Origin of the sequence: Pseudomonas sp. W22_MBD1_FP4, from assembly GCF_052113765.1 — a bacterium.
GTDB lineage: Bacteria > Pseudomonadota > Gammaproteobacteria > Pseudomonadales > Pseudomonadaceae > Aquipseudomonas > Aquipseudomonas sivasensis.
Genome location: NZ_JBGQOI010000029.1, coordinates 1 through 57,671, shown reverse-complemented (window position 1 = coordinate 57,671; position 57,671 = coordinate 1). Strand labels below are relative to the sequence as shown.

The 57,671-nt window shown below is 59.9% G+C and carries 48 protein-coding genes and 1 tRNA gene (1 of these 49 running past the window's edge); 24 read left to right on the top strand and 25 right to left on the bottom strand.

The features are described from left to right. Positions 1-1,068, top strand: partial view of a formimidoylglutamate deiminase gene (locus ACEN2T_RS27140; protein WP_442117833.1) — the 3' portion only. The gene continues 297 nt to the left of window position 1, outside the view; only the last 1,068 of its 1,365 coding nucleotides appear in the window; its start codon lies beyond the left edge, outside the window; it ends in the stop codon at positions 1,066-1,068. A gap of 114 nt (positions 1,069-1,182) precedes the next feature. On the opposite strand, the gene ACEN2T_RS27135 is transcribed toward ACEN2T_RS27140, so the two are convergent. From ACEN2T_RS27135 to ACEN2T_RS27110, 6 genes are all read right to left on the bottom strand, one after another. After that, entirely contained in the window at positions 1,183-1,752 is a 570-nt protein-coding gene (locus ACEN2T_RS27135; protein ID WP_032890161.1) for a lipocalin family protein, read from the bottom strand. Between the two features lie 30 nt (positions 1,753-1,782). Next, positions 1,783-2,037: a lipoprotein gene (locus tag ACEN2T_RS27130; RefSeq protein WP_032890159.1), complete on the bottom strand. Its 255-nt coding sequence runs from the start codon at positions 2,035-2,037 to the stop codon at positions 1,783-1,785. 176 nt (positions 2,038-2,213) lie between these two features. Next, on the bottom strand, positions 2,214-3,224 hold the full coding sequence (locus tag ACEN2T_RS27125) for a class 1 fructose-bisphosphatase (RefSeq protein ID WP_003237460.1): 1,011 nt from the start codon (positions 3,222-3,224) through the stop codon (positions 2,214-2,216). Positions 3,225-3,333: 109 nt separating this feature from the next. Further along, positions 3,334-4,686, bottom strand: a complete 1,353-nt coding sequence (locus ACEN2T_RS27120; protein WP_442117834.1) for a DUF3999 domain-containing protein — start codon at positions 4,684-4,686, stop codon at positions 3,334-3,336. Next, on the bottom strand, positions 4,686-8,201 hold the full coding sequence (locus ACEN2T_RS27115; RefSeq protein ID WP_442117832.1) for a DUF2339 domain-containing protein: 3,516 nt from the start codon (positions 8,199-8,201) through the stop codon (positions 4,686-4,688). The genes ACEN2T_RS27120 and ACEN2T_RS27115 overlap by 1 nt, the downstream gene beginning before the upstream one ends. 157 nt (positions 8,202-8,358) lie before the next feature. Next, the gene (locus tag ACEN2T_RS27110) at positions 8,359-10,809 is read right to left on the bottom strand and encodes a glycogen/starch/alpha-glucan phosphorylase (protein WP_032890155.1); all 2,451 of its coding nucleotides are present in this window, start codon (positions 10,807-10,809) and stop codon (positions 8,359-8,361) included. 239 nt (positions 10,810-11,048) lie between these two features. Between ACEN2T_RS27110 and ACEN2T_RS27105 the strand changes: the two genes are divergently transcribed. After that, on the top strand, positions 11,049-11,483 hold the full coding sequence (locus ACEN2T_RS27105; RefSeq protein ID WP_003187815.1) for a YkgJ family cysteine cluster protein: 435 nt from the start codon (positions 11,049-11,051) through the stop codon (positions 11,481-11,483). A 203-nt stretch (positions 11,484-11,686) separates the two neighbouring features. Here the strand turns inward: ACEN2T_RS27105 and typA are convergent, their stop codons facing one another. Further along, on the bottom strand, positions 11,687-13,507 hold the full coding sequence (typA, locus tag ACEN2T_RS27100) for a translational GTPase TypA (protein WP_032890153.1): 1,821 nt from the start codon (positions 13,505-13,507) through the stop codon (positions 11,687-11,689). Positions 13,508-13,646: 139 nt separating this feature from the next. Beyond that, complete coding sequence (gene thiI / locus ACEN2T_RS27095; RefSeq protein ID WP_032890151.1) at positions 13,647-15,101, bottom strand: tRNA uracil 4-sulfurtransferase ThiI; 1,455 nt, start codon at positions 15,099-15,101, stop codon at positions 13,647-13,649. Between the two features lie 334 nt (positions 15,102-15,435). Here thiI and glnA point away from each other — a divergent pair, with 334 nt between their 5' ends. The 4 genes from glnA to ntrC all read left to right on the top strand — a co-directional run bounded on the left by glnA (position 15,436) and on the right by ntrC (position 20,416). Beyond that, entirely contained in the window at positions 15,436-16,842 is a 1,407-nt protein-coding gene (glnA, locus tag ACEN2T_RS27090) for a type I glutamate--ammonia ligase (protein WP_032890148.1), read from the top strand. A gap of 207 nt (positions 16,843-17,049) precedes the next feature. Next, complete coding sequence (locus ACEN2T_RS27085) at positions 17,050-17,586, top strand: chorismate mutase (protein ID WP_099601994.1); 537 nt, start codon at positions 17,050-17,052, stop codon at positions 17,584-17,586. A gap of 311 nt (positions 17,587-17,897) precedes the next feature. Continuing rightward, positions 17,898-18,983 carry a nitrogen regulation protein NR(II) gene (gene glnL / locus ACEN2T_RS27080; RefSeq protein ID WP_032890142.1) on the top strand — a complete coding sequence of 362 codons (1,086 nt, stop codon included), beginning with the start codon at positions 17,898-17,900 and terminating at the stop codon, positions 18,981-18,983. After that, a complete protein-coding gene (gene ntrC, locus ACEN2T_RS27075; protein WP_032890139.1) occupies positions 18,980-20,416 on the top strand; it encodes a nitrogen regulation protein NR(I) in 1,437 nt (478 codons plus the stop codon). The genes glnL and ntrC overlap by 4 nt, the downstream gene beginning before the upstream one ends. A gap of 618 nt (positions 20,417-21,034) precedes the next feature. Here ntrC and ACEN2T_RS27070 read toward each other — a convergent pair. Next, positions 21,035-21,475, bottom strand: coding sequence for a hypothetical protein (locus ACEN2T_RS27070; RefSeq protein ID WP_442117831.1), 441 nt, complete (start codon positions 21,473-21,475; stop codon positions 21,035-21,037). Between ACEN2T_RS27070 and ACEN2T_RS27065 the strand changes: the two genes are divergently transcribed. Further along, positions 21,474-21,929, top strand: a complete 456-nt coding sequence (locus ACEN2T_RS27065) for a tRNA (cytidine(34)-2'-O)-methyltransferase (protein ID WP_010563141.1) — start codon at positions 21,474-21,476, stop codon at positions 21,927-21,929. The genes ACEN2T_RS27070 and ACEN2T_RS27065 overlap by 2 nt on opposite strands. A gap of 127 nt (positions 21,930-22,056) precedes the next feature. Here the strand turns inward: ACEN2T_RS27065 and secB are convergent, their stop codons facing one another. The 3 genes from secB to ACEN2T_RS27050 are packed head-to-tail and all read right to left on the bottom strand — an operon-like array spanning position 22,057 to position 23,248. After that, the gene (gene secB / locus ACEN2T_RS27060) at positions 22,057-22,536 is read right to left on the bottom strand and encodes a protein-export chaperone SecB (RefSeq protein ID WP_014716520.1); all 480 of its coding nucleotides are present in this window, start codon (positions 22,534-22,536) and stop codon (positions 22,057-22,059) included. Positions 22,537-22,578: 42 nt separating this feature from the next. Next, positions 22,579-22,833 carry a glutaredoxin 3 gene (grxC, locus tag ACEN2T_RS27055; protein WP_032890136.1) on the bottom strand — a complete coding sequence of 85 codons (255 nt, stop codon included), beginning with the start codon at positions 22,831-22,833 and terminating at the stop codon, positions 22,579-22,581. Position 22,834: 1 nt separating this feature from the next. Beyond that, complete coding sequence (locus ACEN2T_RS27050) at positions 22,835-23,248, bottom strand: rhodanese-like domain-containing protein (protein WP_032890134.1); 414 nt, start codon at positions 23,246-23,248, stop codon at positions 22,835-22,837. Positions 23,249-23,399: 151 nt separating this feature from the next. Between ACEN2T_RS27050 and gpmI the strand changes: the two genes are divergently transcribed. From gpmI to ACEN2T_RS27030, 4 genes are all read left to right on the top strand, one after another. Further along, complete coding sequence (gene gpmI, locus ACEN2T_RS27045) at positions 23,400-24,926, top strand: 2,3-bisphosphoglycerate-independent phosphoglycerate mutase (RefSeq protein WP_032890132.1); 1,527 nt, start codon at positions 23,400-23,402, stop codon at positions 24,924-24,926. A gap of 256 nt (positions 24,927-25,182) precedes the next feature. Further along, positions 25,183-26,478, top strand: a complete 1,296-nt coding sequence (locus tag ACEN2T_RS27040) for a murein hydrolase activator EnvC family protein (RefSeq protein WP_032890130.1) — start codon at positions 25,183-25,185, stop codon at positions 26,476-26,478. Positions 26,479-26,508: 30 nt separating this feature from the next. After that, complete coding sequence (locus ACEN2T_RS27035; RefSeq protein WP_027605074.1) at positions 26,509-27,825, top strand: S41 family peptidase; 1,317 nt, start codon at positions 26,509-26,511, stop codon at positions 27,823-27,825. Position 27,826: 1 nt separating this feature from the next. Continuing rightward, on the top strand, positions 27,827-28,600 hold the full coding sequence (locus tag ACEN2T_RS27030; protein ID WP_099601993.1) for a divergent polysaccharide deacetylase family protein: 774 nt from the start codon (positions 27,827-27,829) through the stop codon (positions 28,598-28,600). A gap of 61 nt (positions 28,601-28,661) precedes the next feature. Here the strand turns inward: ACEN2T_RS27030 and ACEN2T_RS27025 are convergent, their stop codons facing one another. The 7 genes from ACEN2T_RS27025 to ACEN2T_RS26995 form a co-directional block, all read right to left on the bottom strand. Continuing rightward, positions 28,662-29,417: a substrate-binding periplasmic protein gene (locus ACEN2T_RS27025; RefSeq protein ID WP_032890125.1), complete on the bottom strand. Its 756-nt coding sequence runs from the start codon at positions 29,415-29,417 to the stop codon at positions 28,662-28,664. Positions 29,418-29,483: 66 nt separating this feature from the next. Next, positions 29,484-30,254, bottom strand: coding sequence for an imidazole glycerol phosphate synthase subunit HisF (hisF, locus tag ACEN2T_RS27020; protein ID WP_003171107.1), 771 nt, complete (start codon positions 30,252-30,254; stop codon positions 29,484-29,486). A gap of 9 nt (positions 30,255-30,263) precedes the next feature. After that, entirely contained in the window at positions 30,264-31,001 is a 738-nt protein-coding gene (hisA, locus tag ACEN2T_RS27015) for a 1-(5-phosphoribosyl)-5-[(5-phosphoribosylamino)methylideneamino]imidazole-4-carboxamide isomerase (RefSeq protein WP_003187784.1), read from the bottom strand. 39 nt (positions 31,002-31,040) lie between these two features. Beyond that, on the bottom strand, positions 31,041-31,298 hold the full coding sequence (locus ACEN2T_RS27010; protein ID WP_032890124.1) for a DUF2164 domain-containing protein: 258 nt from the start codon (positions 31,296-31,298) through the stop codon (positions 31,041-31,043). After that, entirely contained in the window at positions 31,299-31,937 is a 639-nt protein-coding gene (gene hisH, locus ACEN2T_RS27005) for an imidazole glycerol phosphate synthase subunit HisH (protein ID WP_032890121.1), read from the bottom strand. After that, positions 31,937-32,533, bottom strand: a complete 597-nt coding sequence (gene hisB / locus ACEN2T_RS27000; RefSeq protein ID WP_028615365.1) for an imidazoleglycerol-phosphate dehydratase HisB — start codon at positions 32,531-32,533, stop codon at positions 31,937-31,939. The genes hisH and hisB overlap by 1 nt, the downstream gene beginning before the upstream one ends. Positions 32,534-32,802: 269 nt before the next feature. Continuing rightward, positions 32,803-34,464, bottom strand: a complete 1,662-nt coding sequence (locus tag ACEN2T_RS26995; protein WP_122764253.1) for an OFA family MFS transporter — start codon at positions 34,462-34,464, stop codon at positions 32,803-32,805. 325 nt (positions 34,465-34,789) lie between these two features. Here ACEN2T_RS26995 and ACEN2T_RS26990 point away from each other — a divergent pair, with 325 nt between their 5' ends. The 5 genes from ACEN2T_RS26990 (at position 34,790) to ACEN2T_RS26970 (ending at position 39,259) form a co-directional block, all read left to right on the top strand. Beyond that, positions 34,790-37,009: an AsmA family protein gene (locus ACEN2T_RS26990; protein ID WP_442117830.1), complete on the top strand. Its 2,220-nt coding sequence runs from the start codon at positions 34,790-34,792 to the stop codon at positions 37,007-37,009. Beyond that, entirely contained in the window at positions 37,006-38,073 is a 1,068-nt protein-coding gene (mutY, locus tag ACEN2T_RS26985) for an A/G-specific adenine glycosylase (RefSeq protein ID WP_442117829.1), read from the top strand. The genes ACEN2T_RS26990 and mutY overlap by 4 nt, the downstream gene beginning before the upstream one ends. Beyond that, positions 38,070-38,342, top strand: coding sequence for an oxidative damage protection protein (locus tag ACEN2T_RS26980; RefSeq protein ID WP_095186157.1), 273 nt, complete (start codon positions 38,070-38,072; stop codon positions 38,340-38,342). Before mutY ends, ACEN2T_RS26980 begins: the two co-directional genes overlap by 4 nt. Positions 38,343-38,445: 103 nt before the next feature. Further along, positions 38,446-38,521, top strand: a tRNA-Phe gene (locus ACEN2T_RS26975). 417 nt (positions 38,522-38,938) lie between these two features. Next, entirely contained in the window at positions 38,939-39,259 is a 321-nt protein-coding gene (locus tag ACEN2T_RS26970) for a hypothetical protein (protein ID WP_095186158.1), read from the top strand. A gap of 65 nt (positions 39,260-39,324) precedes the next feature. Here ACEN2T_RS26970 and ACEN2T_RS26965 read toward each other — a convergent pair whose 3' ends face one another. Both ACEN2T_RS26965 and ACEN2T_RS26960 read right to left on the bottom strand, forming a co-directional pair. Further along, complete coding sequence (locus ACEN2T_RS26965; protein ID WP_442117828.1) at positions 39,325-40,929, bottom strand: hypothetical protein; 1,605 nt, start codon at positions 40,927-40,929, stop codon at positions 39,325-39,327. An 87-nt stretch (positions 40,930-41,016) separates the two neighbouring features. Beyond that, positions 41,017-41,982, bottom strand: coding sequence for an arsenic resistance protein (locus ACEN2T_RS26960; RefSeq protein ID WP_095186160.1), 966 nt, complete (start codon positions 41,980-41,982; stop codon positions 41,017-41,019). 203 nt (positions 41,983-42,185) lie between these two features. On the opposite strand from ACEN2T_RS26960, the gene ACEN2T_RS26955 reads away from it, so the two are divergent. After that, on the top strand, positions 42,186-42,599 hold the full coding sequence (locus ACEN2T_RS26955; RefSeq protein WP_442117827.1) for a hypothetical protein: 414 nt from the start codon (positions 42,186-42,188) through the stop codon (positions 42,597-42,599). A 113-nt stretch (positions 42,600-42,712) separates the two neighbouring features. Here the strand turns inward: ACEN2T_RS26955 and gabP are convergent, their stop codons facing one another. Continuing rightward, complete coding sequence (gene gabP, locus ACEN2T_RS26950) at positions 42,713-44,104, bottom strand: GABA permease (RefSeq protein ID WP_095186161.1); 1,392 nt, start codon at positions 44,102-44,104, stop codon at positions 42,713-42,715. Between the two features lie 554 nt (positions 44,105-44,658). On the opposite strand from gabP, the gene ACEN2T_RS26945 reads away from it, so the two are divergent. The 5 genes from ACEN2T_RS26945 to ACEN2T_RS26925 all read left to right on the top strand — a co-directional run bounded on the left by ACEN2T_RS26945 (position 44,659) and on the right by ACEN2T_RS26925 (position 48,822). Continuing rightward, positions 44,659-45,432, top strand: coding sequence for an ABC transporter ATP-binding protein (locus tag ACEN2T_RS26945; RefSeq protein WP_065925764.1), 774 nt, complete (start codon positions 44,659-44,661; stop codon positions 45,430-45,432). Between the two features lie 13 nt (positions 45,433-45,445). Beyond that, positions 45,446-46,198 carry an ABC transporter substrate-binding protein gene (locus ACEN2T_RS26940; RefSeq protein WP_095186162.1) on the top strand — a complete coding sequence of 251 codons (753 nt, stop codon included), beginning with the start codon at positions 45,446-45,448 and terminating at the stop codon, positions 46,196-46,198. A 74-nt stretch (positions 46,199-46,272) separates the two neighbouring features. Further along, positions 46,273-46,965 carry an ABC transporter permease gene (locus tag ACEN2T_RS26935; protein WP_032890094.1) on the top strand — a complete coding sequence of 231 codons (693 nt, stop codon included), beginning with the start codon at positions 46,273-46,275 and terminating at the stop codon, positions 46,963-46,965. Beyond that, positions 46,965-47,654, top strand: a complete 690-nt coding sequence (locus ACEN2T_RS26930; RefSeq protein ID WP_032890091.1) for an ABC transporter permease — start codon at positions 46,965-46,967, stop codon at positions 47,652-47,654. The genes ACEN2T_RS26935 and ACEN2T_RS26930 overlap by 1 nt, the downstream gene beginning before the upstream one ends. Beyond that, positions 47,635-48,822 carry a methyltransferase gene (locus ACEN2T_RS26925; RefSeq protein ID WP_442117826.1) on the top strand — a complete coding sequence of 396 codons (1,188 nt, stop codon included), beginning with the start codon at positions 47,635-47,637 and terminating at the stop codon, positions 48,820-48,822. The genes ACEN2T_RS26930 and ACEN2T_RS26925 overlap by 20 nt, the downstream gene beginning before the upstream one ends. 241 nt (positions 48,823-49,063) lie before the next feature. Here ACEN2T_RS26925 and bcsQ read toward each other — a convergent pair whose 3' ends face one another. Beyond that, positions 49,064-50,023 carry a cellulose biosynthesis protein BcsQ gene (bcsQ, locus tag ACEN2T_RS26920; protein ID WP_122753808.1) on the bottom strand — a complete coding sequence of 320 codons (960 nt, stop codon included), beginning with the start codon at positions 50,021-50,023 and terminating at the stop codon, positions 49,064-49,066. A 267-nt stretch (positions 50,024-50,290) separates the two neighbouring features. Between bcsQ and lapG the strand changes: the two genes are divergently transcribed. Then, positions 50,291-51,007 carry a cysteine protease LapG gene (gene lapG, locus ACEN2T_RS26915; protein WP_032890085.1) on the top strand — a complete coding sequence of 239 codons (717 nt, stop codon included), beginning with the start codon at positions 50,291-50,293 and terminating at the stop codon, positions 51,005-51,007. Positions 51,008-51,018: 11 nt separating this feature from the next. Continuing rightward, the gene (lapD, locus tag ACEN2T_RS26910) at positions 51,019-52,977 is read left to right on the top strand and encodes a cyclic di-GMP receptor LapD (protein ID WP_032890083.1); all 1,959 of its coding nucleotides are present in this window, start codon (positions 51,019-51,021) and stop codon (positions 52,975-52,977) included. Between the two features lie 40 nt (positions 52,978-53,017). On the opposite strand, the gene ACEN2T_RS26905 is transcribed toward lapD, so the two are convergent. Further along, positions 53,018-53,356 carry a hypothetical protein gene (locus tag ACEN2T_RS26905; protein WP_032890080.1) on the bottom strand — a complete coding sequence of 113 codons (339 nt, stop codon included), beginning with the start codon at positions 53,354-53,356 and terminating at the stop codon, positions 53,018-53,020. A gap of 124 nt (positions 53,357-53,480) precedes the next feature. After that, the coding region (locus ACEN2T_RS26900; protein ID WP_442117825.1) for a beta strand repeat-containing protein at positions 53,481-57,671 on the bottom strand (4,191 nt) is incomplete at its 5' end.

Below are 57,671 nucleotides of genomic sequence, written 5' to 3'. Positions count from 1 at the left end.
ATTGCGCGCCAGCTGTACATCGAGATGCTCAAGGCCGGTTACACCTCGGTGGCCGAATTTCACTACGTGCATCATGATGTCAGCGGCCAGCCGTACGCCGACCGTACGGAACTGTCGCGGCAGATCAGCCACGCGGCCGCCAGCAGCGGTATTGGCCTGACCTTGGTGCCCGTGCTCTACACCCACTCGGGTTTTGGCGGGCAGGCGCCGAACGAAGGCCAGCGACGGTTTATCAACAGCACCGAAAACTACCTGGACCTGCAGGCGCGCCTCAAACCGATCCTCGCGGCGCAACCGGCGCAGCAACTGGGCTTGTGCTTCCACTCCCTGCGCGCTGTTACGCCACAACAAATCCATGAAGTCCTGGCCGCCAGCGACAAGACGTGCCCGATCCATATCCATATTGCCGAACAACAAAAAGAAGTCGACGACTGCCTGGCCTGGAGCGGCAAGCGTCCGTTGCAATGGCTGTATGACAATGTCGAGGTGGATGAACGCTGGTGCCTGGTGCACGCGACTCACGCCAACCCGGAAGAAGTGACGCGCATGGCAACGAGCCGGGCGATTGCCGGATTGTGCCTGACCACCGAAGCCAACCTGGGCGACGGGATTTTCCCGGCAGTGGATTTTCTCGTCCAGGGCGGGCGCATGGGCATCGGTTCCGACAGCCATGTGTCATTGAGCGTAGTGGAGGAATTGCGCTGGCTGGAATACGGCCAGCGCCTGCGCGATCAACGGCGCAACCGCTTGTATCGCAGTGACCAACCGATGGTTGGCCGTACGTTGTTCGATGCTGCGCTGGACGGTGGCGCACAGGCACTGGGGCAGCCGATTGGTCGACTGGAAGTGGGCAAGCGTGCGGATTGGATCGTGCTGGACGGTAATGACCCTTACCTGGCGACAGCAACAGAGGATGGCATTCTCAATCGCTGGCTGTTTGCCGGCGGTGATCGCCAGGTGCGTGATGTGCTGGTCAACGGGAAATGGGTGGTGCGCGACGGGCGTCATGCAGGCGAAGAAGAAAGCAGCCGGGCATTTACGCAGGTGCTAAGGGACTTACTCGGTTAAAACATATGGGAGGGGGCTTACCCCCGATTGCAGAGTGTCAGCCAGCAAATCAGATACTGACACACCGCTATCGCGGGCAAGCCCCCTCCCACATTGGATTGAGGGGCTCTCAGGTTATTGCGAAGTCTTGGCCATCTGCTTATCCGATGTCCGGAAGATCAACCGCGTGGTGTCATACCCCTGCTGTCGCGCCCTGCTCAGCAGGTCTTCGCGAGTATCGGCACTGACCGTTGGCGTGCGCGACAGGATCCACATATAGCGCCGGCTCGGGCTGCCGACGATGGCGGTCTTGTAGTCATCGCTGACGTACAGCACCCAGTAATCGCCCTTGGCGACGCCCGGCAGCAGTGACGTGAACCAGTTGTTGAATTCCACCCAGAGCTTGTCAGTCTTGCCAGGCACTTGCGGGGTGGCGGTGCCCTTGGCTTCTTCCCACTTCCATTCGGTGGTCAGGCAGCGGTTAAACACCGACATGTCGCCATCGGGCAACAAGGTGTAGCGTGCTTCGGACTGCGCGCAGTTGCGCTGAAAGTACATCGGCAATCGGGCCAACTCATACCAGGTGCCCTGGTAACGCTTGAGGTTGACGCTGCCGGCAGTCTTGGGTTGCAGATCATCGCCAGAATGGCTGGCACAGCCCGCCAAAAACAGGCTGGCACAAAGGAACAAAACAAAACGCATCATTCTTCTTCTCCCGCAGGCTCTCGCCCCGGTTTACTTCAGGCCTTGCCCGGAAAACATGAGAACTTTGTCACCGGCATATTGAACGCTGATAAAGCTGGTTTTATCGCCCCACGTGCAGCTGGACATGCCCAGTGCGCCGGAACAATCGGTCGGCTTACCCAACAACGACTCCACCTCGGCCTTCGGCATGCCGGCCGACAACTTCGCGTAATTTTCCTGGTTGATCTTGCTGCAAGCGGCCAACAGCACGCAAAAAGCCAGCAAAGCGAGACGGCGTAACGACATGGAATAACTCCTGGAGGGACAAGGCAGCGTGGGTATCTGCCAGAAGCTTAGAAGGGAAAACAGGTGTCTGGTTCCCGACGAGTAAAAACAAAAAAGCCCCGAAAACGCTGAAACGTTTCGGGGCTTCTTTAAGGGTGAACCGGCTCACAACAACGCCGATCACTTATCGCCGCAGCTTACTTCTTGTGATAGGCCGTCACGCGCTCAACTTCTTCCTTCGAACCCAGGAACACCGCTACACGCTGGTGCAGGCCTTCCGGCTGGATGTCGAGGATGCGCTGGTGGCCGTCAGTGGACGCGCCGCCCGCTTGTTCAACCAGGAACGACATCGGGTTCGCTTCATACATCAGGCGCAGTTTGCCCGGCTTGGATGGCTCGCGGCTGTCACGTGGGTACATGAACAAGCCACCACGGGTCAGGATGCGGTGCACGTCGGCTACCATCGCCGCGACCCAACGCATGTTGAAGTTTTTCTTCAGCGGGCCTTCTTCACCGGCCATCAACTCGCCCACGTAGCGGGTAACCGGTTCTTCCCAGTGACGCTGGTTGGACATATTGATCGCGAATTCCTGGGTGGACGCAGGAATGGTGATGTCTTCGTGGGTCAGTACGAAGCTGCCCATTTCGCGGTCCAGGGTGAAACCTTTAACGCCGTCACCCAGGGTCAGCACCAGCATGGTCTGTGGGCCGTAGATCGCGTAACCGGCAGCGACCTGCTCGGTGCCTGGCTGCAGGAAAGCCTTTTCGTTCAGGGCTTCGTTCTGGCTCAGGTATTCGTTCGGGCAGCGCAGCACGGAGAAGATAGTGCCGACCGGTGCGTTGATGTCGATGTTGGACGAACCGTCCAGTGGGTCGAACACCAGCAGGTAGGCACCTTTCGGGTATTTACCCGGGATCTGGTAGGCATTGTCCATTTCTTCGGACGCCATGCCGGCCAGGTGACCGCCCCATTCGTTGGCTTCAAGCAGGATCTCGTTGGAGATTACGTCGAGCTTCTTCTGTACTTCGCCCTGCACGTTTTCAGTGCCCATGCTGCCCAGGACACCACCCAGTGCGCCTTTGGACACGGCATGGCTGATTTCCTTGCAAGCACGCGCGACCACTTCGATAAGGAAGCGCAGATCGGCAGGCGTGTTGTTGCTGCGGGTCTGCTCAATCAAATAGCGACTCAAGGTAACGCGGGACATGTAAGGCTCCGGAGAATGGGGGGCTTGAAAACCCGCGCAGTTTAACGCGAGTCGGGGCGTATTTCCTCCTATCAGAGGATTTAAACCCAATAGAGTTCATGGACTTTATTTAACGCGCCGCCGGTGGCTTGCGCAGCAAACTGTAGGCCATGGCGCCCAGTGCCGCCACGCCGAGCAGCAAGACGGCCCAGAGTCCGAGTTTTTTCCAGTTCGGCCCGTCCTCCACAGCGGCTACGACCACCGGCGACGCGACCGCAACGTCCCCGACAACCTTGGCCTGTCCCAGCGTATTGAGGCGCTCGGCACTGTAATCGGGGATCAGGGTCGACAGTGGCAGGCTTGCGGCTTTCACCGACGCATTGCCCAACGCCAGGCTGAACGGCGGCTCACCCCGCGCCAGGAACACCAACTGGGTAGCGCGCACCGCAAAGCGCAGCGCCGGCGCATCGGCGCCCAAACCGCCACCGCGCTCGTCCACCTGCAGCTTGAGTTCAGTCACGACCTGACCCGGCAACTGCAACTCATCCTGCACCACGTCCTGGCCGTTTTGCGTCAGGCGGTACAGCAAGCCATTGTTCAATGGCTGCCACAGTTGTTTGGCATCGCTGCGTCCCGCCAATGTCACCGGTGCCAGCGTGTTGGGCTGCTTCAACTCAATGCGCAAACGCTCGACACTCAGCCCAGTCGGCAACTGCCAGCTGTACTCCCCAGCCTTGAGTCGCGTTCCCGCCAATGGCTGCGACCACACCAACGGCATTGGCAGACTGCTGCGCGTAGCACTCACCAGCTTGGCCGAGGTCAGCAGCGGCGCCGCCTGCCCCTTCCATACCAGACGCAGGTAACGCGCTGAGCGTCCTGGCAGGCTGACGTCATGCTGTTCGACCCGTTCGTCGGCGAACGACAAGCGTGCCACCTGCCCCTCGCCCCAAGGCTCCCAACGCTGCAAGTCATCACTGGCTTCAATGCTGAAACGCTGGAAGCCCTCTTGCTCACGGCTCCAGTCCAGGCTCAGTTGCTGCAACGGTGCCTTGATCGCGCTGGCGTCCAGCACCCAGCCGCGCAACACCTGCTTGCCGGGCTTGGCGGCAGAAGACGGTTTGATTTCCACCAGGGTGCCTTCGGTGGTGGTTTTCATCACCACGCCGGGCAGGCTTTCCTGAGTGTCGGCGGCGTACAGCGGGAACCACTTCACATCAGCGACGTTGCGACTTTCGGTGCGCTGGGAAGCTTGTCGCGACAGCGCATAGGCCTGGGGCTCACCGGCGGCGTTAAACACGCGAACGTCACTGAGGTCCGCCTGGCGCGCGTTGAGTTGCACAGCCAACGGCAATTCAAGGCGATACCAGGGGCCATTGCCGCTCACACTCAGCGGCACATGGTGGGTGAAATCAGCCGGGGCTTCCTGGGCCGACGCCGCCAGCGCCGCAAACATGCCCACCATGGCCACGCTCAACTTACCGATCAAGAGGATGCTCCTTCAGTTTCCATCACAGGTTCGGCCCGCTTAGGTGGCAGCGGTGCGAAATAACCCACCACCAGCAACAGCCCGCCCACGCCGATAAACGACACGATCCGCGCCAGGCCGCCACGGTTACTCAGTTCGACAAAGAACAGTTTGGCCACCACCACCGCAATCAACGCGGCGCCGATCAACCACACTTCGCGACGATGGCGCAGGTGGCCGCCGATCATCAGGCCGAGGGCGATCAGAGTCCACACAATCGACAGGCCGGCTTGCACCAGCATCGACTCCAGCAACGCATCCAGATGAAACGGCACGCCGCCCCAGTGGTGCGCAGTGCGCATGACCAGTGCCGTGAAGAACGCAAACAGCGAGAGACCCGCGATCCCTTGTGCGGCCAATTCGGCACGCGGCCCGCGTTGTGGCGCCACGCTTCGGGACCACAGGTAAACACCCAGCAGCGCGAAGAGCAGGCCCAGTTCCAGAGGGTTGAGCAGAGGCACGTAAGGCAACGGATTGGCGGTGCCATCGCTGAAGGTATTCGCCAGCCAGAACCAGCCGAGCATCAGCACAGCCAATGGCAGCGCGGCCAGGACTCGGTACTCCCTTAGGTACGCCGACACTGGCCACGGCCAGGTGCGCGGTGCGGCGGCCAGCACCAGGTACAGGCTTGGCAGGATGGCCCAGCCCAACCAGCGCCAGGCGTTGTATTCAGCCGACAGGCGCAACAGTCCATAGCGCAATTCCAGTGCCAGCACGCCGATCAGCATCCAGCAGCCTAGGACATGGGCAATACTCAGCATCCTGGCCGGAACCACCGGCGCCAAGCGGCGCAGCGAGATGAAATGCACCACAAACACCGCCAACCAGGCCAGCCATCCGTACTGCGCCGCCGGGTGATAGTAGCTGTGGGCAGACACCAGCAACGCCACGCCCGCCGCCGGCATCAGCAAGGTGCACAGCACACCCAGGGATGCCCAGCGCAGTCGCGCCGCGAGCAACGCCCAGATCGCCACGCTCGCTGCGGCAAGCCCCAGCAGGAAAGAACCAAGCAACGCTTGCGGAACAAAGCGCAACACTTCGCCGCCCAGCGCCAATGTCCACCACGCCGCACCCCACACCAGCAAAAGGTCGGACAAGCGTTGCAGCTTCAGCACCGCAAACACCGGCGCATGGGGCTCACGTTGCAAGCGCCAGGCGCCGATCAAGGCGGCCAGGCCCAACACCATCGGCGTCCAGAAACCACTGTGCGCCAGCGGACGCAGGCCTTCGCCGGTCAACGGCCCGAGCAATTGCGGCACCGCCAGCAGGAACGAGCCACCGCCGACCAGTTGCAGCAGCAACCCAAACACAAAACTGACGCGCTGTTGCAGGTACAAGCTCAGCCAGATGATCAACAACCCACTGGCAGCCCATACGCCGCTGGCGCTTTCCCATGGCAGCACAAACAGCACCGCCAGATTGATCAACACCAGACCGGCGAGCAGCACCACCGACAACCCACGTAACAGCCGCACATCGCTGCGCACCATGTCGTCGCGTGCCGCCAGCAGCATGCCGCCAATCAAGGCCAGGCCGATCAGGGAGGCCGTGAGCAAACCACTCCAGCCCGCATTGAATACCGCCGCGCCCTCCCCGCCCTGCAAGCGCACCAGGAATAACGCGCCACCCAGCAATTGCACCGCGAACGCAGTGAACAGGAAAGTGCGCGAGCCAATGCGCAGGCCGATAAACAGGGTCGCCAGACCGGCGATGGCCCAACTGATGGCGGTGCCTTGGGTCAGCAACAGCAAGGGCGCCAGCAGGTACAAAAAGCTCAAGCCCAGAGACGCCAGGACCGGCAGCCCTTTGCGCTCCCACTCTGCCGCGTGCTCCGCCGATGCCTTGCGCAACTGATCGAAGCTGAACAGCAACGCGGCGCCGAGCAACAACGCACCCAGCGGCGCACCGTCGAGCAGGCTGTGTTCGCCAATGCGCAGTTCGCTGAGGAAGGCCAGCGCTGAGCCCAATTGCAGCAACAAGCCGAACGCACGCGCCAACGGTCGCTCCTGGCGCAAACCGAGCCAGAAGATCCCGGCGCCTTCCACCGCCCACGCCGCAGCCGTCCAACGTGCATCAAGGCCCAGAGGAATCGCCAGGCTGGCAAAGATCACGCCCAGGGCCAGGCACGTTTCCGCCAGCAGCAACGCGCGTCCGCCACTGAGTAACCGCGCCAGACCCATGTAGATAATGCCCAGGCCCAACGCACTGAACGCCGCGGCGAATTCCAGATGCTGTACCAATGCGAACTGCAAGCCAAAGCCCACCAGCGGCGGGCCGAACAGCATGCCGCCGTCAACGTAATCACCCTTGGCAGCCGACCAGCGCAACAACGCATCACGGCCTTCGGGCGCGTCGCCCAGCTCCAGCAATTTGCGTCGGGCGAACAACAGGCCGATGGCCAGATACATTAGGAAGAACAGGATCAGGAATGGCTCGGTGCTCCACAGCAATTCCGGCGTGTAGGAACGCATTCCCCAGGCGAAGCCGATGCCGAAGGTACCGACGAACCCGATCAGGTTGAGCAAGCGCCAGGCCTTGAACCAGGCGATGGCGAGAATACCGGCGTTGAGCAGGGCAAAATAACTGAACAGCGCAACATGGTTACCGGCACCGGTGGACGTAAGGATCGGTGCCGCAAAACCGCCGAGTGCTGCCGCGCAGGCCAGGCCCAATGCGTCCTGGGTGACCGCCAGGATCGCCGAGAACACCGTGACCGCAACCAGCAGGCCCAGCGCCGCGCTCGGGTCGATCAACGGATGCAGGCGCATCGCGGCAAACACCGTCAGGTACAGCACCGCAATCCCGGTGCCTTGTAGCATCAGCCCGTAGTTGCTGTTGCGCAGTCTCAGCCACCAGCCCAGGCCCAGCAGGCCGACAGCGGCAGCAGCCACACCGGCGTAACGCAACTCGATCGGCACCACCATGCCTTCGGTGGCATAACGCAGCAGGAACGCCAGGCCGAGAAACAACAGCACCACGCCGACGCGCAGAACGGTGTTGCCACCAAACAGCCAATTGCGTGCGCCAGCGAGGGCACGTTCGAACAGGTTGGGGCCACGGGGGATAGCAGGTTCTTCAGGAGGGCGCGGAGCCGGAGCAGGCTTCCAGGCGTCTTCAGGCAATGCAGGGCTTGGTTCGGCGACCATGGCGACGGGCGCCAATTCGGCCGGCAGCTCCCAAACCAGTTCGGGGGCCTTGGTGATGGGTGTCGGTTCAGGGATGGAGGGTTCGACCACCGCGGGGCTGGCCGGCGCGGGCACTTCCAATTGCCGCAGTCGCTCACCGAGGGCGATCACCGACTTCTGCGAGGTTTCCAACTGACGCGCCTGCTGTCGCACCTGGGCCGCAAGCTTCGACAGGCCAATCGCTTGGCCAATGCCCAACCCCAGCAGTGCGCCGATGCCTGCGTCATAGAACGACTCATCGAGCGTCCAGCCGACAACCAGGCCAATCAGCATGAAAATCCATTGCATGGTCGATATTCCCTAAGCAAACCGGCGCTCAGTATATCGACGCGCAACCAATGTGGGAGGGGGCTTGCCCCCGATAGCGGTGTGTCAGTCGACATATTCGTCAACTGACCATCCACTATCGGGAGCAAGCCCCCTCCCATATTTGGATCCAGGGTGCTTAGTCGAGCGCTTTCCAGATCTCCGTGGCGTACTCGCGGATCGTCCGGTCCGACGAGAACCAACCCATGCGCGCGGTATTGAGCACCGCCGAACGCCACCATGCCTTGGAGTCATGCCAATGCGCTTCGACCCGCGCCTGGGCATCCCAGTAGGAGTCGAAGTCGGCACACACCAGGAAGCGGTCGTAGTCGATCAACCCGTCGATCAAGCCCACATAGCGGCCCGGATCATCCGGCGAGAACACCCCGCCACGGATCGCTTGCAGCACATCGTTGAGGCGATGGGACGCAGCAATATCAGGCCCGGCGTTGAACTCGCCAGCGTGTTTTCGGGCTTCCACTTGCTGTGCACTGAGGCCGAAGATAAACATGTGATCGGCGCCCACGCGCTCGTGCATCTCCACGTTGGCGCCGTCCATGGTGCCGATGGTCAGCGCGCCGTTGAGGCCGAACTTCATGTTGCTGGTGCCCGACGCTTCAAAGCCGGCCGTGGATATCTGCTCCGACAAGTCCGCCGCCGGGATGATGCTTTCTGCCAGGCTGACGTTGTAGTTGGGCAGGAACACCACTTTGAGCAACCCGCGCACAGTCGGATCGTTGTTGACGGTGCGGGCGATGTCGTTGGTCAACTTGATGATCAACTTGGCCTGGTGATAACTGGCCGCCGCCTTGCCGGAGAAGATCTTCACCCTCGGCACCCAGTCGGTGCCCGGCTCGGCACGGATCGCCTGGTAAAGCGCCACGGTGTGCAGCAGGTTGAGCAGTTGGCGCTTGTACTCGTGGATACGTTTGACCTGCACGTCGAACATCGCCGCCGGGTTCACAGAAATGCCCAGGCGCTCGTGGATGATCTCGGCCAGTGCACGCTTACTGTGCAGGCGCTGGTCGGCGAAGGCTTTGCGGAAGGTCTGTTTCTCGGCGAAGGTTTCCAATTCGCCCAAGCGGGTTTCCATGGTGTCGAGAATGTCCGGACCCAGTGCTTCCACCAGCATCTCGGTGAGCTTGGGGTTGGCCTGGTACAGCCAGCGGCGGAAGGTAATGCCGTTGGTTTTGTTGTTGATGCGGTCTGGGTAGAGCTTGTGCAGTTCGGAGAACACCGTGCTGCGCATCAGTTGGGTGTGCAAGCCCGACACGCCATTGACGCTGTGGGAGCCGAGGAACGCCAGGTTACCCATGCGCACGCGGCGACCATTGTCTTCTTCAATCAGCGACACAGCGCGCAGCACGTCAAAATCGTGGATACCTTTGGCGCGCAGCGAGTCGATGTGCTGGGCATTGATCAGGTAGATGATCTGCATGTGCCGAGGCAACATGCGTTCCATCAGGCCTACCGGCCAGGTTTCCAACGCCTCGGGCAGCAAGGTGTGGTTGGTGTAGGACAAGGTTTCGACCGTGACCTGCCAAGCGGCATCCCAAGCGATGTCGTGCAAATCCACCAGTTGGCGCATCAACTCGGCCACGGCGATGGACGGGTGGGTGTCGTTGAGCTGGATCGCCGCGTGTTCGCCCAGGCTCAATACCGAGCCATGCATGTTTTTGTGGCGGCGCAGCAGGTCTTGCAGAGAGGCGGAGACGAAGAAGTATTCCTGACGCAGGCGCAGCTCCTGCCCTGCTTCGGTGCTATCCGCCGGGTAAAGCACCCGGGAGATGCTTTCAGCGCGGGCCACTTCGGCAACGGCACCCAGGTGGTCACCGGCGTTGAAGCGCTCCAGGTGCAAGTCCTCCACCGCCCGTGCACGCCACAGGCGCAGGGTGTTGACGCTTGCACCGCGCCAACCGACCACCGGCGTGTCATAGGCCACGGCGCGCACGGTCTCGCTGGGCGTCCACACTTGGATCAGCTTGCCGGCGGCGTCCGGCAGGGTTTCCACGCTGCCGCCAAAGCCGATCGGGTAGATCACTTCAGCGCGCTCGAACTCCCACGGGTTGCCGAAATCCAGCCAGCGTTCGGTCTGCTCCTGTTGCCAGCCATCGACAATCGCCTGGCGGAACAGGCCATGTTCATAACGGATGCCATAACCGTGACCGGCAATGCCCAAGGTCGACATGCTTTCCATGAAGCATGCGGCCAGGCGGCCCAAGCCACCGTTGCCGAGCGCCGCGTCAGGCTCCAGCAGGCGGATACGCTCAAGGTCGACGCCAAGTTCGCTGAGCGCTTCGCGGGCAATCTCCAACACACCAAGGTTACTCAGACTGTCGTAGAGCAAACGGCCGATGAGGAATTCGAGGGACAGGTAATACACACGTTTCTGGCCCTTGCGGTAAATACGCCGCGTGTGGTCCATCCAGTGATCGACCATCTGGTCGCGTGCGGCCAGAGCAATGGCTTCGAACCAGTCGTGGTCGAAGGCGTGATCCGGGTCCTTGCCCACCGCGTAGGTGAGTTTGGTCAAGACGGCATCGCGAAATGCGGCTACCTCTGCTTCTCGTGCAAGTGGTTCCTGAGACATCAATTGCGACCTCGGGCGAGATAGAAGGAGTTGCTAGAGCCTAGACGGTCTGACAGACGGTAGACGCTCTGGTTCGGCAGTTTTTTAACGCATTTACCTTTAGCGGGTTTTGATGCATTGGCCGTGCCTGCTTTCGCCCATCGCACCGTTCGGGATGAAATACGCAAAATATTGTTCAAAAAACCACCAATCCCGGTATGATCCCGCGCCCGGATACAGCCCCACCTTTTGGAACCTTGATGAAGCCTCAACTGATCGCCGCCGCGGAACTCGACCGTCTTGAGACCTGGCAGAAATATTCCGCCCACATGTGCGGTGGCTGCGTGTCCAGCTGCTGCACGCTGCCGGTCGAAGTGAAGATCAAGGACCTGATCCGCATTGGCATCGTCGATGAGTTCGAACGCGGCGATCCGCCGAAGAACATCGCCAAGCGGTTGCAGAAGGAAGGCATCGTCGAGCGCTACAACAACAAATCCGAGATTTTTACCCTGCAGCGCATGAGCAACAACGATTGCCTGTACCTGGATCGTAAGACGCGCTTCTGCACTATTTATGACAAGCGCCCCGATACCTGCCGCAATCACCCGAAGATCGGACCGCGGCCGGGGTATTGCGCGTACAAGCCGAAGGAAGTGGTGCGCGAGACCAATTTCAAGACCCTCGACAAGTTCTGATCCGGGTTTTGCAGGGGGTTCAAGGGCTCTATCGGGGGCAAGCCCCCTCCCACACTGACCGCATTCCAAATGGCTGTACTCGGTCAAATGTGGGAGGGGGCTTGCCCCCGATGAGGCCGGTACAACCACCACAAAACCAGCAGGCATAAAAAAACGCCCCCGGCCTTTCGACCGGGGGCGTTTTTCATTCAGCCTGAGTTAACTCAGTTCTTGGCTTTCTTGGCAGCGCGGGTACGCTCGCCTTCGTCCAGGATCTTCTTACGCAGGCGGATCGACTTAGGCGTAACTTCGCACAGCTCGTCGTCCTGGATGAATTCCAGGGCCTGTTCCAGGGTGAAGCGAACAGGTGGGACCAGAGCGATGGTTTCGTCTTTGCCCGAAGCACGCATGTTGTCGAGCTTCTTGCCTTTGGTTGGGTTGACGCCCATGTCGTTGTCACGGCTGTTCAGACCAACGATCTGACCGTTGTAGATCTCTTGACCGTGTTCAACGAACAGCTTGCCACGCGCCTGGAGGGTTTCCAGGGAGTAGGTCAGTGCCTTGCCAGTCTCAACCGATACCAGAACACCGTTCTGACGGCCGGACATGTCGCCGGACTTCATGGTGTCGTAGCGATCGAAGATCGAGGTCAGGATGCCAGCGCCGTTGGTCAGGGTCAGGAACTGGTTACGGAAACCGATCAGACCACGAGCAGGGATGTTGTATTCCAGACGCACACGGCCTTTGCCATCCGGCACCATGTTGGTCAGGTCGCCTTTACGCAGGCCCATCTCTTCCATGACCTTGCCCTGGGATTCTTCAGGGGTGTCGATGGTTACGTTTTCGAACGGTTCCTGCTTCACGCCATCAACTTGACGGATGATCACTTCTGGACGACCAACGCCCATTTCGAAGCCTTCACGACGCATGGTTTCGATCAGTACCGAGAGGTGCAGCTCACCACGGCCGGAAACCTTGAACTTGTCAGCCGAGTCGCCTTCTTCAACGCGCAGTGCAACGTTGTACAGCAGCTCTTTGTCCAGACGTTCCTTGATGTTACGGGAAGTCACGAACTTGCCTTCTTTACCGCAGAAAGGCGAGTCGTTTACCTGGAAGGTCATGGAAACGGTTGGTTCGTCAACGGTCAGAGGCTTCATCGCCTCGACGTTGTCCGGCTGGCACAGGGTGTCGGAGATGAACAGGGAGTCCATACCGCTCACGCATACGATGTCGCCAGCGAAAGCTTCTTCAACGTCGATACGGTGCAGACCGTGGTGACCCATCAGCTTCAGGATACGACCGTTACGCTTCTTGCCGTCGGCGCCGATAGCAACAACCGGGGTGTTCGGCTTGACGCTACCACGAGCGATACGGCCAACACCGATAACACCCAGGAAGCTGTTGTAGTCCAGTGCCGAGATTTGCATCTGGAACGGGCCGTCACGGTCAACTTTTGGAGCCGGTACGTTGTCGACGATCGACTGGTACAGCGGGGTCATGTCTTCAGCCATGTCGGTGTGTTCCAGACCGGCAATGCCGTTCAGGGCCGAGGCGTACACGACTTTGAAGTCCAGCTGTTCTTCGGTAGCACCCAGGTTGTCGAACAGGTCGAAGATCTGGTCCAGAACCCAGTCCGGACGCGCGCCTGGACGGTCAACCTTGTTGATGCACACGATCGGACGCAGGCCGGCTTCGAAAGCCTTCTTGGTCACGAAACGGGTTTGCGGCATAGGGCCGTCTTGGGCATCAACCAGCAGCAGAACGGAGTCAACCATCGACATTACGCGTTCTACTTCGCCGCCGAAGTCGGCGTGGCCCGGGGTGTCCACAATGTTGATGTGGTAGCCGTTCCAGTTGATAGCGGTGTTTTTTGCCAGGATGGTAATACCGCGCTCTTTTTCCTGGTCGTTGGAGTCCATCACGCGCTCGTCGTTGAGCTCGTTGCGCTCCAGGGTGCCGGATTGACGCAGGAGTTTGTCTACCAGGGTGGTTTTACCATGGTCAACGTGAGCAATGATGGCGATGTTACGTAGATTTTCGATCACTTGTGTATCTCGATCAGAGGATTCGGTGTGCTGACAGGTCGTGGCAGCGATTTACAGTAGAGTCAGGCCTTGCCGTTACAGCTTGACGGCAGAGTCGGGGGGCCGGTGACGCAGGCCACAGGCAAACAGCCCCGGGCTCTTAGCTCGGTCGATAAACGCGCACATTGGCATGCCCCTCACTGAGCAAATGGTGGGCATGCAGGCGACTCATCACGCCTTTGTCGCAATACAGCAGGTACTGACGGCTGTCATCCAGTTCCTTGAAACGCGCGTTCAATGCGTAGAACGGCAGCGTTTGTACGTCGACGCCAGGAATTTCCAGCGGCTCATCTTCAGCGGCATCCGGGTGACGGATGTCGACAACAATCTGGCCGGCCAGGGCTTCACTGACTTCTTCGATCTGCACATCCTGGCCCAGTTCGTCGATAACACGATCGATCGGGACCAGCTTGGCGTTCTGAAGCGCACGCTCCAGAATCGCCATATCAAACTGTTGTTCTTCGTACTCCACGCGGTTGCGCTTGGCGTGGGTCTTGGGATTCACCGAGATGACCCCGCAGTATTCAGGCATATGCTTGGCGAAGTCGGCGGTGCCGATTTCTTCTGCCAAATCGATGATGTCCTGCTTGTGGCTGGCGATCAGTGGGCGCAACACCAGCTTCTCGGTCACGCAGTCGATCAGCGACAGGTTCGGCAGCGTCTGGCTGGAAACCTGGGAAATCGCTTCGCCGGTCACCAGGGCGTCGATCTGCAACTGATCGGCAATCCGAGACGCAGCGCGCAACATCATACGCTTCAATACTACGCCCATATGACTGTTATCGACTTTACCGAGAATTTCGCCCAGCACTTCCTCAAACGGTACGCTCACAAATAGCACGCGTTGGGAGCTGCCGTACTTCTTCCAGATAAAGTGCGCGACTTCCATCACGCCCAATTCGTGTGCACGCCCACCCAGATTAAAGAAGCAGAAGTGGCTCATCAGGCCGCGGCGCATGATCTGGTAGGCCGCAACCGTGGAATCGAAACCGCCGGACATCAATACCAGGGTCTGTTCCAGGGCGCCCAACGGGTAGCCGCCGATGCTGTCGTGCTGGCTGTGAATCACAAACAACCGTTGGTCGCGAATTTCCATGCGCACTTCAATTTGTGGCGCTTTTAAGGAAATTCCGGCGGCGCCGCACTCGCGACGCAGCTTGCTGCCGACGTATTTCTCGACGTCCATGGAGCTGAATGGGTGCTTGCCGGCACGCTTGCAGCGTACCGAAAAAATCTTGCCTTCAAGGCTGTCACCGAAGTGCCGTTTGCATTTTTCGGTGATGTCGTCGAAGTCGCCCAGCGGGTACTCATCCACCTGCAGGAAATGCGCGATACCCGGCATGCAGCTCAGGCGCTCGGTCATGTCCTTCAAGGCTTTGGCGTCGGTGAGGCGGGTTTCCAGTTCGAGGTTGTCCCACACACCGTTCACCACCACAGCCGGGTCCAGATCGCGGAGCACGGCACGGATGTTCTTGGCCAACTGACGGATGAAACGCATCCGTACCGGTCGGCTCTTGATGGTGATCTCGGGGAAGACTTTAACGATTAATTTCATGGAAACAGCGCGCGCAGGGCCTGCCGAAAAAGGGGGGCGCGGATTATAGCGGAAATCGCTCAAGGTTTAACCAGTTAATATGCACATCACTCGACTCGCACTAAAGCAGTGCATTTGCACGCATCAGCGCCACATTGCAGTGCGCGAATTTCGCGCTTTTGTCGCAACGCACCTTTATAGGGGCGTTTTTGGAGCAAAAAACCCATGTTGGCGCACTGGCATGCAATTTGCTCTCTTGTGAGGCAGGTTGCCATGGCGGACTATCCGCGCCGGCATCACCCACATTCTAAGGGCTAACTCCACTACCCCAGCCCGAAGCCACCCGGAGGACACTATGTCGAAGTCGGTTCAACTCATCAAAGATCATGACGTTAAATGGATTGATCTGCGCTTCACGGACACCAAAGGCACTCAGCACCACGTGACCATGCCGGCTCGCGATGCGCTGGATGATGCGTTCTTCGAAGAAGGCAAAATGTTCGACGGTTCCTCCATCGCTGGCTGGAAAGGCATCGAAGCCTCCGACATGATCCTGATGCCGGACGACAGCACTGCCGTGCTGGACCCGTTCACCGAAGAAGCCACCCTGATCCTGGTGTGCGACGTGATCGAGCCTTCGACCATGCAAGGCTACGACCGCGACCCACGTGCGATCGCCAAGCGTGCCGAGGAATACCTGAAGTCGACCGGTATCGGTGACACCGTATTCGTAGGCCCAGAGCCAGAATTCTTCATCTTTGACCAAGTGAAGTTCAAGTCCGATATCTCCGGCTCCATGTTCAAGATCTACTCTGAACAAGGTTCGTGGATGTCCGATCAGGACGTGGAAGGCGGCAACCATGGCCACCGTCCAGGCATCAAAGGTGGTTACTTCCCAGTTCCGCCGTTCGACCACGACCACGAAATCCGTACCTCCATGTGCAACGCCATGGAAGACATGGGCCTGGTCATCGAAGTTCACCACCACGAAGTGGCGACTGCCGGCCAGAACGAAATCGGTGTGAAGTTCAACACCCTGGTTGCCAAGGCTGACGAAGTTCAGACCCTGAAGTACTGCGTACACAACACTGCCGTTGCCTACGGCCGTACCGCAACCTTCATGCCTAAGCCTCTGTACGGCGATAACGGTTCGGGTATGCACGTTCACCTGTCCATCGCCAAAGATGGCAAGAACACTTTCGCTGGCGAAGGTTATGCCGGCCTGTCCGATACCGCCCTGTACTTCATCGGCGGCATCATCAAGCACGGTAAGGCCCTGAACGGCTTCACCAACCCTTCGACCAACTCCTACAAGCGTCTGGTCCCAGGTTTCGAAGCTCCGGTAATGCTGGCCTACTCGGCGCGCAACCGTTCCGCTTCGATCCGTATTCCTTACGTCTCCAGCCCACGCGCTCGCCGTATCGAAGCTCGCTTCCCGGACCCAGCAGCCAACCCTTACCTGGCCTTCGCTGCTCTGGTTATGGCCGGCCTGGACGGTATCCAGAACAAGATCCACCCTGGCGACGCTGCCGACAAAAACTTGTACGACCTGCCGCCTGAAGAGGCCAAAGAGATCCCACAAGTGTGCGGCAGCCTGAAAGAAGCCCTGGAAGAGCTGGACAAGGGCCGTGCGTTCCTGACCAAAGGCGGCGTGTTCAGCGACGACTTCATCGACGCTTACATCGGCCTGAAAAGCGAAGAAGAAATCAAGGTTCGTACCTTCGTACACCCACTGGAATACGAGCTGTACTACAGCTGCTGATCCGGTAGCGCTGCTTAAAGTGGCGTGACAAAAAAGACCTCCTTCGGGAGGTCTTTTTTTGCCCGTGAATTACACAGTTCCACACCTGCAAACCTAATCAAAAAGGTGGGAGGGAGCTTGCTCCCGATAGCGGTGGGTCAGCTGATACAGGTGCTGACTGACACTCTGCTATCGGGGGGCAAGCCCCCTCCCACAAGGAGATCAGCATTGAAACGTCGACTTGTGTTCGCTCTGTTATTCGTCAGCGCCAGTGCATTCGCTGCACCGCCGACACTGGAGCCATTGCTCAACAGCATCGCCGAACGCCTGACCATTGCCGACCAGGTGGCCCTGAGCAAATGGGACAGCAAAAAACCGGTAGAAGACAAAAAGCGCGAGCAAGATGTGCTCGCCAGCGTCATTGCCCAGGCACCGAGCTACAAACTGGAGCCCGCCGCCGCCGAGCAATTTTTCTCGGCGCAGATCGAGGCAAACAAGCTGGTGCAGTACACCCACCTGTCCGACTGGCAGTTCCAGGGCAAGGCACCCGACGACCCGCGCCCGGACCTGGTAAAGCAGATTCGCCCGCAACTGGATCAATTGCAAAAACGCCTGCTGCAACAACTGGCGGACTTCACTCCACAACGTACCGACCCGCAGTGCCCTCAATGGCTGGCCGAAGCGGTACATGAGCCGCTGAACGACCCACTGCGGCAATTGGCGATGATCCGCGCTACGGCCGAGCTGTGTATCTACAAAGACTAAAACTGTAGCCCCGATCCAAAAATGTGGGAGAGGGGCAACCCCTCCCACATTTGATTTATATGATTTCGGCACTTCCTGAACAACCTTCACAAAACCGCACTATATTGGTGCGACATCCTGCACCCACCCCAACGACTAACACCATTTTGGTTCGAAACTTCCCGTTCAAGCTGGCAGAACGCCACAGTTTCGGGCCCTAACCCCCCATTTCAGGGCTTTCGCGCTTCTTTTCGGAGCCTTGGTTTGGTTTTTGCATTTTCCTTGTATCAGCGTGTGCCTCAAGCCCGCGCCTTGCTCCAAAAGAGGTCCTGATGACCATCAGCGATGCACTGCACCGTTTGCTACTCGACAACCTGACCACCGCGACCATCCTGCTCAATGACGACTTGCGTCTTGAGTACATGAACCCGGCGGCGGAGATGCTTCTGGCCATCAGTGGCCAGCGCAGCCATGGGCAGTTCATCAGCGAGCTGTTCACCGAGTCGGCCGAAGCCTTGAGCTCGTTACGCCAGGCGGTGGAGCAGGCGCATCCATTCACCAAGCGTGAAGCGATGCTCACGGCCCTTACCGGGCAGACATTGACCGTCGACTACGCTGTGACCCCGATCCTGAGCAACGGCGCGACCCTGCTGCTGCTTGAAGTACATCCCCGTGACCGCCTGCTGCGCATCACCAAAGAAGAAGCGCAGTTGTCCAAGCAAGAAACCAGCAAGATGCTGGTACGTGGCCTCGCCCATGAGATCAAGAACCCGTTGGGCGGCATCCGTGGTGCGGCGCAGTTGCTGGCCCGCGAGTTACCGGACGAGAACCTCAAGGACTACACCAACGTCATCATCGAAGAAGCCGACCGCCTGCGTAACCTGGTGGACCGCATGCTCGGCTCCAACAAGCTGCCGTCCCTTGCGATGACCAACGTGCACGAAGTACTTGAGCGCGTCTGTCATCTGGTAGAGGCCGAAAGCCAGGGCTGCATCACCTTGGTGCGCGACTACGACCCGAGCATTCCCGACGTGTTGATCGACCGCGAACAGATGATCCAAGCGGTGCTCAACATCGTGCGCAACGCCATGCAGGCCATCAGCAGCCAGAACGAATTGCGCCTGGGCCGCATCAGCCTGCGCACCCGCGCACTGCGCCAGTTCACCATCGGCCACGTGCGCCATCGCCTGGTGACCAAGGTCGAGATCATCGACAACGGCCCAGGCATTCCTGCGGAACTTCAGGAAACCATCTTCTTTCCCATGGTCAGCGGCCGCCCGGACGGTACCGGGCTGGGCCTGGCCATCACCCAGAACATCATCAGCCAGCACCAGGGTCTGATCGAATGTGAGAGCCATCCCGGCCACACCACGTTCTCGATCTTTCTGCCTCTGGAACAAGGAGCCCCATCGACATGAGCCGTAGTGAAACTGTCTGGATCGTCGATGACGACCGTTCTATCCGCTGGGTCCTTGAGAAAGCCTTGCAACAGGAAGGCATGACCACCCAGAGCTTCGACAGCGCCGACGGGGTGATGAGCCGCCTGGCACGCCAGCAGCCCGACGTGATTATTTCTGACATCCGCATGCCAGGCGCCAGTGGCCTGGACCTGCTGGCACGCATCCGCGAGCAGCACCCGCGCCTGCCGGTGATCATCATGACTGCGCACTCCGACCTGGACAGCGCTGTCGCGTCTTACCAGGGCGGCGCATTCGAATACCTGCCCAAGCCGTTTGACGTGGACGAGGCTGTGGCGCTGGTCAAGCGCGCCAACCAGCACGCCCAGGAACAACAGAATCAGGAAGCCCCGCCGGCCCTGACCCGCACCCCGGAAATCATCGGTGAAGCGCCTGCGATGCAGGAAGTGTTTCGCGCCATCGGGCGCTTGAGCCACTCCAACATCACCGTGCTGATCAACGGCGAGTCGGGCACCGGTAAAGAGCTGGTAGCCCACGCTCTACACCGTCACAGCCCACGGGCAGCGTCGCCGTTTATCGCACTGAACATGGCAGCGATCCCCAAGGACTTGATGGAATCCGAGTTGTTCGGCCATGAGAAAGGCGCGTTCACCGGCGCCGCCAACCTGCGTCGCGGACGCTTTGAACAGGCGGATGGTGGCACGCTGTTCCTCGATGAGATCGGCGATATGCCGGCCGACACCCAGACTCGCCTGCTGCGCGTACTGGCGGACGGCGAGTTCTACCGCGTTGGCGGTCACACACCGGTCAAGGTTGATGTGCGCATCATCGCCGCGACTCACCAGAACCTGGAAACCCTGGTGCATGCGGGCAAGTTCCGTGAGGACTTGTTCCATCGCCTCAACGTGATTCGCATCCACATCCCCCGCATGTCGGACCGCCGCGAAGATATCCCCACCCTCGCCCGCCACTTCCTCAGCCGCGCCGCCCTGGAGCTGGCGGTCGAGCCGAAGCTTTTGAAAAGCGAGACCGAGGAATACCTGAAGAACCTGCCATGGCCAGGCAACGTGCGCCAGTTGGAGAACACCTGCCGCTGGATCACGGTGATGGCGTCCGGGCGCGAAGTGCATATCGGCGACCTGCCGCCGGAGCTTTTGAGCCTGCCGCAGGATTCGGCACCAGTGACCAACTGGGAGCAGGCGCTGCGTCAATGGGCCGACCAGGCACTGGCACGGGGCCAGTCGAACCTGCTGGACAGCGCCGTACCAGCGTTCGAGCGGATCATGATCGAGACCGCCCTCAAGCACACCGCCGGCCGCCGGCGCGATGCTGCGGTGTTGCTGGGCTGGGGTCGCAATACCCTGACGCGCAAGATCAAGGAGCTGGGCATGAAAGTGGACGGTGGTGACGACGATGAGGGCGACGACGCCTGAATCTCGAACCCACTAAGGTCTAATGTGGGAGGGGGGCTTGCTCCCGATAGCAGTAGGTCAGTCACAACATCTGTGCCTGATACACCGCCATCGGGAGCAAGCCCCCTCCCACATTTAGACCTCCACACGGACTCAGAACCGTGCACCGCTTCAATGCACCCTGTTCTAGCATCGCGCACACGTTCCACGCCCGAACCAACCATTTTGTTAAGAGAATGCTGAATTCCGAAAACACCAAAGCCCGGTAATCCGGGGCTTTGCGCTTTTTGAAGAATTTTTTTGGCACAACTTAGCCACTCTGGCACGCGCCCTGCAATAACCCAAGTACAACCCAGTTTCGGGGACCTTGGTACAGGCAGGCCGAGAATCCCCTCTTTACACCCGGGGTGCTTGATGCGAACCGCGTCGCGCTCCACACCGCTTTGGGGAACCTCGGTACAGGCAGGCCGGGGACTCCCTCTTTAACACCGAAGCCTTGATGGCTTCACCCCGTTTTGGGAGCCCTGGTACAGGCAGGCCGGGAACTCCCTTCTTTACACCGGGACTTATGTGGCACAGCGCCCATAGCCCCAGCCCGTTTTGGGGACCTTGGTACAGGCAGGCCGGGGATTCCCTCTTTTATTGCTCCTGGAGATGGATCTCCAACCGCCAGCGGTCATCGACCTCTTCTCCCTTCCACTCCCCGCGCAACGGCCGAGCCGCGACCAGGTTCAGCAGCAGGCCGCCATCGGTCTTGCGCACGCGCCAGTTCACGTCCTTGTCGTTGACCTTAAGTTTCCCGGTGCTGGCCTTGCCTTGGGCATCAAACAGCAACGCCACGGTGCCATCGATATGCTCGCCGTGCAGCTTGGGTTCGCTGTTGAACCACACCACTACGCCATCCGTGGTCGTCTCTACCTGTTGCAGTTCGACCGGGTCCGCAGTGGTCAGCCGGCCAATCATCAGGCCCACCATCAAGCCGACAATCGCCAGAGAGCCCATGACCCTTGGCAATAGCTTCGGTCTTGGGTCTTCTTCAGGGGTAGAATGCAGCGCATCTTTGCCTTCGGAGCCGTGCATGTTTCACGTCATCCTTTTTCAACCAGAAATTCCGCCGAATACCGGCAACGTTATCAGGCTGTGCGCCAACAGTGGCTGCCACCTGCATTTGATCGAGCCCCTGGGCTTCGACATGGACGACAAGCGCCTGCGCCGTGCCGGGCTGGACTACCACGAGTACGCCACGCTCCAGCGCCACGCCGACTTGGCCAGCTGCCTGGAAAGCCTGGGGCATCCGCGCTTGTTCGCGTTCACCACCAAGGGTTCGCGACCGTTCCATGATGCCAGTTTTGCTGAAGGCGATGCCTTCCTGTTCGGCCCGGAGAGCCGTGGCCTGCCGGCCGAAGTGCTCGACGCCCTGCCCGATGGGCATCGCCTTCGCCTGCCAATGCGCGAAGGCTGCCGCAGCCTGAACCTGTCCAACACCGTAGCCGTTGCCGTGTACGAAGGTTGGCGCCAACTCGGTTTCAAATAACACACCAAACAAAATGTGGGAGGGGGCTTGCCCCCGATGGCGGAGTGTCAGTCGACATCTATCTGACTGATCCACCGCTATCGGGAGCAAGCCCCCTCCCACATTGGGTTCTGCGTCGGGTTCGAGATTACTGAACCGTCGGTGCGCCTTCCTGTTGCATGCGCTGCAGCTCTTGAGCGTACAGGGCATCGAAGTTCACCGGAGCCAGCATCAGCGCAGGGAACGAACCACGGGTGACCAGGCTGTCCAAGGTCTCACGGGCATACGGGAACAGGATGTTCGGGCAGAACGCGCCCAGGGTGTGGCTCATGGACGCTTCGTCCAGGCCCTGGATCAGGAAGATACCGGCCTGTTGCACTTCAGCAATGAAGGCCACTTCTTCACCGTTCTTGACGGTGACCGACAGGGTCAGCACAACTTCGTGGAAGTCGCCTTCCAGTGCCTTTTGACGGGTGTTCAGGTCCAGCGCAACGCTTGGGGTCCACTCCTGGCGGAAGATGGCCGGGCTTTTCGGCGCTTCGAACGACAGGTCACGCACGTAGATACGCTGCAGCGAGAACTGTGGGCCTTGAGCTTCTGCTGCTTCGGTGTTCTGTTGGTCAGTCATCGCAGATCCTTCTTGATCTTGGGGTCTTTTAGGGTTTAGGAGTCAGACGAGCAGCAGCGCATCGAGTTTACCGGCGCGCTCCAGGGCAAACAGGTCGTCGCAGCCACCGATGTGTTTGGCGCCGATCCAGATCTGCGGCACAGACGTGCGTCCCGCCTTCTGGGCCATTTCGGCGCGCACCTGGGGCTTGCCGTCGACCTTGATCTCTTCGAAGGCAACGCCCTTCTTATCCAGCAGAGCCTTGGCTCGCATGCAATAAGGGCAATAATCGCTGGAGTAGACGACAACCTGGCTCATATCACTTCACCAGCGGCAGGTTATCGGCGCGCCAGCTGCTGATGCCACCGGACAGCTTGGCCGCGGTGAAACCGGTCTTGAGCATTTCGCGGGCGTGAGTGCCGGCGTGCTGGCCTTGGGCGTCGACCAGGATGATGGTCTTGGCCTTGTGTTTTTCCAGCTCGGCCAGGCGCGCGATCAGCTTGTCCTGTGGAATGTTCAGTGCACCGACGATATGGCCGGCAGCGAATTCCTTGGCTGGGCGGATATCCACCACAATGGCCTCATCCTTGTTGACCAGCGCGGTCAGCTCCGACGTGCTCAGGCTGCGACCACCACGGCTCAATTCGTGAGCGATCAGCAGCGCCAGCAGGATGACGAAGGCACCCACGAGCAGATAGTGGGCAGTGGCAAATGCAATCAGGTGATCAACCATCAAGGAGGTTCCAGGGCGTTAAAATGGCGGTAAGTATACACAGCCGTCAGGGGGGGCCAACCCCCGTAAAGCGGTGACGTGGTCGGAACTTCGCTTTAAACTGCCACTCCCTTTTCAATTGCCTTCCTTTATTACCGCCGCGAGAGGATCTATGACTACTACGCCTAAACCTTTGGTCCTGATAATTCTCGATGGCTTCGGACACAGTGAAAGCCACCACGACAACGCGGTATACGCGGCCAAGAAGCCTGTACTGGACCGCTTGACCGCCAGCGTCCCCAACGGCCTGATCTCCGGCTCGGGCATGGACGTGGGCCTGCCCGACGGGCAAATGGGCAACTCGGAAGTCGGCCATATGAACCTCGGCGCCGGACGAGTGGTATATCAAGACTTCACACGAGTGACCAAAGCGATCCGCGACGGCGAGTTCTTCGAGAACCCGACCATCTGCGCAGCGGTAGATAAAGCAGTAGCCGACGGCAAGGCCGTGCACTTCATGGGCCTATTATCCGACGGCGGTGTACACAGCCACCAAGACCATCTGGTTGCCATGGCCGAACTGGCCTTCAAGCGCGGCGCCGAGAAGATCTACCTGCACGCCTTCCTCGACGGTCGCGACACCCCGCCAAAAAGCGCGCAATCGTCCATCGAGCTGCTGGACGCCACATTCGCCGCCCTGGGCAAGGGCCGCATTGCAAGCATCGTGGGCCGTTACTTCGCCATGGATCGTGACAACCGTTGGGACCGAGTGTCCCAAGCCTACAACCTGATCGTCGACGGTCAGGCCGAATTCAACGCCGCCACCGCCCAAGAAGGCCTGGAAGCCGCCTACGCCCGTGGCGAAAGCGATGAGTTCGTCAAGGCCACCACCATCGGCGAACCGGTAAAAGTCGAAGACGGCGACGCCGTGGTGTTCATGAACTTCCGCGCCGACCGTGCCCGCGAGCTGAGCCGCGTGTTCGTCGAAGACGGCTTCAGCGAGTTCGAACGAGCCCGCCAGCCAAAAGTGCACTACGTCGGCCTGACCCAATACGCCGCGAGCATACCGGCCCCCGCCGCCTTTGCTCCGGGCAGCCTGGACAACGTGCTCGGCGATTACCTGGCGAAAAACGGCAAGACCCAACTGCGCATTGCCGAAACTGAAAAATACGCCCACGTGACCTTCTTCTTCTCCGGCGGCCGTGAAGAACCGTTCCCAGGCGAAGAGCGCATTCTAATCCCGTCGCCAAAAGTCGCCACCTACGACCTGCAGCCGGAAATGAGCGCGCCGGAAGTCACCGACAAAATCGTCGACGCCATCGACCACCAGCGTTACGACGTGATCGTGGTCAACTACGCCAACGGCGACATGGTTGGCCACAGCGGCAACCTGGAAGCCGCGACCAAGGCCGTGGAATGCCTGGACTTGTGCGTCGGTCGCATCGTCGACGCCCTGGAAAAAGTCGGCGGCGAAGCGCTGATCACGGCCGACCACGGCAATTGCGAGCAGATGTCCGACGAGTCCACCGGCCAGGCACACACGGCTCACACCACTGAGCCAGTGCCGTTCATCTACGTGGGCAAGCGCGACTTCAAAGTGCGTGACGGCGGGGTGTTGGCGGATGTGGCGCCAACCATGCTGATGCTGATGGGGCTGGAGAAGCCAGCGGAGATGACCGGGACCTCGATTCTGGTTTGATTTCAACCACACCACTGAACAGTGTGGGAGGGGGCTTGCCCCCGATAGCAATGGGTCAGCCAACACATATTCAGCTGACACACTGCAATCGGGGGCAAACCCTTCCCACATTGGATCTCCCGTGTTTGGAAGATGTCTTTTTGCCATACCACCGCCACTCGGCGCCTATCTTGCCCGCCAGCCCCAATTGGGCGTTTTTTTTGCAGCGCTTGGCGGGCATACTAGGCCGTCCCTTTCCCTGGTGTCGCCCGCCTCTATGCTTCGCGCCTTGATTACCCTTGCTCTTGTCTGCCTGCTCCAACCGGCGTTTGCCGATGAGCGCGCACAAACCCAACAACAGTTGGACGCTACGCGTCAGGACATTACCGAGCTGAAAAAACTGCTCGGCAAGCTCCAGGAAGAAAAGTCCGGGGTGCAGAAAGACCTGCGCGGCACGGAAACCGAAATGGGCAAGCTAGAGAAGCAAGTCCAGGAGCTGCAAAAAGAATTAAAGAAGAGCGAGTCGGAACTGGAGCGACTCGACGCTGAGAAAAAAAAACTCCAGAGCGCACGCGTTGAACAGCAACGCCTGATCGCGATCCAGGCCCGCGCCGCCTACCAGAGTGGCCGCCAGGAATACCTCAAGCTGCTGCTCAACCAGCAGAACCCTGAGAAATTCGCGCGCACCCTGACCTACTACGACTACCTGAGCAAAGCCCGCCTGGAGCAATTGAAAAGCTTCAACGAGACTCTGCGCCAGTTGGTCAACGTCGAACAGGAAATCGCCAACCAGCAGTCGCAGTTGGAAGACCAGAAAAGCGCCCTCGACACCCAGCGCGATGAGCTGGACAAGGTCCGCAAGGAGCGCCAGCTGGCCCTGGCCAAGCTCAATGACGACGTGAAAGCCCGCGACGCCAAGCTCCAGGCCCGCGAGCAAGACCAAGCCGACCTGGCCAAAGTGCTCAAGACCATCGAAGAAACCCTGGCGCGCCAGGCACGTGAGGCCGAAGAAGCGCGCCAGAAAGCGCTGATCGCCCAGCAGGAAGCCGAAAAAAAGCGTCAGCGTGAGGCCGAACTGGCAGCCACCACTGACGCTCCGGCGCCACGTAAACCGGCACATGCAGCGCCTGGACCGTTGGTTTCCAGCGCCGGCGAGTCCTTCGGCGGCCCTTTTGCTTCAGCGCGAGGAAAACTTCCATGGCCTGTTGATGGTCGACTACTGGCACGCTTCGGTGAAACCCGTGGCGACGACACCCGCGCCAAGTGGGATGGGGTGATGATCAGCGCCTCCGCCGGCAGCCAGGTCCACGCCGTTCACGGCGGGCGCGTGGTGTTTGCCGATTGGCTGCGGGGCGCCGGTTTGTTGGTGATTCTTGACCACGGTAATGGCTATTTGAGCCTTTACGGCCACAATCAGACGTTACTCAAGTCGGCAGGTGATGTTGTAAAAGCCGGTGAATCCATCTCCACTGTCGGTAACAGTGGTGGCCAGGACACCCCGGCGCTGTACTTCGCTATTCGTCAGCAGGGTCGCCCGAGCGATCCCGCACAATGGTGCCGTTCCCAAGGATAGGGCCGCATCTACATTAGGAGTTCGTTCGACATGCTGCATTTGTCCCGCCTCACTTCGCTGGCCCTGACGATCGCCTTGGTGATCGGCGCGCCTCTGGCTTTCGCCGACCAGGCCGCTCCGGCTGCACCTGCTGCCACGGCCGCGACCACCAAGGCCCCGTTGCCGCTGGACGAGTTGCGCACCTTTGCCGAGGTCATGGACCGCATCAAGGCAGCCTATGTCGAACCCGTAGACGATAAGACTCTGCTGGAGAATGCCATCAAGGGCATGCTCAGCAACCTCGACCCGCACTCCGCCTATCTGGGCCCTGAAGATTTCGCCGAACTGCAGGAAAGCACCAGCGGTGAATTCGGTGGCCTGGGCATTGAAGTCGGCGCCGAAGACGGCAACATCAAGGTGGTGTCACCCATCGACGACACCCCGGCGTCCAAGGCCGGCATCCAGGCGGGTGACTTTATCGTCAAGATCAACGGCCAGCCGACCCGTGGCCAGACCATGACCGAAGCCGTGGACAAGATGCGCGGCAAGATCGGCCAGAAAATCACCCTGACCCTGGTACGCGACGGTGGCAACCCGTTCGACGTGACACTCACCCGCGCGACCATCGTGGTCAAGAGCGTGAAGAGCCAACTGCTGGAGTCGGGCTACGGTTACATCCGCATCACCCAATTCCAGGTCAAGACCGGCGACGAAGTGGCCAAGGCACTGGCCAAGTTGCGCAAGGACAACGGCAAGAAACTCAGCGGCATCGTGCTCGACCTGCGCAACAACCCAGGCGGCGTGCTGCAGTCGGCGGTGGAAGTGGTCGACCACTTCATTACCAAAGGTCTGATCGTCTACACCAAGGGCCGTATCGCCAACTCCGAGCTGCGCTTCTCGGCCACCGGCAACGACCTCAGCGAGAACGTGCCACTGGCCGTGCTGATCAACGGCGGCAGCGCCTCGGCTTCGGAAATCGTCGCCGGCGCCCTGCAGGACCAGAAACGCGGCGTGCTGATGGGCACCACCAGCTTCGGCAAAGGCTCGGTGCAGACCGTGTTGCCGCTGAACAACGATCGCGCATTGAAGATCACCACTGCGCTGTACTACACGCCGAACGGCCGCTCCATCCAGGCCCAGGGCATCGTGCCGGACATCGAAGTGCGCAAGGCCAAGATCACTAACGAGATCGACAGCGAGTACTACAAAGAGGCAGACCTGCAAGGTCACCTGGGCAATGGCAACGGCGGTGCCGACCAGCCGACCGGCAGCAGCAAGAAAGCCAAGCCGATGCCACAGGACGACGACTATCAACTGGCTCAGGCGCTGAGCCTGCTCAAGGGGCTGAGCATCACGCGCAGCCGTTGATATGCGATTTGCCCTGATCCTTGCTCTGCTGTGCAGCCTGGTGGGAGTCGCCCAAGCGACTCCCACAGGCGAACCTCACAAAGCCTATCTGACGCTGATCATCGACGACCTGGGGCAAAACCTGCCTCGGGATCGCCGCGTGCTGGCCCTGCCTGGGCCGGTGACCACCGCGATCATGCCCGACACCCCCCACGCTGCAGAATTCGCCCGCGAAGCCCACAAGGCCGGCAAGATCGTGATCCTGCACATGCCCATGGACCCGGCCACCGGCCCGTTCGCCTGGCACCCTGAGCTACCTATCGAAGAACTCGCCAAACGCCTGGACGCCGCGTTCAACGCCGTGCCCTACACCGCCGGCATCAACAACCATATGGGCAGCCGCATGACGGCTCAACCTGCGGCAATGGCCTGGTTGATGGCCGAGCTGCAGCGGCGCAACAAGTTCTTTGTCGACAGCCGTACCAGCGCGCAGACCGTGGCAGCCGCCGAGGCACAGAAGATCGGTCTGGCGAGTGTTTCGCGGGACGTGTTCCTGGACGACGAACGCACTGAAGCAGCCATCACCACACAGCTGCAAACCGCGATCAAGCTGGCTCACAAACAAGGCTCGGCCGTGATGATCGGTCACCCTTACCCACAAACCCTGGCAGTGCTGGAGCGCGAGCTGCCCAAGCTCAAGGCACAGGGCATCGAGTGGATTGATATTAAGCTGATGATCAGCGTGCGCAGCAATCAAGCCATGGCTGGGCACGGGAAGGACGGGGTTTACCGCTAGAAACGCCGCAACGATCCCCAGTAAGAGCTGGCAAGCCAGCGCCTACAGAATTTCGGGTCTTTTACAGATACTTCGCCGTGATCTCGTCGACGACGCCGTCTTTACGCAACTGGTCCAGCGCGGCCTGAAGCTTGGCTACCAAGTCGTCCGGCACATCCTTGTTCAACGCGAGGTAGAGCTGGGCGCTGTTGAATCGCAGCACGGTCTTGAGCCCGGTCACCCCAACTTGGCGTGCCAGGTAACGCCCGGCCGGGTCGCCGGTAGCCCACAAGTCGATCTGGCCATCCACGAGCTTTTGCGCATTGTCCTGGTCACGCAGCACTACGATCGGGTTGAGGCCCTGTTTCTCCAGGGTCTCGGCGATGGCATCGCCTTTATAGGCGCCGATCTTGTAGCGCCGCGCTTGCTCAAGTTCGGCAAGCTGGATCTTGCTGTCCGACTTGGCCAGCAGCACCCAATCATCCGGGCCAATGGGGCCGACCCACTTGAACAGCGCTTCGCGAGCCGGCAAACGTGCCATTACGAATACGCCATAGCCGGGTTTTTCCAGGGCGAGCTTGTAGATTCGCTCCCAAGGAAAACGCAGGGTGAGGTTGTAGGAAATGCCCGCACGCTTGAAGGTTTCGCGCACGATATCCACGGCGATGCCTTCGATGTTTTCTTCCTTGGCGAAGTTCTTGCCGTTTTTCGCCATGTTGTACGGCGGGAAGTTTTCCGTCAGCAACACCAGGGAGGCGTCGGACGGTTCCTCGGCATGGGCCGAACCGACTAACAACAGGGACGAACTGGCGAGGGCAAGTAAGAGGGTCTTGAACATGAAGGCTACCGGAATCCATGGCAAGCGCAGAGAGTGCCGCGCGCCCGCCATGGTGTCCAGCAACGTTTAACGAACGACGATACCGCGCGCCGCCATATAGGCCTTGGCCTCAGGAACGGTGTATTCGCCAAAGTGGAAAATACTCGCCGCCAGCACTGCGCTGGCGTGGCCTTCGATCACGCCGTCGGCCAGATGCTGCAGGTTGCCGACGCCGCCGGAAGCGATCACCGGAATGCCCAGCGCGTCGCTGATGGCACGGGTCACGCCCAGGTCGAAGCCGTTTTTCATGCCGTCCTGGTCCATGCTGGTCAGCAGGATCTCACCAGCGCCCAGGCCTTCCATCTTCATCGCCCATTCCACCGCGTCCAGGCCAGTCGGCTTGCGACCTCCGTGGGTGAAGATCTCCCAGCGCGGGGTTTCGCCCGGGCCGGAGACTTTCTTGGCGTCGATAGCCACTACGATGCATTGCGAGCCGAAATGTTGCGCGGCTTCGCCGACGAACTCCGGGTTGAACACCGCTGCGGTGTTGATCGAGACCTTGTCCGCGCCAGCATTGAGCAGGTTGCGGATGTCTTGCACGGTGCGCACGCCGCCGCCCACGGTCAGCGGGATAAACACCTGGCTGGCCATGCGCTCGACGGTGTGCAGCGTGGTGTCGCGGCCATCAACGCTGGCGGTGATGTCGAGAAAAGTAATCTCATCGGCACCTTGCTCATCGTAGCGACGGGCAATTTCCACCGGATCGCCGGCATCACGGATGTTCTCGAACTTGACGCCCTTGACCACGCGACCATTGTCGACGTCCAGGCAAGGGATGATGCGTTTGGCCAGCGCCATGGTCAGTCCTCAGCCGTTGTAGGCATCGCAGTAAGCCTGGGCTTCGGCGACGTCCAGAGTACCTTCATAGATCGCGCGGCCGGTGATGGCGCCGATGATCCCTGGCGCCTTGGCGTCCAACAGCGACTTGATATCGCCCAGGTTGTGAATACCGCCGGAAGCAATCACCGGGATCTTCGTCGCCGCAGCCAGCGCGGCCGTGAACGGTACGTTGCAGCCCTGCATCATGCCGTCTTTGGCGATGTCGGTATAAACGATGGCGGACACGCCGTCAGCTTCGAACTGCTTGGCCAGGTCGATGACTTGTACGGTGCTGATTTCAGCCCAGCCGTCGGTGGCGACGAAGCCATCTTTAGCGTCCAGACCCACGATAACTTTGCCTGGGAACGCGCGGCAGGCTTCAGCAACGAAGGCCGGGTCTTTCACAGCCTTGGTGCCGATGATCACGTAGCTCACGCCAGCTTTGACGTAGTGCTCAATGGTTTCCAGGGAGCGGATACCGCCGCCGATCTGGATCGGCAGATTCGGGTAGCGCTTGGCGATGGCGGTAACCACCTCACCGTTGACCGGCTGGCCTTCGAAGGCGCCGTTCAAGTCCACCAGATGCAGACGACGGCAGCCCCCTTCTACCCATTTGGCAGCCATGCTCACCGGGTCATCGGAGAACACGGTGGAGTCTTCCATGCGGCCTTGGCGCAGACGTACGCAGGCGCCGTCCTTGAGATCGATAGCGGGGATAATCAGCATCTGGCAAACCTTATTCGATATTCAGCAATGCTTGGGAAATCAGGGTTTCTCAAGCGACCACAGGTCGCTTTCGATGCTTTCGAACCTTTCTTTAAGGAGCGTCTGCGAATCGAAAATCGCCCTGTTGTAATAGTGCGGAGCCACTTCGGTGGTGAACAGCTCAAGAATCTCGGCGACCTCGAACGAGCCCAGCTTGAGCTCGAAGCGATCTTCCATGAAGCGTTTGATCTTGAGGGTAGCCTCACTCTCCTGCTCAGGCGTGAGGTTCAAGATCGGCAGCTTCGGCTTCCTGGCCATTTACCAGCGCCCGTCCCACGCAGCGAAGTTCTGCAGCAATTGCAGGCCATGGGTATGGCTCTTCTCCGGGTGGAACTGCACGGCAAAACGCGAACCTTCGGCCAACGCTGCGGCGAAGTCGACGCCGTAGTGCCCGCCACCCACCACCTGGCCCGGCTTACCGGCGGCGATGTAGTAGCTGTGCACGAAATAGAAACGCGCCAGGTCCGGGATGTCGTGCCAGAGCGGGTGATCCACCGTCTGACTGACTTCGTTCCAGCCCATATGCGGCACTTTCAGGTGGGCGCCATCTTCGTGCAGGTCCTTGCCGAAGAACTTCACCTGGCCAGGGAACAGGCCGATGCAGTCGACGCCGTCGTTCTCTTCACTGCGGTCGAGCAAGGCTTGCATGCCCACGCAGATGCCGAGGAACGGGCGATCCTGGCTGACTTCGCGCACCAGGCTGTCAAAGCCCAGACGGCGGATCTCGGCCATGCAATCGCGAATCGCGCCGACACCGGGGAATACCACGCGGTCAGCTTCGCGAATCACGTTGGCATCGCTGGTGATCAGCACCTTGCCGGCACCTACGTGTTCGAGGGCCTTGGCCACCGAGTGCAGGTTACCCATGCCGTAATCGATAACCGCGACCGTCTGCATTACAGAACGCCCTTGGTCGAGGGCATTTGCCCGGCCATGCGGTCATCCAACTCTACAGCCATGCGCAGCGCGCGGCCGAAAGCCTTGAACACGGTTTCGATTTGGTGGTGGGTGTTGGTGCCGCGCAAGTTGTCGATATGCAGGCTGACGAGCGCGTGGTTGACGAAACCCTGGAAAAATTCCTGGAACAGGTCGACGTCGAAGCCGCGGCCCACGTTGGCACGGGTGTACGGCACGTGCATCTGCAAGCCTGGGCGGCCGGAGAAGTCGATGACCACTCGCGACAGCGCTTCGTCCAGCGGGACATAGGCGTGGCCGTAGCGACGGATGCCTTTTTTGTCGCCGATGGCCTTGGCAAATGCCTGGCCGAGGGTGATGCCTACGTCTTCCACCATGTGGTGGTCGTCGATGTGCAGGTCGCCCTTGCCTTCGATATCCAGGTCGATCAGCCCGTGACGGGCGATCTGGTCCAGCATGTGCTCAAGAAAAGGTACACCGATATCAAATCGGGCCTTTCCGGTGCCATCCAGGTTGATCGAGGCTTTGATCTGGGTTTCCAGAGTGTCGCGCTCGACGGACGCCTTACGTTCGGCCATCACCAGCTCCGCAAAATCATTGGGCGAAAAAGGCAGCCATTATAGGGGCGCGGGCGCTAAACAGAAACATCGAAGGGGATAAGACTGACGAGTTGAAGCGGGGGGTGTCGGGGATAGACATGTGCATACAAGTGCGAATCCACTTATGAAAACTCTGCACAGCCAATGTGGAAGGGGGCTTGCTTCCGATGGCGGTGGCTCAGTCGCCTAGTGGCTGACTGATCCGACGCTATCGGGAGCAAGCCCCCTCCCACAATGGTTTTGCGGTGTTAGTGGAACAGTACCGCCGTCTTCTGCAGGGTCACCCACACACCCCACGCCAACGGAATACCCACCACCAGCCAGGCCGCAACGGCCAATGGCACCGTACCGGGGGCTGCTTTCCACTCCAGGGAAGTGGTGGCATCCGCGCCCTTGTCATGGCCCAGCGCCTGTTCGGCAGCCAGTTCGGCGTCGGTCATGAAGTACTTGTCGGCCACCGGACGTACCAGCATGTTGCAGATAAAGCCCAACACCAGCAGGCCGGCGAGGATGTACAAGGTGATGTCATAGGCCGCAGCGCGTTCAACGCCGATGCTCAGTTGATACTCACGCAGGTAGTTCACCAACACCGGGCCCAATACGCCCGCAGCAGCCCAAGCGGTCAGCAGGCGACCGTGGATCGCGCCCACCATCTGGGTGCCGAACAGGTCGGCCAGGTAAGCCGGAACGGTGGCAAAACCACCGCCGTACATCGACAGGATGATGCAGAACGCGGCCACGAACAGCGCCACGTTGCCCAGGTGCCCCAGGTTCGGGATCAGCGCGTAGAGGGCAAAGCCCAGGGCGAAGAACACGAAGTAGGTATTTTTACGGCCCAGGTAGTCGGAGAACGACGCCCAGAAGAACCGGCCGCCGATGTTGAACAAGCTCAACAGACCGGTGAAACCCGCGGCGATCGCGGCGATCGACGCCAGTTGCCCGGCATCCAGTTGACCGAACGGCACATCAACACCCAGTAGCTTGCCACCGAACACTTCCTGCAGCAGCGGCGAAGCCATGCCGAGGATGCCGATACCGGCCGATACGTTCAGGCACAACACCAGCCATACCAGACGGAATTGCGGGGTTTTCCACGCCACGCTCACATGCACGTGACGGTGGGTGATCATCGCATTGCTGGCTTTTTTCGCCGGCGCGGTCCAGCCCTCAGGCTTCCAGCCGGTCGGTGGCACGCGATAAGACAGCGCACCGCCGATCATGAACACGAAGTAGATCGCGGCCATCACCAGGAAGCTCTGCCAGACGCCCACGCTGGTCGGCGAAGCGAAGTGACCCATCAGCGCTGCGGCCAGGGGTGCACCGACCATCGCGCCCCCACCGAAACCCATGATCGCCATACCGGTGGCCATGCCACGCTTGTCCGGGAACCACTTGATCAAGGTCGACACGGGCGAGATATAGCCCAGGCCCAGGCCGATGCCGCCAATGACGCCGGAACCGATCCACATCAGCCAGATCTGGTGGGTGTAAATACCCAATGCCGAGATCAACAGGCCGCCGCACCAGCACAACGCCGATACAACACCCGCCTTACGCGGCCCGGCATGTTCCAGCCAGCCGCCCCAGATCGCTGCCGAGCAGCCCAGGAAAATGAAGAACAGGGTGTAGATCCAGCCCAGCATGGAGATGGGCCAGTCGCATTGGGACGAGAAGACTTGGGCGATAAAGCTCATGTCTGGCGCGCAGGCAACGGGCTTGGTGATACCCAGCGCCTTGGACAGCGGCAGCCAGAACACCGAAAAACCATAGGCCATGCCGATGCAGAGATGGATGGCCAGGGCGGCCGGTGGAACCAGCCAGCGGTTGAATCCGGGCTTGGCGATGATGCGCTCCTTGGACAGGAACGCAGGCTGTGCGGCGGTAGAACCGGCCGCAGTGCTAGTGCTCATTGGTGTTTCCCCCAGTTATTAGTATGCGTCCGTCAGGCGCTCTCTCCCTCGGCCTTGCACGCAGAGCGTGGCCGTTTTTGATGAGTGAAGCTCCATTTTGGCGCGACGATACGTCGCAGAAGGCGGACGAACACGCAGAGATTAGCACCTGCGGATGACGGAAAAACCAAACTGATATCACTTTTTTCAGGAAATTCTCTTTTTTTGACGCCAGAATCCCGCTACCTGGCCCGCGGATACAATGTAACGATCGGTGACCTGACGCCGGTCATCGGGCGTTATACTCTGCGGCTAAATTTTAAAATCGACATACAAGGACTCGCCCATGAAAGCGTTCGGCAAAATCCTGGGTCTGGTACTTCTCGGGCTGTTGCTGATCATTGTGGCTCTGGGCTTCGCCCTGACCCATCTTTTCGATCCCAACGACTACAAAGAAGAGATTCGCCAGATTGCCCGCGACAAGGCCCACATCGAGCTGACGCTCAATGGCGATATCGGTTGGAGCCTGTTCCCCTGGCTCGGCCTTGAACTGCACGAAGCCAGCGTAGCGACCCTGACCACCCCGACCCAGCCCTTCGCCGACCTTCAAATGCTCGGCCTGTCAGTACGCGTATTACCGCTGCTGCGCCGCGAAGTGCAGATGAGCGACGTGCGTGTCGAAGGCCTCAACCTGCGCCTCAACCGCGACAAGCAGGGCCACGGCAACTGGGAAGACATCGGCAAGACTGCACCGGTAGCCACCACCGATACGCCCGCCACGCCGCCCCCGGCGCAACCGTCACCCGAAGCTAAGCCAGAGAAGCCGGCCCAGCCGATCCGCCTGGATATCGACAGCCTGACGGTCAACAACGCCCGCATCGAATACAACGATGAGCAGACCGGCAAGCAGTTCAGCGCCGAGAGCATCCAGTTGAGCGCCGGTGCCGTGCACGAAGGCGCCAGCATTCCGGTGAAGCTCACCGCCTTCTTCGGCAGCAACCAGCCGGTAATGCGCGTCAAGACCGAGCTCAACGGCAATCTGCGCATTCAGCGCGCCCTCAAGCGCTACCAGTTCGAAGACATGCGTATCAGCGGCGAAGCCACTGGCGAGCCGCTGCAAGGCAAGACCGTGACCTTCTCCACCCAGGGTCAGTTGCTGGTGGACCAAGCGGCCAACATTGCCGAATGGACCAACCTGAAACTGTCGGCCAACCAACTGCGCGCCTTGGGCGAGCTGAAGGTCAATGACCTGGACAAGACCCCACAACTCAGCGGCGCCCTGTCCATCGCCCAGTTCGACTTGGCCAAGTTCCTCGACAGCGTCGGCAGCCCACTGCCACCGATGGCCGAGGGCAGCCTGAGCAAAGTCGAACTGGTCAGCCGCCTCAAGGGCACGCCAACCAGCATGGCCCTGGAAGACCTGAACCTGAAGCTCGACGGCAGCACCTTCACCGGCCGCGTCGCCGTGGACGATTTCGCCAAGCAGTCGCTTCGCGTGCAACTCAAGGGCGACAGCTTCAACGCCGACAACTACCTGCCGGCGAAGTCCGAATCTGCCAAGGGCGCAACCGCCGCCCGCCAAGCCGAAGTGCAGAACAGCGAAGCCGGCGCCATGGCTGCCGGCGGCACCACACCGCTACCGGATGCGCCTACCAAAGGCGCCTGGAGCACCGACAAGCTGCTGCCTCTGGCGCACCTGCGCAAACTGGATGTCGATGCTGATCTCGCCTTCGGCCAACTGACCTTGAGCAAATTGCCGATCCAGAATGCCGTGCTCAAAGCGTCCGGCATCGACGGCCAACTCAAGCTCGACACCCTGAGCGGCGGCCTCTACAACGGCAGCTTCCAAGCCAACGGCACACTCGATGTGCGCCAGGATATTCCAGTGCTGGCACTGCAAAGCCGGATCAAGCAAGTGCCGGTCGAGCGCATCCTGCAGGCCCAGGGGCAAACCCCACCCGTGAAGGGCCAGATCACCCTCGACAGCAACCTCAGCGGCCGTGGCAATAGCCAAAAGGCGCTGATCGACAGCCTCAACGGCACTGCCAGCTTTGTGATCAACAACGGTGTGCTGCTCAATGCCAACCTTGAACAGCAGCTGTGTACAGGCATCGCCATGCTCAATCGCAAGACCCTGAGCGGCGAACAGCGGGGCAAAGACACGCCTTTCCAAGAGCTGAAGGGCAACCTGACCTTCCGTAATGGCGTGGCCAATAACCCTGACCTGAAAGTGCGCATTCCGGGCCTGGCCGTCAACGGCAACGGTGACATCGACCTGCGCGTGTTGGGCATGGACTACCGCGTCGGCATCATCGTCGAAGGCGACCAACGCGAAGTGCCGGATCCGGCCTGCGAAGTGGGCTCCAACTTCCGCAACATCGAAGTACCGCTGCGCTGCCGCGGCCCGCTGGAATTGGGTGCCAAGGCGTGCCGCCTGGATAAAGATGGCTTGAGCCAAGTCGCAATCAAGGCGGCCGGTAACAAGCTCAGCGAGAAGCTGGAAGAGAAGCTCGACAAGGTAAACCCGCAATTGAAAGATGCATTAAAGGGCCTGTTCAAGCGATGAGAAACGAGCAGTTTTCACAGGCGGTGCTGGACTGGTACGACCGCCACGGTCGCCATGACCTGCCCTGGCAACAGGGCATCACGCCTTACCGGGTATGGGTCTCGGAGATCATGCTGCAACAGACTCAGGTGAGCACCGTGCTCAATTACTTCGACCGTTTTATGGCCTCTTTGCCAACGGTCGAAGCTCTGGCCGCCGCACCGGAAGATGAAGTGCTGCACCTGTGGACTGGCCTTGGCTACTACACCCGGGCGCGCAACCTGCAAAAGACTGCGAAGATCATCGTGGCCCAGTACGGCGGCGATTTTCCCAAGGATGTCGAAAAGCTCACTGACCTGCCCGGCATCGGCCTGTCCACCGCCGGCGCAATCGCCAGCCTGAGCATGGGCCTGCGCGCACCGATCCTCGACGGCAACGTCAAGCGCGTGCTGGCGCGCTTTACTGCACAAGAGGGTTACCCTGGCGAGCCGAAGGTGGCCAAGCAGTTGTGGGCCACTGCAGAGCGCTTCACGCCCCATGATCGCGTTAACGCCTACACCCAGGCGATGATGGACATGGGCGCCACCCTGTGCACGCGCAGCAAGCCCAGCTGCCTGCTATGTCCGCTGGAAAAGGGCTGCGAAGCCCACATGCTCGGCCTTGAAACACGCTACCCGATTCCCAAGCCGCGCAAGGCCGTCCCGCAAAAGCGCACGCTGATGCCGATGCTGGCCAACGCCGAGGGCGCGATCCTGCTTTACCGCCGCCCTTCCACAGGTTTGTGGGGCGGTTTGTGGAGCCTGCCCGAGTTAGACGACCTGCAAGACCTCGAACACTTGGCCACACAACACGCACTCGAACTGGGCAAGCACCAGGAACTGCCAGGGCTGATCCACACGTTCAGCCACTTTCAACTGGCTATCGAACCCTGGCTGGTCCAGGTCGAGGAATCCGCCCATCACGTGGCCGAGGCCGACTGGCTCTGGTATAACCTCGCCACCCCGCCGCGCCTGGGCCTTGCCGCCCCGGTAAAGAAACTGCTGAAGCGCGCGGCTGAAGTATTGAACGCAGGAGTGTCGTCATGACCCGCACCGTAATGTGCCGCAAGTACAAAGAAGAACTGCCAGCCCTGGAGCGCCCTCCGTACCCAGGTGCCAAGGGCCAGGACATCTACGATCACGTCTCTGCCAAAGCCTGGGGCGACTGGCTTAAACACCAGACCCTACTGATCAACGAAAAACGCCTGAACATGATGAACGCAGAAGATCGTAAATACCTTGCGGGCGAGATGGACAAGTTCTTTTCCGGCGAGGATTACGCCAAGGCCGACGGCTACGTACCACCTGCTCAATAATTGATCAAAAACCGGGGTCGGCACGTAAGCGACGGTAATAATTAAATATTTTTTGAAAACTTGCTTGACGACCCCCTGAAAAACCAGTTTAATGCGCCCCGTTGCCCAGATAGCTCAGTCGGTAGAGCAGGGGATTGAAAATCCCCGTGTCGGCGGTTCGATTCCGTCTCTGGGCACCACTAATTAGTTTCAGGTGGTGCAAACGTCATCTGAAATACACAAGAAACCCGCCAAGTGCGGGTTTTTTGTTGCCCAGGATTTAACCTCCTAACCCGCCTCTTCGTTACGCCGCGCACTAGTAGCGCTATGATATGATTCAAAATGTGCCAAGGTAGGCGATTAACAGTATGCGGATGCATCCCTCCTGTAACCCGTCAGCCAATGCCACCTAGTATCGGAGTAGGCAACGACGGCGGATCCTGTATCCCCACGAGCCTCCCTCTACACGCTGCAGCCTCTCTCCCCCACCTCAACACAGCCCAGGGTCACGCCCAAGCGGTGAGGGAGCGCACGCAAGCACAGCGGCACAAGGACACATCATCCGGCGATGCGCAGCCCAGCGTATCGCTTACTCATACGGGCACATGGAGAAACAAATGGCATACACATCGATCATTTTCAAAAACCCGAATACGGGCGCGATGAAGGAAGCTCCAGTCGGTTTTTCGTGGACAACCTTCTTTTTCGGTTGCTTCCCGGCACTGTTTCGCGGCGACGTGAAATATGGCGTGATCCAGTTCGTCATTGCGATGGTGACCATGGGCCTTAGCAACATCGTCTTTGCGTTCATCTACAACAAGCTCTACATCAAGGATCTCATCGGCCAAGGCTTCAAGGCTCAATCCATTGCCAGTGGCGATATGAACTTCGCGTCGGCGAAGATCGGCATGCAGATCCCACAGCTGGAAGCCGCGTAATCGAAGGCGGAAACCGTATCCGACAAAAAGCCTGCTGAATGCAGGCTTTTTGCTGACCGGCTGACTCACTGCAACAAGAACACCAGCAACGGATTGTCGTTCAACCGTCCTTCAAAGTCGGGAGGCTGATGCTCCAGCGACGTCCCCGCCAGCAGTGCGACCTCCTTGCGCGCCACGACCACCCAGGCTGGCCGATGCACATGAGCTAATTGTTCAAGCTCATGACCACCAATGAACACCGGTTGCTCGTCGTGATCCAGGTTCATCATGTAACGCACCGCCCAGGTATCCCGACCGAGGTCGATAAACACCAGCGGGCCCGGCCGCGTGGCACGTAGCGCTTCAACCTGGCTGACAAACTGCCGGGTATCGAACTGTAAGTCCTTGGCCGGCTCCACCACGACCACCAGCAGCAACCACTGCGCCACCAATGCAATCAAGCTGAGCGACACCAGCCGCGCAATACGCCGCCAGGCGATCAACGCAGCGACTTGCAGCACCACCAGCACGCCCACCCACAACGGCAGCGAAACGTCTGGCCAGTAACCGTGCTTTTGCCACCCATGCCGACAGACAAATACTACAACCACACACAACGTCGGTAGCGCCGCGACAAGCCCCTCATAGCATCGACGCACGCCTCCAAGCCAGCCTTGCGCCTGGAGGAGCCCATAGGCCGCGACAGCCGCAAACATCGGCACCATGGGCAGGATGTAATAGGCCCGTTTGAAGTGCGGCACCGACAACCCAATCAAAATCATCAGGCCGCAAGCGCCTAGCCGCACAACCAATTGCACGGGCTCATCAAACCGTTCACGCCAGCGATGACGCAACGCAACCAGCGTGGCCAGCGCCAACGGCACCACAGGGAAGTAACGGTACAAACTCAGTTGAAGATAGAAATAGAACGGCTCGCCACTTTCATCCAGGCGCCCGCCCACTTGCATCCTGAACACCTCTTCGGCGAACCCATCACCACCACTGATGCGCGCCAGCTTTATCAGCAGCCACCAACAGACCGCCAACAACGCCAGACCAACCAGGCCGTGAATCAGCACCTGCCTGACCCGTTGCCCCGGATTACCAAGCGCCCAATACACACACACCACGCCGCAGACCTCAATCAACCCCAATGGCCCACGTATGGCGAAGCCGAAGATGAACAGCGGGAACACCGCCAACTGCCTCAATCGCGAGCCCAGGCGCTCGCCACTGTGCAGCAGATAGAAACTGCCAACGCAGAGCAAAGCCACCATCTGATCCAGGCAAACCGAACGAGACTTTTCCAGCAGTTGAGTGGTGAGCAGGGTCAACAAAACGGAGAGCAGCGCCCACTGCCGACTCGCAGGGACCAGCAGGCGATAGAGCAGCGCAATCACCCCAGCAGACGCCAGTGCGGTGGGCAGTACGTTCGCCAGGTGATTGGGCGCACCGAATAACCGGGCAAACACAAAACTGAAGAAGGTAGCGGTGCCAGGGTAGTCCGCGTAGGGCTGACCGTAGGTAGTGGGAAAAAGGCTCGCACCATGGCGAAACATTTCTTGCAGGAACAGCGCCCAACGTCCGTCAAATCCCTGGGGCTGTTGATCCCAGATCCCCAGGGTAAAGAGCAGCAAGGCAAACAGGAAAATGCCCAGGGATTCCAGGCGAAAACGGTTGCGTTGATCCATCGGTAGGCCTGTCAGGTGAGGAGCGCTGACTTATGGTGCCGAGCACGCCCCTGAACATCGCCTGAACAGACCTGAACATTCACCCAGCTACCGACCTGCGGGCCACACCGCCCATGGGATCAGGCGCACGTAGATCAACTCAGCCACCAACTCGACCAAGGTCTGCAGGATCACCGCCGTGGCGGCCAACCCCCGTACGTCTTCAGGCAGGGCCAGCGCCAGGGGCAATACCACCAGCGAATTGCGCGTGGATGCGCTGAACGTCACCGCCCGCGCCGTGACCGCCGGCAGCGCGAACAGCCGCGCCGCCAGCATCCCCATCAGTGGCGCCAGCAGCACAAAGCCCAGATAGACCGGAATCACTGGCACCAACAGGCCGATATCGCGCACCACCGAGGTGACTTGCGAGCCGATCACCACGAACAGCACCAGCGCCATGGCGGGTACCGGCAACCAGGCCCAAGCGTTATTCCACGCATTGATAATTGCGTAGCGCCGCGCCAGGGACGTCGTGAGCACCGCCAGCACCATCGGCACCACGATCAACTCTACAAAGGCTTGAACAAACGGTCCCACCGCAACCACTACTTCGGACTGCGCGCCCAGCATAAACCCCAGGTACACCGGCAACAGCGCCAGCTGCAGTAACAACAGCACCGGCGTCGCCGCCAGCATCAACCGCGAATCGCCTTTGCCGATATGGGTAAACACCACCACATAATCGATGCACGGCGTCAGCAACACCAACAACGCGCCCACTAGCAACGCCGGGCGCTCCACCAGGCCACGGGTCAATGCCCACACCAGCAGCGGCACCAGAATGAAATTGGCCAACAACAACGCCGACAGGAAGCGCTTGTGGCTCAAGCCCTCGCGCAAGTCCAGAAAGGGGATTTGCAGGAACATCGCGTACATAAGCACTGCGATGACGGGGGTGATCAATACGTTGAGGTTGTGGGCGGATTGGGGCGCGAACAGGCCGACGACGGCAGCCAGCAGGATGGCGACAAAGTAGATTGGGATCTGGTTGTGTTCGAGGGTGTCGCGGGACATGAAGGCGCTCGAGAAAATTGCGAAGGCACCAGCTTATGCGCCTACTGGCGCAGGGTCGACCCGTACTACCCGTTCACAACAACCGCAGAAGCCATGAACGTAACGACGCGCCAACGCCGCCAATTCTGAGGATGCCCTTGGGATTTCCTCCAACCTGCGCTTCAATACCCCACCCAGATCCAGAACCTTAGGATGTCGAGCCCATGGCTTCGCCGAACAAGCAGCAAAAACGTGCCCAGCGGGCAAAGACCAAGGCTAAGCAAAACCGCACTCAGCGCGCCCTAGCGACCAAGCCGGATGCGTTTGCAGGCGATGACAGTCGCATTGACCTAGAGTCGGTCGATTTGACTGAGCTGTTTGAGGAGATGCGCGTCGCTGGCGAGACCAGCCAACAGGCGTTGTGCGCGGCATTCCTGGCCCACCCGCTGCTGGCGCTGGTGCTGGAACAGGAAGGTGAAGAAGAAGCCACCGACTTCATCCTGGCAGCGCTGATCGAATATCGGCAGTGGGCCACGGACAGCGACGATGAAGCCGCCGCACTGGCGTGGGTCGAGTCGCCGCAGTTCCAGGCGGATTACGTCGCCGCATCCCAGGCGCTGGTGACTTCCCAGGACTGACGCAAAACAAAATGTAAGAGGGGGCTTGCCCCCGACAGCGTGTTTTCAGTCAATTAGATGTCGACTGACGCACCGCTATCGGGGGCAAGCCCCCTCCCACATTGGGACTGCGGTCAGTTAAGCACCGCAGCGCCTGCTCTCTGCGCCTTGCGACGGCTCGACACAAACAACCCCGCCGCCACTACCAGCAAGCTTAGAACGCCGGTCGCGATAATCTCGACCCGGTGCGCTTCCTGGAACAGCATGATCGTCAGCGTCCCCACAATAAACACCATCACCGCGTAGGTCAGGCCAGGGAACAGCCACATCTTGAAGACGATTTTCTCGCCCGCCGCCGTACGCTTCTGACGCATGCGCAGTTGCGACACAGCGATGACGAGGTACACCAGCAACGCGATGGCGCCGGAGCTGGCCAGCAGGAATTCGAACACCGCTGCCGGGGCCACATAGTTGGCAAAGACCGCCAGGAACGCAGCACCGGTAGACAGCAACACAGCCCAGTAAGGCGTGCCGCTCTTATTAGTGCGCTTGGCCACTGCCGGAGCGTCACCGCGACGGCCCAGGGAGAACAGCATGCGCGACGCGGTGTACAGCGCCGAGTTCAGGCAGCTAGTCACGGCAACCAGCACCACCAGATCGACGATCAGCTTGGCATTCGGGATGCCCATGCGTTCCAGCACGGTCTGGTAGGAACCTACCGCCGCCAGTGTCGGATCGTTCCACGGCACCAGGGACACGACGATGAAAATCGACAACAGGTAGAACAAACCAATCCGCCAGATCACCGAGTTGGTGGCCTTGGTGATTTGCTGGCCTGGGTTCTTCGATTCCGCCGCGGCGATGGTGACGATCTCGGTACCCATGAACGAGAACATGGTGGTCAGGATGGCCGCCAGTACTGCGCCCATGCCGTTGGGCATAAAGCCTTGGGTGTCGAACAGATGCGAAACGCCGCTGACCTGGCTGGTCGGCAGGAAGCCGAAAATCGCCGCCAAGCCGAGGATCACAAAACCCACGATCGCTACGACTTTGATCAGCGCAAACCAAAACTCGAACTCACCGTAGTTCTTCACGCTGAACAGATTGGTCGCGGTCAGCAGCAACGTGATGATCAGCGTAAAAGCCCAGATGGCCACATCAGGGAACCAAGCGTGGAGGATGGTCGCAGCAGCGTTGGCTTCCAACGGAATCACCAGCACCCAGAACCACCAGTACAGCCAGCCAATGGTGAAACCGGCCCAGTGACCAATCGCACGGTCGGCGTAGGTGGAAAACGAACCGGTGTCCGGCGAGGCAACGGCCATTTCGGCCAGCATGCGCATCACCAATACCACCAGCGTACCCGCAGCGGCATACGCCAGCAGTACGGCCGGGCCGGCGGCAGCAATCGCGTGGCCGGAGCCAACAAACAAACCGGCACCAATAACGCCGGCAATCGACAGCATGGTGACGTGACGCGGTTTGAGCCCCTGTTCGAGGTCATTGGAGCTTTGCGTACTACTCATTGACACACCTTTGCGAGGAATTGCGAAAACGGTCCACCCGGCCTGGTGTCTTCTTCGTGAAAAGAAACCAACAGGGCGTTCTTTATTTTTTACGCAAGATTTGCGCCAAAATGTTACGAAGTCGCGATTGACGCGGGCTGTAGGACGATTCGACAGTCGTCGCAAGTCATTGAGAACAATGGCATTCCGCTATAGCGTTACCGTGCGACTCACATTCAAGACGAACAAGCGCACCAAAAACACACACAAAAAGTACGTGACGCGCCATAAAGGGGCCGATGGGTACCGTTTGCCCGTTTAACCCTTCCAACACCCGGCCAAAGCTGGCACCATCGCGCCCTTTTTTACGCAAAGCCTGCGGTTTATCGGGTTCAAACGGTTGTTCGGTTGTTGAGGGCGTGACACGCTGCTGTGCCGATGCGACACCCTGCCGCACACGCCCCATTTACCGCCGGCCACGCTGTTGGCTGCCATCAAGACGCTATGCTAGCTTGGCGCCTCGCCAGGAAGGCGGCCCAACAGCAGGAATGCAATGAACACAATGAGGACCGCACATGGCCGAGGCCACGCCCGCGCTTGAAATCCGCAACTTGCACAAACGCTATGGTGAGCTGGAGGTACTCAAAGGTATCTCGCTGACCGCTCGCGACGGCGATGTGATCTCGATCCTGGGTTCCTCCGGTTCCGGCAAGTCCACGTTCCTACGCTGCATCAACCTGCTGGAAAACCCACACCAGGGCCAGATCCTGGTGGCCGGCGAAGAACTCAAGCTCAAGGCCGCGAAAAACGGCGAACTGATGGCCGCCGACGGCAAGCAGATCAACCGGTTGCGCAGCGAAATCGGTTTTGTATTTCAAAATTTTAACCTGTGGCCACACATGAGCATCCTCGACAACATCATCGAGGCCCCCCGCCGTGTGCTCGGCCAGAGCAAGGCCGAGGCAATAGAAGTGGCCGAGGCCCTGCTGGACAAGGTCGGCATCGCCGACAAGCGCCACGCCTACCCCGCGCAATTGTCCGGCGGCCAGCAACAACGGGCAGCCATCGCGCGTACCTTGGCGATGCAGCCCAAAGTCATCCTGTTCGACGAACCCACTTCTGCCCTTGACCCGGAAATGGTTCAGGAAGTACTTAATGTGATCCGCGCGCTGGCCGAAGAGGGTCGCACCATGCTGCTGGTCACCCATGAAATGGGCTTCGCCCGCCAAGTGTCCAGTGAAGTGGTGTTCCTCCACCAAGGCCTGATCGAAGAGCAAGGATCGCCACAGCAGGTGTTTGAAAACCCGCTTTCGGCGCGCTGCAAACAATTCATGTCCAGCAACCGCTAACGGAGCAACATGCATGCAGAACTATAAAAAATTCCTTCTGGCCGCGGCCGTCTCGATGGCGTTCAGCGCCACGGCCATGGCAGAAACCTTGAAGATGGGGATCGAAGCGGCTTACCCACCTTTCAACAATAAAGACGCCAGCGGCAACGTCGTCGGCTTCGACAAAGACATCGGCGACGCCCTGTGCGCCAAGATGAAAGTCGAGAAGTGCGAAGTGTATGTGTCCGACTGGGACGGCATTATCCCGGCCCTGAACGCCAAGAAGTTCGACTTCCTGGTGTCCTCACTGTCCATCACCGATGAACGCAAGCAAGCCGTCGACTTCACCGACCCGTACTACTCCAACAAGCTGCAGTTCATCGCACCTAAAGCCACTGCGGACTTCAAAACTGACGCCGAGTACCTGAAGGGCAAAGTCATCGGTGCACAGCGTGCAACCCTGGCCGGTACCTATCTGGAAGACAAGCTGCCGGACACCGAAGCCAAGCTGTACGACACCCAGGAAAACGCCTACCTCGACCTGACGTCCGGCCGCCTCGACGGCATCCTCGCCGACAAGTACGTGCAGTACGAATGGCTCAAGAGCAAAGACGGTTCCGCCTACGAGTTCAAGGGCGACCCGGTTGTAGAAAGCGACAAGATCGGTATCGCCGTGCGCAAGGGCGACCCACTGCGCGAGCGCCTGAACAAAGCCCTGGCAGAGATCAAGGCAGACGGCACCTACAAGAAGATCAACGACAAGTACTTCCCGTTCAGCATCGAATGACCTGAACGGTCTGCCCGACGCGCTCACTTGAGCGCGTCGGCTTCCAGCAATGCCTGCCGCGATATGAAAACACCATGAATTTCGATCTCTACGGATTCGGCCCCGCGCTCGCCGCCGGCGCGCTGATGACCGTCAAACTGGCGCTCACGGCGTTATGCCTGGGGCTGGTACTCGGCCTCGCCGGTGCCTTGGCCAAGACTTCACCGTACAAGCCGCTGCAATGGCTGGGCGGTACCTACTCGACAATCGTTCGCGGCGTGCCGGAACTGCTGTGGGTGTTGCTGATTTACTTCGGCACGATCAACGCCATGCGCTCACTGGGTGAGTTGCTCGACATTCCCGACCTGTCCCTCAGCGCCTTTGCCGCCGGCGTCATTGCGCTGGGGCTGTGTTTCGGTGCCTACGCCACCGAAGTACTGCGCGGCGCAATCATCTCCATCCCCAAGGGCCACCGCGAAGCCGGTGTGGCACTGGGCCTGTCGAAGTTTCGGATCTTTACCCGCTTGATCATGCCGCAGATGTGGCGCATCGCCCTGCCGGGGCTGGGCAATCTGTTCCTGATCCTGATGAAGGACACCGCGCTGGTCACGGTCATCGGTCTCGAAGAAATCATGCGCCACGCGCAGATCGCCGTAACCGTCACCAAACAGCCTTTCACCTTCTACCTGGTCGCCGCGTTCATTTATCTGGGCCTGACCTCACTGTCGATGGTGGCTATGCACTTCCTGGAAAAACGCGCCGCCCGCGGCTTCGTGAGGACGACGTAATGGAATGGGAAGTCATCATCAAGTGGCTGCCGAAGTTTATCCAGGGCGCCATCCTGACCCTGGAACTGGTGAGCATTGCCGTGATCCTCGGTTTGATCCTGGCCATCCCGCTGGGTATCGCGCGCTCATCCAAGCGCTGGTATGTGCGCTCACTGCCCTACGCCTACATCTTTTTCTTCCGTGGCACGCCGCTGCTGGTGCAGTTGTTTCTGGTCTATTACGGCCTGGCCCAATTCGACAGCATCCGCTCAAGCTTCATGTGGAAGTACCTGCGCGACCCGTTCTGGTGTGCCACCGCCACCATGACACTGCACACCGCAGCGTATATCGCCGAGATCCTGCGCGGCGCCATCCAGGCCATTCCACCTGGGGAAATTGAAGCAGCCCGAGCGCTGGGCATGTCCAAGCCCAAAACGCTGTTCTATATCATCCTGCCCCGCGCGGCGCGCATCGGTTTGCCGGCCTATAGCAACGAAGTGATCCTGATGCTCAAGGCCAGTTCACTGGCGAGCACCGTGACCCTGCTGGAACTGACCGGCATGGCCCGCACGATCATTGCGCGCAACTACCTGACGGTGGAAATGTTCTTCACCGCCGGTGTGTTCTACCTATTGATCTCCTTCCTGCTGGTACGCGGCTTCAAACTGCTGGAACGCTGGCTGCGCGTCGATGCCTGCCAGGGACGTTGAAGCGCGCTTCCGGGCGCTGGATGCGTTTCTGATAGAGCATCAAGGGCTGTGGCGACCACGGCCCTTTACTCAGCGCCAGTTGCCTTGGGAAAACGAACACCCCGAACTGGCCCAGTGGCTGCGCCAACGCTCGTTGGCCGATGCCGAAGCCAATCACAACCAGCCCCATGGCCTGCTCGCCCCCGCACCTTTTCCACAGTTAGCATCGCAGGCGCTGCAACTCAGCAATGTGGATAAGTTACCAACGCAGCCCTTGCAACCCGCCGCGCACCGCCTGAAGGTCGATGTGCCCGGCCGCAAATGGCAACAGATCGAAGCCTTCGGCGCGGCGCTGCAGTTTGCGCAAACACCCCGGCATTGGTTGGACTGGTGCGCCGGCAAAGGCCACCTTGGCCGCCGCCTGCTGCACACAGGCCAGCAGCTGACCTGCCTGGAATACGACCCGGCCTTGATCGCTTCGGGCCAAGCCTTGAGCGAGCACCACGGCCTGCCCGTCACCCATCGTCTGCAAGACGTGATGGCGGATGTAGCCATAAGCGCCGAACACACCCCCGTGGCCCTGCATGCCTGCGGCGACCTGCATGTACGCCTGCTGCAAGTGGCCAGCGCCGCCGGCTGCAAGCAACTGGCACTGGCGCCGTGCTGCTATAACCGCATCCAGGGGGATACCTACCAGCCGCTGTCCGACGCGGGCCGCGCTTCCACCTTGTTGTTGTCGCTCGACGACCTCGGCCTGCCCCTCAGCGAAACCGTCACCGCCGGCAAACGCGTGCGCCTGCAACGGGACACCTCCATGGCCCGGCGCCTCGGCTTCGATCAATTGCAACGCCTGTTACGCGGCTGCGACGAGTACCTGCCTACCCCGTCCCTGCCCACCCACTGGCTGGACAAACCCTTCGCTGACTACTGCCGCGAACTGGCACGCCTCAAAGGGTTATCCACAGGCGAACAAGACTGGGCGGCGTTGGAGGCCCATGGTTGGCAGCGCTTGGCCGAGGTCAGGAACCTGGAGTTGGTGCGTGGTCTGTTTCGGCGCCCGCTGGAGTTATGGCTGGTGCTGGATCGGGCACTGTTTCTCAGCGAACGTGGCTACAGGGTTGAGGTCGGCAGCTTTTGCGACCCGACGTTAACGCCGCGCAACTTGATGGTGCTCGCCGAGCGCGATTAAAGGGCGAAATTGTCGCACCCCAACCTGTGGATAACTCTGTTGATGAATTCGTTACAGACCCTTTAGCGCTCTACGCTGCAGACCAAAAGCCACGCTGTTCATTTTTTGTTCACACAATAAAACGCACGTAAAACAGGCAGTTGCACTGTGTTGAGAACCGCTCCACAAAATGGCTGTTTCATCACAACTGCATCCAACCGATTGTGCATAAGCATCTGGAGGTAAGCGTATAAACCGCGCTTTAAACGCGTTTTCTGCGAGCGATCAATAACCGGCAAAGGTCGGTGATATCGTCACCGGCCAGGCTCGTCGCCGTGTTGTCCAAAGGGTCCGTAGAAAAGGCCAAGCCTTCGCTGATCGCCGGATCACGGTGCACGACTTCCAGCGGGTACTCACCTCGGCGCAACTTGAAGGCGTCGAGCATTTCCAGGTTGAACGTCGAGTTTTCGTCCAGTTGGTTGATCACCAAGTGGCAACGCGGTGGACGCTCACGCTCAAGATGAGGCGCCAGCAATTCATCCAATTGGTCCAGGGTGCCGAGGCAAGCGGCATTCGGTTGGGCGACGACCAGCACGATGTCAGCCACGCTCAGTGCTTGATGGAGATAAACGTTGTCACCTGCGGGGGTATCGACGATGACTGTGTGCCGTTCACTCAGCCCCAATGCCGACAGGCGCTGGGTCAGCCACTTCGGCTCGCGGGTCAACCAGCGTTGCAGGTTTTCCTTTTGCTGGGTGTCAGTGTCGCCAAAGGGAATCACCTGGCAACCGGCAAAACCCGATTGCAGGATGGTCCTCCATGGCGCGTTGAGCAGACTACTGCGACCCACACCGGGTAGCTCATGATCAACACCAAAGTGCTGGCGCAAAGCATTCTGGGGATCCAGGTCCAATGCCACGACCGACTCACCCAGGCGCTGCAAACCGCTGCTCAGTGCCGTGGCCAGCGTACTGCGGCCAACACCACCATTGATGGACACCAGCGCCACTACCGTCGGGCGTAGCGTGGTCAGTGGCTCATTGTGATGATGTTCATTGGCGTGGGACGCATGAGTACTCATGCGCGAGCCATCTTTATGGTTCACCCGAGTGCCATCGTCGAAGGGAACGCTGCCGAAAAAATGCAGGCGAGCGTTTCTTCCCTTCGGATCACGGGAAACGCTCTTGCCGAACAGGGCAAATAGATCATCAGTGCGGCTCATGGCCGGAGCTCCTTCACGGCGCCATATAAAGACGTGAAAAGGTCGGCAAGGTATGGCTTCGCCGCAGGTCTTTTTGTAGGCGTTCTCATGGCTTCATTCTGTGACAGCGTTAAAGAAGTGTCATTATTTTGATGAAATTACCACCGTCCTTTCAGACGAGCGGAAAACAGCCAATTTACTGACGGGCTTTTACTACAATTCACTGGCAGTGATTTCATCGTGCCATTGTTTTTTACCCGCTATCACCGCACCATTGCCGCACCTTCAATGCTGCAAGCTTGGGTAATCGCAGTGGCGATACGCTTTAAATTCCCTCGGATTCTGTACGGCCTCGCCATCACGCTGTTGCTGGGTGGCGGCCTGCTGGGCGATTTGCTCGCCGACTGGGATTTCAGCCAAATCAGCCGCCGCGCCGAGTCGCTTTACGGGCCACTGGGCCCCGGGCGTCAGCGCATTGATGCCTGGCAGCAATTGCTGTCAACGCAGAAGCAAGTGGGTGAGGCCGAGCAGCTCAAAGTGGTGAATCTGTTCTTCAACCGCCAGTTGCGCTACGAGGAAGACATCGACCTGTGGCACGAGATTGATTATTGGGCGACCCCTATTCAGTCCCTGTGGAAAGGCGCAGGCGACTGCGAAGACTACGCCATCGCCAAGTACTTCAGCCTGCGTCACTTGGGCGTCCCCGCCGAAAAACTGCGCATTACCTACGTTAAAGCGTTACGCCAGAATCGCGCGCACATGGTGCTGACGTACTATGCCAGCCCCGAAGCCATGCCCTTGGTACTGGACAGCCTGATGGACGCCATTTTGCCCGCCAGCCAGCGCGCGGATTTGCTGCCGGTGTACGCGTTCAACGGTGAAGGGCTGTGGTTGACCGGCGCGGCGGGTAACAAAAAAGTCGGTGACACCAAGCGCCTGTCTCGTTGGCAGGATGTCTTGAAAAAAATGACCGCTGAAGGGTTTCCGGCCAGTTCGGATAATTAACAGGAGCTACGATGTCACTGTTCAAACAATTGCTGATCGCTATCTGCGTGTTCCTTGTGGTCGCGTTCAGCGGTAGCTTCTTCGTCAGCCTTGAGAGTTCGCGTACCCAGTACGTCAACCAACTGCGCTCCCACGCGCAGGACGCGGCCACGGCGCTGGCCCTGTCGTTGACGCCGAACATCGATGACCCGGCGATGACCGAACTGATGGTCAGCTCGATCTTTGACAGTGGCTACTACGCAAGCATCCGTGTGGTGGACCTGAGCAACGACCAGGTACTGGTGGAGCGTGCCGCCGAGCCGGATGCCAGCAGCGTTCCGGCTTGGTTCGTGAAGATGATCGGCCTCGCGCCGGCTGGCGGCGATGCCATTGTCAGCCGTGGCTGGCAGCAGGCGGCGCGGGTTGAGGTGGTCAGTCACCCGATGTTTGCCCTGGCCAAACTCTGGCAAAGCGCGCTCGGCAGCCTGGGTTGGCTGTTGATCTGCGGCGCCGCGAGTGCAGTGCTGGGCGCGCTGTTGCTGCGTCGCCAGCTGAAACCGTTGGACTATATGGTCGAGCAGTCCCACGCCATCGCGCGTCGTGAGTTCCTCAGCTTGCCCGACCTGCCCCGCACCCCGGAATTACGCCGCGTGGTGCAGGCCATGAACCAGATGGTGGAGAAACTCAAGGCGCTGTTCCACGAGCAGACCGAACGCAGCGAGAAGCTGCGGGTGGAGTCCTACCAGGACAGCCTGACCGGCCTGGCGAACCGTCGTTATTTCGAGATGCAGTTGCAATCGCGGGTCAGCAACATGGAGGAGTCCAGTTCAGGCTACCTGCTGATGTTGCGGGTCAACGACCTGGGCGGCCTCAATCAGCGTCTGGGCGGGCAACGCACCGACCAGTTGCTGCAAGCCGTCAGCCAACAACTGGTGCGTACCTGTGCCAAATACCCGGAAACCAATAACCTGATCACCCGCAGCCGGGGTGGCGAGTTCGCCGTGCTCGCGCCAGGCTTGGTGCGCGACGAAGCAGTGCAGTTGGCCCAGGAACTGGAAACCACCTTGCAAAGCCTGCACGAAACCGGCGCCACCGACATGCCCACCGTGGCCCACATCGGCCTGGCCCCTTACAACCCCGGCGACGCTTCGGCAGACCTGCTGATGCTGGCTGACCAAGCGCTCACCCAGGCCGAAGCCAACAGCCTGCAAAGCTGGGTCTGCCTGTCACATCAAACCCTCGACACCGTGAGTGACGACCCGCATAGCTGGCACACCTTGCTCGACAATGCGCTGAGCCAGGGTCGCTTCCGCCTGTTCTTCCAGCCGGTGGTGAGCAGCAGCGATACCCGCCAGGTCCTGCATTACAAAGTGCTGTCGCGCTTGCTCGACAATCAGGACCAGACCATCGCCGCCGGGCATTTCCTACCTTGGCTGGAGCGCTTCGGTTGGACCGCGCGGCTCGACCAGGTAATGCTCGATCTGGTGATCAAACACTTGGGCCAGCACAACCAATCGGTCGCGCTGAACCTGTCGGCGGCTACCCTGAACGACCCGCAAGCCCTGGAGCACATGTTCGAGCGCCTGTCGCAACACCCGTTGCTGGGCGAGCGCCTGACCCTGGAAATCGGCGAGGAGCAAGTCCCCGAACAGGCACAACTGGAACGCCTGATCCGCCGCATGCGCGGTCTGGGCTACAGCCTTGGCCTGCAACGCTTCGGCGGGCGCTTCAGCATGATCGGTAACCTCGCGCATCTGGGCCTGGCCTACCTCAAGATCGACGGCAGTTACATCCGCGACATTGACCAGGAAAGCCACAAGCGCTTCTTTATCGAGGCCATCCAGCGAGCGGCCCACAGCATTGATCTGCCGCTGATTGCCGAGCGCGTGGAAACCGAGGGTGAGTTGCGGGTGATCCGCGAGATGGGTATTGAAGGGGTGCAAGGCCAACTGGTCGGTGAACCGGCGCCCTGGAAGTGGAGCACAGAATAATCACGCCTCCTTGACGGTTAAGCCGTGAAGGAGGTGCGCGTCAAATCAGGCCAGTTTCATCATCATTGATCAGCTCGCTCAAACCGCCCAGCGCCGCCCGGGCCTGGGTGCGTTCCAGGAACTTGGTCTGCGCCGCCGGCGGCAAGTCGGTGATGCTCATTACGTTCTTGGTGATCAGCACCTGAATCAAGTCGTCCAGTACGCGGATCATCTCAAGGTCACTGCTCTTGAGCTGCTTGAGGCTGGTCTCGATCTCATCGTCGGCAAACCACGCCTGGATCTCGTGATGGTCAGCCGGTAGCGTCTCAGTGGCTTCAGCGAAGGCCTGCGCCTCGACACGCACCAAAGCGTTGTATTGATCGCGTAGCACGTAGAACATCAGCCCTCTCCCAATAAAAAATCCCTGCAGGCGCCGCACACGGCTCCCACAGAGATTACACACATTTCGCCGAAGCGGATGCCATGGGGGCGCCAATCCCTAAAGATTGCCGCCCCCATGGTGATCAGTCGTGGTGCTTGACGGTCAAGTCGCCACCGGCGATCAGGCTATTGATCGCGGCGGAACCCGAGCCCCAACTGGCGCCATCCACTTTGATCGTGACATCAGCCGTGCCGCCACTGGTGCCGGTGAACGACCCGGTGCTGCTCACGCTCAGCGTCGAGTTGCCCGACGCATCCGTGGTCAGCCTCAGGTAGCTCGACAGGTTGGTGTCGTTATTGCCTTGCAGCAGGTCGGACAGGTCCAGCTTGTCGCCTTCACCGTGTTTGAAGTCAGTGATGCGATCAAAGCCACCGTTGGTGTTGGTGTCGCCTTTGAGCCACACAAAGGTATCGGCACCCGCGCCGCCGGTGAGGATGTCGTTGCCCTTGCCGCCCACCAGGATGTCATTGCCTGCGCCGCCGGAGAGCGTGTCGTTACCGCCCTGGCCGAACAGGATGTCATCGCCGGCGTTGCCGATCAGGGTGTCGCCGCCATCGTTGGTGCCGTAGATGTTCGACGCGTTGGCCAAAGCACCGACGTCCTGCACATGCTCAGTGATGTACTGATGCAAGGTGCGGTCGTCGATCTGATCGACCGTGGTCGCCAGCTTCTCGGCAGCGAATGCCTTGAGTGCCGCGCTGCCTTCCTGGCCTTTGTAGCTGATCAGGTCGCCGAAGATGATGTCGTTGCCCGAACCGCCGGAAACGTTGTCGGCACCGGTATCGGCGGTGTGGCCGGTAATGGTGTCCGCCAGCTTCGCGGTGTCGATCGTGCTGACCGTTTTGTCGGTATCGAAGTACTTCTGCAACATGTCCTTGTCGACGCTGTTGCCCAGGCCGATGGCCTGAACCTCAACCCCGCCCTTGACCGCAGTGATCAACGCCGCGTAAGCGTCTTTGGCCGCTTCCAACGGATAGTCGTAGTAGTAGCTGCTGTTGCCGACAGCCCCCGCCACGTCGAAACCACCGCGGCCGTCGGACACGACATAACCTTCAAAGGTCTTGGTGCCGGACGAGTTGTACGAATAGACCTTGCCTTCGCTGTCAACGATGACCTGGGTCTTGCCGTAGATCGTTGCGGTGACCTCAGTGGACTGGCCCAGGGTGTAGTTTTTGCTATTGACCTTGCTGTCGAAGTAAACCGTATCGCCGTAGCGGCTGGTCGCCCCAAGAGTAGGGTTGTTGTACGTGTAGTTGTAGACGTTCGGCGCACCGTCGGTAATGAAGTACGTCAGGTTCTTCGCACTGGCGTTGCTGGTCGCTTCAGAGCTCTTGAACCAGGCCGTCGCAGTGTTGAAGGCGTCCTGGTAGTTGGTCACGTCAGTCGAGTTGGAGCTCATGTTGTTCAACACAGCCTGCAACGCATCCTTGGCAGCCGCCTGGTCAGCCAGGTTGACCGACACTTGCGATTCGACCTTGGTATCGAAGTCCACCAGCAACACTTTCACCACACCCGAACCGGTCAACTTGGCGTTGGCGATCAGGGTATCGAAGATGGTCGACAACTGGGACTTGATCGAGGTCATCGCGCTCGAGCCGATACTGCCCGAGGTGTCAACGATGAACGCGATGTTGTAGTTGGTGCCCGGGGTGGTGATGCCACCTTTGTCGCCAATCACGATGTTGTGGGTCGAGGTGGAGCCCAGGTCGATGGTATCCACCGCAGCGCCGCCTTCCGTAACAGGGGTGTAGACCTGAGGCTTGACCGTGATGGTGGTCGTTGCCGCCAACGAACTCAGGCTGTTGCCACCCTCATTGTCAGTCACCGCGACATCAATGATGCGGTCGCCCAGCGTCGGGTACTTGCTGGTGCTGGAGTACTGGAACGACTCAAGCAGCGTCTTGTAGGTCGCCGCATCCGCCACGCCCGACAGGGTCAGCACGATCTTGCCGCTGACGTCAGTCCCGACGCTGGTCACGGTGATGCCTTTGTAGGTACCACCCACCGCTACCAGACTGGAGCTCAGCACATCGCCCGAACTGGCGTTTTTCAGGGTGATGGTCGCACTTTGCATCTGCGTGCTGTCGACGTCGCCAATGGCCACGCTGCCGGTAATCGCCACACCCGTGGTGCTGCGTTCGGTGTACGCGGTGTTGTAGCCGGTGGCGACAGCGCCGTCAGCCGTGCTCAGGTCCAGGGTTGGGGCATCGTTGACCGCAGTGATCACGATGCTTACTTTGCCGGTCGTCACCGCCGAAGCGCCAGTGCTCAGCTCCGTGGCCGTGGCTTTCACGGTGAGGTCGAAGCTGGCGGTCGAATCCTTGAGCGGCGTAACGGTCAGGGTTTTCAGGTTCCAGGTGCTGACATCGTAGAGCGTGCCGCTGCCGTTCGACGTGATGCTGTGCCCAGTGTTGCCGTCGGTAATCACGGTGCCGGCTGGCAAGCCGCTGATTTCCACCTTGTGCGACTCCGAGCCGTCGTTGTCGACAAACGTGGTAGTGATCGGGCTGACCTTGATCGCGGTGTCTTCCAGACCACGGTTGTAGACGTAGCCAGTGTAATAACCTTCGCCGTTGACGATATGGCTATCGCCGAGCACCGCACCGGCGGCTTTCAACGCGTCCACGCTGGTGTAGGTCTGCAGGCCGCTGTTGCCCAGGGACATCGACACGCCGTTGTTGATCGACACATTGACGTCGTAGTTGCCCGCGCCTGCCTGGTTGTAGTGGTAGATATCCAGGGTGTAGTAGCCCGACTCGGTCGGGGTGTAGCTCGACCCGGTAATCGCGCTGCCCTTGCTCCACGTCTCGGTGGCAACCAACTTGCCGCCCACGGTGATTGCCAGGCTGTCGTCGGCCGTACCAGTGAAGGTGTAGCTCTTGCCGGCTTCCAGGTAAATCAGGCCGGAGACTTTGGTCGCGGTACCGTCTGCCACATTGCTGTTGCTGACGCTGCTGGTCACGCCGGTGGTGACGGCGCTGGCAGCGGTCTTGGCGTCGATCACACGGATCAGATCGCTGGAATTGACCACACCGTTACCGTTGGTCCCCAGATCAGTGCGCAGAGTGCCGCCAGTCCAGGTTTGAATGACCAAGCCTGTAGGAACAGCGCCGAACGCGCCAACCGTCACAACCGGCACATCCGCCACCGGGTGGATATCCACGGTGATGACCTTGGTGTCGCTGTAGGAATTGCCGTCGGTAGCCTGGAATTTCAGCTGGGTGTAATCGGTCTGCTTGTTGCCCACACCTGTGGCCGCGAAGGTGTTGTCACCCGATTCGTTGGCTGCCGGGGTGTAACGCACGTTGTGGCCGTCGAAGTCCGCCTGGCTGAACGACTTACCGGCAGAGGTATCGGTTTTCAGATCAGTCGCGCTGAGTTTGACCCACGCGCCGTTGGAGTAGTACTCGATGGAACCGGCAGGCAGGCTGGTGAACACCACTTTCGGGTTTGTGGAGTCCTCATCGCTGACGCCGAAGGTCGCCCAGGTCAATTCGATCGGGGTGTCTTCGTCGCCCTGGATGTAGCCGTTGCTGGCGATCGGAGTGTCGTCGACCAACGTCACGGTCGGCTGACCAGTGCTGTGTGAGTTGGCGCCGTCAGCGTCAGTGACGGTCAGGTCAATCTTCGGCAACTGATGACCGGAGTTGACGTAGTCCGCACCCTTCTGCGTCAGCACAACGTTAGTACCGGACAGGGTGTAGTAGCCGTCCGCGTTGGTGCCGGTGGTGAAGGTGACTTTCAGGCTGGCAGTAGGCGTTTCTTCGTCTGTAGCAACGAAGCTACCGGCGACGGTGCCGACTTTGGCGCTGTTCTCCACAATGGTGGTCGCAGCCACGGTGATAACCGGGATGTCGTTGACCAAAGTAACGACCGGCTGAGCATCGCTGTGCGAAGTGGCGTTGTCGGCGTCGGTGACGGTCAGGTCAATTTTCGGCAGTTGATTACCGGCGTTGACGAAGTCCGCGCCCTTCTGCGTCAGCACCACGTTGGTACCGGACAGGGTGTAGTAACCCTGAGTATTGGTGCCGGTGGTGAAATCAACTTTCAGGCTGGCCGTCGGGGTTTCTTCGTCAGTTGCTACGAAGCTACCGGCGATGGTGCCGACTTTGGCGCTGTTCTCAACAATGGTGGTCGCAGCCACGGTGATGACCGGGATGTCGTTGACCAAAGTAACGACCGGCTGAGCGTCGCTGTGCGAAGTGGCGTTGTCGGCGTCGGTGACGGTCAGGTCAATTTTCGGCAGTTGATTACCGGCGTTGACGAAGTCCGC

Bases quoted from the DNA above. Each gene is read 5' to 3' on its own strand.
- ACEN2T_RS27065 (WP_010563141.1), top strand. From the start codon at position 21,474: ATGTTTCACGTCATCCTTTTTCAACCAGAAATTCCGCCGAATACCGGC.
- ACEN2T_RS26935 (WP_032890094.1), top strand. From the start codon at position 46,273: ATGAATTTCGATCTCTACGGATTCGGCCCCGCGCTCGCCGCCGGCGCG.
- ACEN2T_RS26970 (WP_095186158.1), top strand. From the start codon at position 38,939: ATGGCATACACATCGATCATTTTCAAAAACCCGAATACGGGCGCGATG.
- ACEN2T_RS26960 (WP_095186160.1), bottom strand. From the start codon at position 41,982: ATGTCCCGCGACACCCTCGAACACAACCAGATCCCAATCTACTTTGTC.
- hisF (WP_003171107.1), bottom strand. From the start codon at position 30,254: ATGGCGCTGGCCAAACGCATCATCCCTTGCCTGGACGTCGACAATGGT.
- ACEN2T_RS27110 (WP_032890155.1), bottom strand. From the start codon at position 10,809: ATGTCTCAGGAACCACTTGCACGAGAAGCAGAGGTAGCCGCATTTCGC.
- lapD (WP_032890083.1), top strand. From the start codon at position 51,019: ATGTCACTGTTCAAACAATTGCTGATCGCTATCTGCGTGTTCCTTGTG.
- mutY (WP_442117829.1), top strand. From the start codon at position 37,006: ATGAGAAACGAGCAGTTTTCACAGGCGGTGCTGGACTGGTACGACCGC.
- ACEN2T_RS26925 (WP_442117826.1), top strand. From the start codon at position 47,635: ATGCCTGCCAGGGACGTTGAAGCGCGCTTCCGGGCGCTGGATGCGTTT.
- gabP (WP_095186161.1), bottom strand. From the start codon at position 44,104: ATGAGTAGTACGCAAAGCTCCAATGACCTCGAACAGGGGCTCAAACCG.
- ACEN2T_RS26905 (WP_032890080.1), bottom strand. From the start codon at position 53,356: ATGTTCTACGTGCTACGCGATCAATACAACGCTTTGGTGCGTGTCGAG.
- gpmI (WP_032890132.1), top strand. From the start codon at position 23,400: ATGACTACTACGCCTAAACCTTTGGTCCTGATAATTCTCGATGGCTTC.
- ACEN2T_RS26955 (WP_442117827.1), top strand. From the start codon at position 42,186: ATGGCTTCGCCGAACAAGCAGCAAAAACGTGCCCAGCGGGCAAAGACC.
- lapG (WP_032890085.1), top strand. From the start codon at position 50,291: ATGCTGCAAGCTTGGGTAATCGCAGTGGCGATACGCTTTAAATTCCCT.
- ACEN2T_RS26945 (WP_065925764.1), top strand. From the start codon at position 44,659: ATGGCCGAGGCCACGCCCGCGCTTGAAATCCGCAACTTGCACAAACGC.
- ACEN2T_RS27070 (WP_442117831.1), bottom strand. From the start codon at position 21,475: ATGCACGGCTCCGAAGGCAAAGATGCGCTGCATTCTACCCCTGAAGAA.
- hisB (WP_028615365.1), bottom strand. From the start codon at position 32,533: ATGGCCGAACGTAAGGCGTCCGTCGAGCGCGACACTCTGGAAACCCAG.
- ntrC (WP_032890139.1), top strand. From the start codon at position 18,980: ATGAGCCGTAGTGAAACTGTCTGGATCGTCGATGACGACCGTTCTATC.
- ACEN2T_RS27135 (WP_032890161.1), bottom strand. From the start codon at position 1,752: ATGATGCGTTTTGTTTTGTTCCTTTGTGCCAGCCTGTTTTTGGCGGGC.
- ACEN2T_RS27130 (WP_032890159.1), bottom strand. From the start codon at position 2,037: ATGTCGTTACGCCGTCTCGCTTTGCTGGCTTTTTGCGTGCTGTTGGCC.
- bcsQ (WP_122753808.1), bottom strand. From the start codon at position 50,023: ATGAGCCGCACTGATGATCTATTTGCCCTGTTCGGCAAGAGCGTTTCC.
- hisA (WP_003187784.1), bottom strand. From the start codon at position 31,001: ATGCTGATTATCCCCGCTATCGATCTCAAGGACGGCGCCTGCGTACGT.
- ACEN2T_RS27035 (WP_027605074.1), top strand. From the start codon at position 26,509: ATGCTGCATTTGTCCCGCCTCACTTCGCTGGCCCTGACGATCGCCTTG.
- ACEN2T_RS27115 (WP_442117832.1), bottom strand. From the start codon at position 8,201: ATGCAATGGATTTTCATGCTGATTGGCCTGGTTGTCGGCTGGACGCTC.
- ACEN2T_RS27025 (WP_032890125.1), bottom strand. From the start codon at position 29,417: ATGTTCAAGACCCTCTTACTTGCCCTCGCCAGTTCGTCCCTGTTGTTA.
- ACEN2T_RS26995 (WP_122764253.1), bottom strand. From the start codon at position 34,464: ATGAGCACTAGCACTGCGGCCGGTTCTACCGCCGCACAGCCTGCGTTC.
- secB (WP_014716520.1), bottom strand. From the start codon at position 22,536: ATGACTGACCAACAGAACACCGAAGCAGCAGAAGCTCAAGGCCCACAG.
- ACEN2T_RS27040 (WP_032890130.1), top strand. From the start codon at position 25,183: ATGCTTCGCGCCTTGATTACCCTTGCTCTTGTCTGCCTGCTCCAACCG.
- ACEN2T_RS27010 (WP_032890124.1), bottom strand. From the start codon at position 31,298: ATGGCCAGGAAGCCGAAGCTGCCGATCTTGAACCTCACGCCTGAGCAG.
- hisH (WP_032890121.1), bottom strand. From the start codon at position 31,937: ATGCAGACGGTCGCGGTTATCGATTACGGCATGGGTAACCTGCACTCG.
- glnA (WP_032890148.1), top strand. From the start codon at position 15,436: ATGTCGAAGTCGGTTCAACTCATCAAAGATCATGACGTTAAATGGATT.
- ACEN2T_RS26980 (WP_095186157.1), top strand. From the start codon at position 38,070: ATGACCCGCACCGTAATGTGCCGCAAGTACAAAGAAGAACTGCCAGCC.
- ACEN2T_RS27030 (WP_099601993.1), top strand. From the start codon at position 27,827: ATGCGATTTGCCCTGATCCTTGCTCTGCTGTGCAGCCTGGTGGGAGTC.
- thiI (WP_032890151.1), bottom strand. From the start codon at position 15,101: ATGAAATTAATCGTTAAAGTCTTCCCCGAGATCACCATCAAGAGCCGA.
- ACEN2T_RS26940 (WP_095186162.1), top strand. From the start codon at position 45,446: ATGCAGAACTATAAAAAATTCCTTCTGGCCGCGGCCGTCTCGATGGCG.
- ACEN2T_RS26930 (WP_032890091.1), top strand. From the start codon at position 46,965: ATGGAATGGGAAGTCATCATCAAGTGGCTGCCGAAGTTTATCCAGGGC.
- ACEN2T_RS27050 (WP_032890134.1), bottom strand. From the start codon at position 23,248: ATGGTTGATCACCTGATTGCATTTGCCACTGCCCACTATCTGCTCGTG.
- glnL (WP_032890142.1), top strand. From the start codon at position 17,898: ATGACCATCAGCGATGCACTGCACCGTTTGCTACTCGACAACCTGACC.
- ACEN2T_RS26990 (WP_442117830.1), top strand. From the start codon at position 34,790: ATGAAAGCGTTCGGCAAAATCCTGGGTCTGGTACTTCTCGGGCTGTTG.
- ACEN2T_RS27105 (WP_003187815.1), top strand. From the start codon at position 11,049: ATGAAGCCTCAACTGATCGCCGCCGCGGAACTCGACCGTCTTGAGACC.
- ACEN2T_RS26965 (WP_442117828.1), bottom strand. From the start codon at position 40,929: ATGGATCAACGCAACCGTTTTCGCCTGGAATCCCTGGGCATTTTCCTG.
- ACEN2T_RS27125 (WP_003237460.1), bottom strand. From the start codon at position 3,224: ATGTCCCGCGTTACCTTGAGTCGCTATTTGATTGAGCAGACCCGCAGC.
- grxC (WP_032890136.1), bottom strand. From the start codon at position 22,833: ATGAGCCAGGTTGTCGTCTACTCCAGCGATTATTGCCCTTATTGCATG.